79 protein-coding genes and 1 pseudogene (2 of these 80 running past the window's edge) are annotated in these 53,178 nt (G+C 40.8%); 42 read left to right on the plus strand and 38 right to left on the minus strand.

The annotated features are described in order from the left end of the window. The 5 genes from M1F05_RS05825 to M1F05_RS05845 form a co-directional block, all read left to right on the plus strand. Positions 1–1,282: the end of a DNA translocase FtsK 4TM domain-containing protein gene (locus tag M1F05_RS05825; protein WP_318825978.1), read on the plus strand. The gene continues 2,360 nt to the left of window position 1, outside the view; the window shows 1,282 of its 3,642 coding nt (coding positions 2,361–3,642); its start codon lies off the left edge, out of view; its stop codon occupies positions 1,280–1,282. A gap of 106 nt (positions 1,283–1,388) precedes the next feature. Beyond that, positions 1,389–2,009, plus strand: a complete 621-nt coding sequence (gene lolA / locus M1F05_RS05830; protein ID WP_206085447.1) for an outer membrane lipoprotein chaperone LolA — start codon at positions 1,389–1,391, stop codon at positions 2,007–2,009. 94 nt (positions 2,010–2,103) lie between these two features. Then, the gene (locus M1F05_RS05835; protein ID WP_206085448.1) at positions 2,104–3,447 is read left to right on the plus strand and encodes a replication-associated recombination protein A; all 1,344 of its coding nucleotides are present in this window, start codon (positions 2,104–2,106) and stop codon (positions 3,445–3,447) included. 108 nt (positions 3,448–3,555) lie between these two features. After that, positions 3,556–4,848, plus strand: a complete 1,293-nt coding sequence (gene serS, locus M1F05_RS05840) for a serine--tRNA ligase (protein WP_206085449.1) — start codon at positions 3,556–3,558, stop codon at positions 4,846–4,848. Between the two features lie 190 nt (positions 4,849–5,038). Continuing rightward, entirely contained in the window at positions 5,039–5,776 is a 738-nt protein-coding gene (locus tag M1F05_RS05845; RefSeq protein ID WP_206085450.1) for a sulfite exporter TauE/SafE family protein, read from the plus strand. On the opposite strand, the gene M1F05_RS05850 is transcribed toward M1F05_RS05845, so the two are convergent. The 3 genes from M1F05_RS05850 to M1F05_RS05860 all read right to left on the minus strand — a co-directional run bounded on the left by M1F05_RS05850 (position 5,760) and on the right by M1F05_RS05860 (position 8,421). After that, complete coding sequence (locus M1F05_RS05850) at positions 5,760–6,647, minus strand: LysR substrate-binding domain-containing protein (protein WP_206085451.1); 888 nt, start codon at positions 6,645–6,647, stop codon at positions 5,760–5,762. The two genes, M1F05_RS05845 and M1F05_RS05850, sit on opposite strands and share 17 nt — an antisense overlap. Before the next feature lie 138 nt (positions 6,648–6,785). Further along, positions 6,786–7,592 carry a BPSS1780 family membrane protein gene (locus M1F05_RS05855; RefSeq protein WP_206085452.1) on the minus strand — a complete coding sequence of 269 codons (807 nt, stop codon included), beginning with the start codon at positions 7,590–7,592 and terminating at the stop codon, positions 6,786–6,788. A gap of 358 nt (positions 7,593–7,950) precedes the next feature. Then, positions 7,951–8,421 (minus strand): Lrp/AsnC family transcriptional regulator, encoded by a 471-nt coding sequence (locus M1F05_RS05860; protein ID WP_206085453.1) that lies wholly within the window; start codon positions 8,419–8,421, stop codon positions 7,951–7,953. Between the two features lie 150 nt (positions 8,422–8,571). Between M1F05_RS05860 and M1F05_RS05865 the strand changes: the two genes are divergently transcribed. Continuing rightward, entirely contained in the window at positions 8,572–8,994 is a 423-nt protein-coding gene (locus tag M1F05_RS05865; RefSeq protein ID WP_206085454.1) for a DUF2000 domain-containing protein, read from the plus strand. A gap of 51 nt (positions 8,995–9,045) precedes the next feature. Here M1F05_RS05865 and pflA read toward each other — a convergent pair whose 3' ends face one another. The 4 genes from pflA to M1F05_RS05885 form a co-directional block, all read right to left on the minus strand. Then, on the minus strand, positions 9,046–9,834 hold the full coding sequence (gene pflA / locus M1F05_RS05870; protein ID WP_206085455.1) for a pyruvate formate lyase 1-activating protein: 789 nt from the start codon (positions 9,832–9,834) through the stop codon (positions 9,046–9,048). Positions 9,835–9,973: 139 nt separating this feature from the next. Beyond that, positions 9,974–12,256: a formate C-acetyltransferase gene (gene pflB, locus M1F05_RS05875; protein WP_206085456.1), complete on the minus strand. Its 2,283-nt coding sequence runs from the start codon at positions 12,254–12,256 to the stop codon at positions 9,974–9,976. A 70-nt stretch (positions 12,257–12,326) separates the two neighbouring features. Then, positions 12,327–13,184 carry a formate transporter FocA gene (gene focA, locus M1F05_RS05880; RefSeq protein ID WP_206085457.1) on the minus strand — a complete coding sequence of 286 codons (858 nt, stop codon included), beginning with the start codon at positions 13,182–13,184 and terminating at the stop codon, positions 12,327–12,329. A 451-nt stretch (positions 13,185–13,635) separates the two neighbouring features. Then, positions 13,636–14,409, minus strand: coding sequence for an IclR family transcriptional regulator (locus M1F05_RS05885; protein WP_206085458.1), 774 nt, complete (start codon positions 14,407–14,409; stop codon positions 13,636–13,638). Between the two features lie 343 nt (positions 14,410–14,752). On the opposite strand from M1F05_RS05885, the gene M1F05_RS05890 reads away from it, so the two are divergent. Genes M1F05_RS05890 through M1F05_RS05900 form a run of 3 tightly spaced genes read left to right on the plus strand, consistent with a single transcriptional unit; the run spans position 14,753 to position 18,629 of the window. Next, positions 14,753–15,646 carry a dihydrodipicolinate synthase family protein gene (locus tag M1F05_RS05890; protein WP_206085481.1) on the plus strand — a complete coding sequence of 298 codons (894 nt, stop codon included), beginning with the start codon at positions 14,753–14,755 and terminating at the stop codon, positions 15,644–15,646. Positions 15,647–15,696: 50 nt separating this feature from the next. Beyond that, positions 15,697–17,010, plus strand: coding sequence for an MFS transporter (locus tag M1F05_RS05895; protein WP_206085459.1), 1,314 nt, complete (start codon positions 15,697–15,699; stop codon positions 17,008–17,010). Positions 17,011–17,033: 23 nt separating this feature from the next. Then, the gene (locus M1F05_RS05900) at positions 17,034–18,629 is read left to right on the plus strand and encodes a UxaA family hydrolase (RefSeq protein WP_206085460.1); all 1,596 of its coding nucleotides are present in this window, start codon (positions 17,034–17,036) and stop codon (positions 18,627–18,629) included. A gap of 65 nt (positions 18,630–18,694) precedes the next feature. Here M1F05_RS05900 and ycaO read toward each other — a convergent pair whose 3' ends face one another. Further along, positions 18,695–20,449 carry a 30S ribosomal protein S12 methylthiotransferase accessory factor YcaO gene (ycaO, locus tag M1F05_RS05905; protein ID WP_206085461.1) on the minus strand — a complete coding sequence of 585 codons (1,755 nt, stop codon included), beginning with the start codon at positions 20,447–20,449 and terminating at the stop codon, positions 18,695–18,697. A 318-nt stretch (positions 20,450–20,767) separates the two neighbouring features. Here ycaO and ansB point away from each other — a divergent pair, with 318 nt between their 5' ends. Continuing rightward, positions 20,768–21,811 (plus strand): L-asparaginase 2, encoded by a 1,044-nt coding sequence (gene ansB, locus M1F05_RS05910; protein WP_206088380.1) that lies wholly within the window; start codon positions 20,768–20,770, stop codon positions 21,809–21,811. Positions 21,812–21,907: 96 nt separating this feature from the next. Here the strand turns inward: ansB and M1F05_RS05915 are convergent, their stop codons facing one another. Next, on the minus strand, positions 21,908–22,702 hold the full coding sequence (locus tag M1F05_RS05915) for an SDR family NAD(P)-dependent oxidoreductase (RefSeq protein WP_206085463.1): 795 nt from the start codon (positions 22,700–22,702) through the stop codon (positions 21,908–21,910). 587 nt (positions 22,703–23,289) lie between these two features. Between M1F05_RS05915 and chiP the strand changes: the two genes are divergently transcribed. Beyond that, the gene (gene chiP, locus M1F05_RS05920; protein WP_206085464.1) at positions 23,290–24,687 is read left to right on the plus strand and encodes a chitoporin ChiP; all 1,398 of its coding nucleotides are present in this window, start codon (positions 23,290–23,292) and stop codon (positions 24,685–24,687) included. Positions 24,688–24,893: 206 nt separating this feature from the next. On the opposite strand, the gene M1F05_RS05925 is transcribed toward chiP, so the two are convergent. The 20 genes and pseudogenes from M1F05_RS05925 to M1F05_RS06020 all read right to left on the minus strand — a co-directional run bounded on the left by M1F05_RS05925 (position 24,894) and on the right by M1F05_RS06020 (position 35,496). Then, entirely contained in the window at positions 24,894–25,427 is a 534-nt protein-coding gene (locus M1F05_RS05925; RefSeq protein WP_241016871.1) for a bactofilin family protein, read from the minus strand. A gap of 675 nt (positions 25,428–26,102) precedes the next feature. Beyond that, the gene (fur, locus tag M1F05_RS05930; RefSeq protein WP_004256285.1) at positions 26,103–26,552 is read right to left on the minus strand and encodes a ferric iron uptake transcriptional regulator; all 450 of its coding nucleotides are present in this window, start codon (positions 26,550–26,552) and stop codon (positions 26,103–26,105) included. A gap of 266 nt (positions 26,553–26,818) precedes the next feature. Continuing rightward, complete coding sequence (gene fldA / locus M1F05_RS05935; RefSeq protein ID WP_206085466.1) at positions 26,819–27,346, minus strand: flavodoxin FldA; 528 nt, start codon at positions 27,344–27,346, stop codon at positions 26,819–26,821. Positions 27,347–27,500: 154 nt separating this feature from the next. Next, the gene (ybfE, locus tag M1F05_RS05940; protein ID WP_206085467.1) at positions 27,501–27,794 is read right to left on the minus strand and encodes a LexA regulated protein; all 294 of its coding nucleotides are present in this window, start codon (positions 27,792–27,794) and stop codon (positions 27,501–27,503) included. Positions 27,795–27,963: 169 nt separating this feature from the next. Beyond that, positions 27,964–28,194, minus strand: a pseudogene (locus M1F05_RS05945) (type I secretion system permease/ATPase); the annotation flags it as partial. Between the two features lie 33 nt (positions 28,195–28,227). Next, on the minus strand, positions 28,228–29,274 hold the full coding sequence (locus M1F05_RS05950) for a tyrosine-type recombinase/integrase (RefSeq protein ID WP_206085468.1): 1,047 nt from the start codon (positions 29,272–29,274) through the stop codon (positions 28,228–28,230). Positions 29,275–29,475: 201 nt separating this feature from the next. After that, positions 29,476–29,721: a hypothetical protein gene (locus tag M1F05_RS05955; protein ID WP_206085469.1), complete on the minus strand. Its 246-nt coding sequence runs from the start codon at positions 29,719–29,721 to the stop codon at positions 29,476–29,478. Further along, positions 29,693–29,887 carry a hypothetical protein gene (locus M1F05_RS05960; protein ID WP_241016929.1) on the minus strand — a complete coding sequence of 65 codons (195 nt, stop codon included), beginning with the start codon at positions 29,885–29,887 and terminating at the stop codon, positions 29,693–29,695. Before M1F05_RS05960 ends, M1F05_RS05955 begins: the two co-directional genes overlap by 29 nt. A gap of 12 nt (positions 29,888–29,899) precedes the next feature. After that, the gene (locus M1F05_RS05965; protein ID WP_206086992.1) at positions 29,900–30,190 is read right to left on the minus strand and encodes a phage protein NinX family protein; all 291 of its coding nucleotides are present in this window, start codon (positions 30,188–30,190) and stop codon (positions 29,900–29,902) included. A 532-nt stretch (positions 30,191–30,722) separates the two neighbouring features. Next, positions 30,723–30,983: a hypothetical protein gene (locus M1F05_RS05970; protein WP_206086994.1), complete on the minus strand. Its 261-nt coding sequence runs from the start codon at positions 30,981–30,983 to the stop codon at positions 30,723–30,725. After that, positions 30,973–31,263, minus strand: coding sequence for a hypothetical protein (locus tag M1F05_RS05975; protein ID WP_206086995.1), 291 nt, complete (start codon positions 31,261–31,263; stop codon positions 30,973–30,975). Before M1F05_RS05975 ends, M1F05_RS05970 begins: the two co-directional genes overlap by 11 nt. Then, entirely contained in the window at positions 31,260–31,598 is a 339-nt protein-coding gene (locus tag M1F05_RS05980) for a hypothetical protein (RefSeq protein WP_206086993.1), read from the minus strand. The genes M1F05_RS05975 and M1F05_RS05980 overlap by 4 nt, the downstream gene beginning before the upstream one ends. Then, a complete protein-coding gene (locus M1F05_RS05985; RefSeq protein WP_318825979.1) occupies positions 31,598–32,056 on the minus strand; it encodes an ASCH domain-containing protein in 459 nt (152 codons plus the stop codon). The genes M1F05_RS05980 and M1F05_RS05985 overlap by 1 nt, the downstream gene beginning before the upstream one ends. Positions 32,057–32,341: 285 nt before the next feature. Continuing rightward, on the minus strand, positions 32,342–32,539 hold the full coding sequence (locus M1F05_RS05990; RefSeq protein WP_206086958.1) for a hypothetical protein: 198 nt from the start codon (positions 32,537–32,539) through the stop codon (positions 32,342–32,344). Between the two features lie 39 nt (positions 32,540–32,578). Continuing rightward, complete coding sequence (locus M1F05_RS05995; RefSeq protein ID WP_206086957.1) at positions 32,579–32,818, minus strand: hypothetical protein; 240 nt, start codon at positions 32,816–32,818, stop codon at positions 32,579–32,581. Between the two features lie 59 nt (positions 32,819–32,877). Next, the gene (locus tag M1F05_RS06000; protein WP_206086956.1) at positions 32,878–33,432 is read right to left on the minus strand and encodes a hypothetical protein; all 555 of its coding nucleotides are present in this window, start codon (positions 33,430–33,432) and stop codon (positions 32,878–32,880) included. A gap of 12 nt (positions 33,433–33,444) precedes the next feature. Continuing rightward, the gene (gene ssb / locus M1F05_RS06005; RefSeq protein ID WP_206086955.1) at positions 33,445–33,915 is read right to left on the minus strand and encodes a single-stranded DNA-binding protein; all 471 of its coding nucleotides are present in this window, start codon (positions 33,913–33,915) and stop codon (positions 33,445–33,447) included. Further along, entirely contained in the window at positions 33,916–34,788 is an 873-nt protein-coding gene (locus tag M1F05_RS06010) for an ATP-binding protein (protein ID WP_318825980.1), read from the minus strand. It abuts the gene before it with no gap. 15 nt (positions 34,789–34,803) lie between these two features. Beyond that, positions 34,804–35,157: a hypothetical protein gene (locus tag M1F05_RS06015; protein ID WP_206086953.1), complete on the minus strand. Its 354-nt coding sequence runs from the start codon at positions 35,155–35,157 to the stop codon at positions 34,804–34,806. A gap of 141 nt (positions 35,158–35,298) precedes the next feature. Further along, positions 35,299–35,496, minus strand: coding sequence for a hypothetical protein (locus M1F05_RS06020; protein WP_206093509.1), 198 nt, complete (start codon positions 35,494–35,496; stop codon positions 35,299–35,301). On the opposite strand from M1F05_RS06020, the gene M1F05_RS06025 reads away from it, so the two are divergent. Then, on the plus strand, positions 35,495–35,770 hold the full coding sequence (locus M1F05_RS06025) for a hypothetical protein (protein WP_318825981.1): 276 nt from the start codon (positions 35,495–35,497) through the stop codon (positions 35,768–35,770). The genes M1F05_RS06020 and M1F05_RS06025 overlap by 2 nt on opposite strands. On the opposite strand, the gene M1F05_RS06030 is transcribed toward M1F05_RS06025, so the two are convergent. From M1F05_RS06030 to M1F05_RS06055, 6 genes are all read right to left on the minus strand, one after another. Next, complete coding sequence (locus M1F05_RS06030) at positions 35,721–36,665, minus strand: cell envelope biogenesis protein TolA (protein WP_318825982.1); 945 nt, start codon at positions 36,663–36,665, stop codon at positions 35,721–35,723. The genes M1F05_RS06025 and M1F05_RS06030 overlap by 50 nt on opposite strands. A 64-nt stretch (positions 36,666–36,729) precedes the next feature. Further along, complete coding sequence (locus M1F05_RS06035) at positions 36,730–36,984, minus strand: hypothetical protein (RefSeq protein WP_272516324.1); 255 nt, start codon at positions 36,982–36,984, stop codon at positions 36,730–36,732. A 58-nt stretch (positions 36,985–37,042) separates the two neighbouring features. Further along, the gene (locus M1F05_RS06040) at positions 37,043–37,255 is read right to left on the minus strand and encodes a hypothetical protein (protein ID WP_163762135.1); all 213 of its coding nucleotides are present in this window, start codon (positions 37,253–37,255) and stop codon (positions 37,043–37,045) included. Continuing rightward, positions 37,252–37,497 (minus strand): hypothetical protein, encoded by a 246-nt coding sequence (locus M1F05_RS06045; protein WP_272516323.1) that lies wholly within the window; start codon positions 37,495–37,497, stop codon positions 37,252–37,254. Before M1F05_RS06045 ends, M1F05_RS06040 begins: the two co-directional genes overlap by 4 nt. A gap of 12 nt (positions 37,498–37,509) precedes the next feature. Continuing rightward, complete coding sequence (locus M1F05_RS06050; RefSeq protein ID WP_272516322.1) at positions 37,510–37,794, minus strand: hypothetical protein; 285 nt, start codon at positions 37,792–37,794, stop codon at positions 37,510–37,512. Positions 37,795–37,823: 29 nt separating this feature from the next. Next, positions 37,824–38,267 carry a hypothetical protein gene (locus tag M1F05_RS06055; protein ID WP_272516321.1) on the minus strand — a complete coding sequence of 148 codons (444 nt, stop codon included), beginning with the start codon at positions 38,265–38,267 and terminating at the stop codon, positions 37,824–37,826. A 294-nt stretch (positions 38,268–38,561) separates the two neighbouring features. On the opposite strand from M1F05_RS06055, the gene M1F05_RS06060 reads away from it, so the two are divergent. Continuing rightward, the gene (locus M1F05_RS06060) at positions 38,562–39,008 is read left to right on the plus strand and encodes a hypothetical protein (protein WP_206086966.1); all 447 of its coding nucleotides are present in this window, start codon (positions 38,562–38,564) and stop codon (positions 39,006–39,008) included. 14 nt (positions 39,009–39,022) lie between these two features. Here M1F05_RS06060 and M1F05_RS06065 read toward each other — a convergent pair whose 3' ends face one another. The 3 genes from M1F05_RS06065 to M1F05_RS06075 form a co-directional block, all read right to left on the minus strand. Further along, positions 39,023–39,154 carry a hypothetical protein gene (locus M1F05_RS06065; RefSeq protein ID WP_277395981.1) on the minus strand — a complete coding sequence of 44 codons (132 nt, stop codon included), beginning with the start codon at positions 39,152–39,154 and terminating at the stop codon, positions 39,023–39,025. A gap of 14 nt (positions 39,155–39,168) precedes the next feature. Next, positions 39,169–39,483, minus strand: coding sequence for a hypothetical protein (locus tag M1F05_RS06070; protein ID WP_239354392.1), 315 nt, complete (start codon positions 39,481–39,483; stop codon positions 39,169–39,171). A 367-nt stretch (positions 39,484–39,850) separates the two neighbouring features. Then, the gene (locus M1F05_RS06075) at positions 39,851–40,483 is read right to left on the minus strand and encodes a LexA family protein (protein WP_272572410.1); all 633 of its coding nucleotides are present in this window, start codon (positions 40,481–40,483) and stop codon (positions 39,851–39,853) included. A gap of 107 nt (positions 40,484–40,590) precedes the next feature. Here M1F05_RS06075 and M1F05_RS06080 point away from each other — a divergent pair, with 107 nt between their 5' ends. From M1F05_RS06080 to M1F05_RS06215, 29 genes are all read left to right on the plus strand, one after another. Further along, positions 40,591–40,794, plus strand: coding sequence for a helix-turn-helix transcriptional regulator (locus M1F05_RS06080; RefSeq protein ID WP_206277335.1), 204 nt, complete (start codon positions 40,591–40,593; stop codon positions 40,792–40,794). Positions 40,795–40,902: 108 nt separating this feature from the next. Next, positions 40,903–41,220, plus strand: coding sequence for a CII family transcriptional regulator (locus tag M1F05_RS06085; protein ID WP_206086964.1), 318 nt, complete (start codon positions 40,903–40,905; stop codon positions 41,218–41,220). Positions 41,221–41,245: 25 nt separating this feature from the next. Further along, entirely contained in the window at positions 41,246–41,959 is a 714-nt protein-coding gene (locus M1F05_RS06090; RefSeq protein WP_164561126.1) for a GIY-YIG nuclease family protein, read from the plus strand. Further along, positions 41,937–42,746, plus strand: a complete 810-nt coding sequence (locus M1F05_RS06095; RefSeq protein WP_206086963.1) for a hypothetical protein — start codon at positions 41,937–41,939, stop codon at positions 42,744–42,746. Before M1F05_RS06090 ends, M1F05_RS06095 begins: the two co-directional genes overlap by 23 nt. Before the next feature lie 3 nt (positions 42,747–42,749). After that, positions 42,750–43,604, plus strand: coding sequence for an ATP-binding protein (locus tag M1F05_RS06100; protein WP_206086962.1), 855 nt, complete (start codon positions 42,750–42,752; stop codon positions 43,602–43,604). Between the two features lie 30 nt (positions 43,605–43,634). Beyond that, positions 43,635–43,967, plus strand: a complete 333-nt coding sequence (locus M1F05_RS06105; protein WP_206086961.1) for a hypothetical protein — start codon at positions 43,635–43,637, stop codon at positions 43,965–43,967. A gap of 3 nt (positions 43,968–43,970) precedes the next feature. Beyond that, positions 43,971–44,198, plus strand: coding sequence for a MarR family transcriptional regulator (locus M1F05_RS06110; RefSeq protein ID WP_272683080.1), 228 nt, complete (start codon positions 43,971–43,973; stop codon positions 44,196–44,198). Further along, complete coding sequence (locus M1F05_RS06115; protein ID WP_272683079.1) at positions 44,185–44,430, plus strand: hypothetical protein; 246 nt, start codon at positions 44,185–44,187, stop codon at positions 44,428–44,430. The genes M1F05_RS06110 and M1F05_RS06115 overlap by 14 nt, the downstream gene beginning before the upstream one ends. Before the next feature lie 141 nt (positions 44,431–44,571). Continuing rightward, on the plus strand, positions 44,572–44,727 hold the full coding sequence (locus M1F05_RS22740; protein WP_412990678.1) for a hypothetical protein: 156 nt from the start codon (positions 44,572–44,574) through the stop codon (positions 44,725–44,727). Beyond that, a complete protein-coding gene (locus tag M1F05_RS06120) occupies positions 44,720–44,938 on the plus strand; it encodes a hypothetical protein (protein WP_206086989.1) in 219 nt (72 codons plus the stop codon). Before M1F05_RS22740 ends, M1F05_RS06120 begins: the two co-directional genes overlap by 8 nt. Continuing rightward, positions 44,931–45,200, plus strand: coding sequence for a DUF4752 family protein (locus tag M1F05_RS06125; protein WP_206086990.1), 270 nt, complete (start codon positions 44,931–44,933; stop codon positions 45,198–45,200). Before M1F05_RS06120 ends, M1F05_RS06125 begins: the two co-directional genes overlap by 8 nt. Positions 45,201–45,209: 9 nt before the next feature. Then, positions 45,210–45,653 (plus strand): recombination protein NinB, encoded by a 444-nt coding sequence (locus tag M1F05_RS06130; protein WP_318825983.1) that lies wholly within the window; start codon positions 45,210–45,212, stop codon positions 45,651–45,653. After that, the gene (locus tag M1F05_RS06135; protein WP_272516396.1) at positions 45,650–45,844 is read left to right on the plus strand and encodes a hypothetical protein; all 195 of its coding nucleotides are present in this window, start codon (positions 45,650–45,652) and stop codon (positions 45,842–45,844) included. Before M1F05_RS06130 ends, M1F05_RS06135 begins: the two co-directional genes overlap by 4 nt. Further along, entirely contained in the window at positions 45,841–46,089 is a 249-nt protein-coding gene (locus M1F05_RS06140) for a DUF3310 domain-containing protein (RefSeq protein WP_272516397.1), read from the plus strand. The genes M1F05_RS06135 and M1F05_RS06140 overlap by 4 nt, the downstream gene beginning before the upstream one ends. 123 nt (positions 46,090–46,212) lie before the next feature. Next, positions 46,213–46,341 carry a hypothetical protein gene (locus M1F05_RS06145; RefSeq protein ID WP_272516398.1) on the plus strand — a complete coding sequence of 43 codons (129 nt, stop codon included), beginning with the start codon at positions 46,213–46,215 and terminating at the stop codon, positions 46,339–46,341. Next, a complete protein-coding gene (locus M1F05_RS06150; protein WP_272516399.1) occupies positions 46,338–46,712 on the plus strand; it encodes a hypothetical protein in 375 nt (124 codons plus the stop codon). The genes M1F05_RS06145 and M1F05_RS06150 overlap by 4 nt, the downstream gene beginning before the upstream one ends. After that, complete coding sequence (locus M1F05_RS06155; RefSeq protein WP_272516400.1) at positions 46,709–47,371, plus strand: metallophosphoesterase; 663 nt, start codon at positions 46,709–46,711, stop codon at positions 47,369–47,371. Before M1F05_RS06150 ends, M1F05_RS06155 begins: the two co-directional genes overlap by 4 nt. 366 nt (positions 47,372–47,737) lie before the next feature. After that, positions 47,738–47,938, plus strand: coding sequence for a hypothetical protein (locus tag M1F05_RS06160; RefSeq protein WP_272516401.1), 201 nt, complete (start codon positions 47,738–47,740; stop codon positions 47,936–47,938). A 196-nt stretch (positions 47,939–48,134) separates the two neighbouring features. Then, positions 48,135–48,956, plus strand: a complete 822-nt coding sequence (locus M1F05_RS06165; RefSeq protein ID WP_272516402.1) for an antitermination protein — start codon at positions 48,135–48,137, stop codon at positions 48,954–48,956. A gap of 469 nt (positions 48,957–49,425) precedes the next feature. Then, the gene (locus tag M1F05_RS06170; RefSeq protein ID WP_048606449.1) at positions 49,426–49,743 is read left to right on the plus strand and encodes a phage holin, lambda family; all 318 of its coding nucleotides are present in this window, start codon (positions 49,426–49,428) and stop codon (positions 49,741–49,743) included. After that, complete coding sequence (locus tag M1F05_RS06175) at positions 49,736–50,218, plus strand: TIGR02594 family protein (RefSeq protein ID WP_206083813.1); 483 nt, start codon at positions 49,736–49,738, stop codon at positions 50,216–50,218. The genes M1F05_RS06170 and M1F05_RS06175 overlap by 8 nt, the downstream gene beginning before the upstream one ends. A 1-nt stretch (position 50,219) precedes the next feature. Further along, a complete protein-coding gene (locus M1F05_RS06180) occupies positions 50,220–50,549 on the plus strand; it encodes a DUF2570 family protein (RefSeq protein ID WP_206083814.1) in 330 nt (109 codons plus the stop codon). Between the two features lie 170 nt (positions 50,550–50,719). Beyond that, complete coding sequence (locus tag M1F05_RS06185) at positions 50,720–51,013, plus strand: hypothetical protein (RefSeq protein ID WP_318825984.1); 294 nt, start codon at positions 50,720–50,722, stop codon at positions 51,011–51,013. 498 nt (positions 51,014–51,511) lie between these two features. After that, entirely contained in the window at positions 51,512–52,096 is a 585-nt protein-coding gene (locus M1F05_RS06190; RefSeq protein ID WP_206086886.1) for a Bro-N domain-containing protein, read from the plus strand. Then, positions 52,093–52,302 carry a hypothetical protein gene (locus tag M1F05_RS06195; protein ID WP_206086887.1) on the plus strand — a complete coding sequence of 70 codons (210 nt, stop codon included), beginning with the start codon at positions 52,093–52,095 and terminating at the stop codon, positions 52,300–52,302. The genes M1F05_RS06190 and M1F05_RS06195 overlap by 4 nt, the downstream gene beginning before the upstream one ends. Continuing rightward, on the plus strand, positions 52,299–52,454 hold the full coding sequence (locus M1F05_RS06200) for a hypothetical protein (RefSeq protein WP_206086888.1): 156 nt from the start codon (positions 52,299–52,301) through the stop codon (positions 52,452–52,454). The genes M1F05_RS06195 and M1F05_RS06200 overlap by 4 nt, the downstream gene beginning before the upstream one ends. Positions 52,455–52,490: 36 nt before the next feature. Continuing rightward, the gene (locus M1F05_RS06205) at positions 52,491–52,679 is read left to right on the plus strand and encodes a hypothetical protein (RefSeq protein ID WP_042847873.1); all 189 of its coding nucleotides are present in this window, start codon (positions 52,491–52,493) and stop codon (positions 52,677–52,679) included. Between the two features lie 54 nt (positions 52,680–52,733). Then, a complete protein-coding gene (locus M1F05_RS06210) occupies positions 52,734–53,156 on the plus strand; it encodes a DNA-packaging protein (RefSeq protein WP_206086889.1) in 423 nt (140 codons plus the stop codon). Continuing rightward, positions 53,137–53,178, plus strand: partial view of a PBSX family phage terminase large subunit gene (locus M1F05_RS06215; protein WP_206086890.1) — the start only. Its footprint extends 1,182 nt past the window's final position; only the first 42 of its 1,224 coding nucleotides appear in the window; it begins with the start codon at positions 53,137–53,139; its stop codon lies off the right edge, out of view. The genes M1F05_RS06210 and M1F05_RS06215 overlap by 20 nt, the downstream gene beginning before the upstream one ends.

Here is a 53,178-nt window from a genome sequence, read left to right on the forward strand (position 1 = left end):
GCGTATTTCGACACTATCCCGTGACCTTGCGCGTTCATTGTCAACGGTTGCTGTACGAGTTGTTGAAGTGATACCAGGGAAACCGTATGTTGGGCTTGAACTACCAAATGAAAAGCGCCAAACCGTTTATTTAAGTGAAGTATTAGATTGCGATGATTTTAGAAAAAATCCATCGCCACTGACGATTGTTCTTGGTAAAGATATTGAGGGTGATCCTGTTGTCGCGGATTTAGCTAAAATGCCACACTTATTAGTGGCGGGTACGACAGGTTCAGGTAAATCGGTTGGGGTCAATGCGATGATCCTCAGTATCTTGTATAAAGCGAAACCTGAAGATGTGCGCTTTATTATGATCGACCCAAAAATGTTGGAACTTTCTATTTATGAAGGTATTCCTCATTTATTGACAGAGGTTGTCACAGACATGAAAGACGCTGCGAATGCACTGCGTTGGTGTGTCAATGAGATGGAACGCCGTTATAAACTGATGTCTGCGCTGGGGGTTCGTAATTTAGCAGGTTACAACGAAAAAATTAAAGCTGCGGCGGATATGCAGCGTCCGATCCCTGATCCATTCTGGAAACCAGGGGACAGCATGGAAACGGAACATCCAATGCTGAAAAAAGAACCTTACATCGTCGTTATGGTGGATGAGTTCGCAGACTTGATGATGACTGCAGGGAAAAAAGTGGAAGAGCTGATCGCAAGGCTGGCTCAAAAAGCCCGTGCCGCAGGTATCCACTTGGTTCTCGCGACTCAGCGTCCTTCAGTTGATATCATTACTGGGTTAATTAAAGCCAACATTCCAACACGTATTGCCTTTACAGTATCGAGCAAAATTGACTCACGTACCATCCTCGATCAAGGTGGTGCAGAGTCGTTATTGGGGATGGGTGATATGCTTTATTTACCACCTAACTCATCAATCCCAATGCGTGTACACGGTGCTTTTGTTCGTGACCAAGAAGTCCATGCAGTGGTAAATGATTGGAAAGCGCGTGGTAAGCCGCAATATATTGATAGCATCACAACGTGCAGTGATGATAGTGAAGGTGGTGGTTATGATGGTGGTGGTGAAGAACTTGACCCACTATTTGACCAAGCTGTTGAATTTGTTGTTGACAAACAACGTGTCTCCATTTCAGGCGTTCAACGTCAATTCCGTATTGGTTATAACCGTGCCGCGCGAATTGTTGAACAAATGGAGCTCCAAGGCATTGTCAGTGAACAGGGGCATAACGGAAACCGAGAAGTGCTTGCGCCGCCATCAATGGGGCATTAAAAGTGGGTAGCAAATTAATAATTTAAGGTGCTAATTGCGGGTTTAATTTGAGGGGTGTATAACGTCATCACGCCTCTTAAGGTAATCATATTAAGGTCTTTGTTCGATGAAAAAAATGATGTTGTTAGGTGCATTAGCCTTCAGTTTACATATCGGCCAAGTGCTGGCCGATGCGAGTCAAGACCTTCAGGCACGACTGAATAAGGTCAATAGTTTCCAAGCCAGTTTTTCACAAAAGGTCACTAGCCCTGAGGGCGATCTTGTTCAAGAAGGCGTCGGCGATTTATGGTTGGAGCGCCCTAACTTATTTAACTGGAACATGACTTCTCCCGACGAAAGCGTGTTAGTTTCTGATGGCAAGAATTTATGGTTTTATAATCCATTTGTTGAGCAAGTGACTGTGACGAACTTAGCGGATGCAACGCAGGATACCCCATTTTTATTGATCACACGTAATGACCCGAAAGATTGGAAACAATACTCAATCATTCAGCAAGGTAATACTTTTGATCTTAAACCTAAGCAAACCAACGGCACGTTGAAAAAATTCTCAATTACGGTTTCCCCAGAAGGGACTATTGAGAAATTTTCTGCGGTTGAGCAAGATGGGCAAACCAGTGCTTATCAGCTAAAACAGCAAAAAAATGGCCGTGTTGATGCCAGTAAGTTTAAGTTTACAGTGCCGAAAGGCGTAACGTTAGACGATCAACGTTCAAGTGCTAAATAAGCCTTAAACTTGTTATTATCGTTAACCATTAGTATTTTCTGCTGGTGGTTAGCGAGTCAGTTATTTGCTTTTAAGCGGCAATAAAGAGGATATTGTGGGTAACCTGTCTCTCGATTTTTCGCAGAATGAATTTCAACCTTTAGCGGCGCGTATGCGGCCCGAAACCCTTGAGCAATACATTGGTCAACGGCATCTGCTGGCGGAAGGAAAACCATTGCCGCGAGCAATCAAGGCTGGGCATCTGCATTCTATGATTTTATGGGGGCCACCAGGAACAGGCAAAACGACACTGGCAGAAATTATCGGTCACTATGCTCAAGCGGATATTGAACGTATATCTGCGGTGACTTCAGGTATTAAAGAAATCCGTGAGTCCATCGAAAAAGCGCGCCAAAACCGCAGTGCTGGGCGTAGAACGATTCTGTTTGTGGATGAAGTTCATCGTTTTAATAAAAGTCAACAGGATGCCTTTTTACCGCATATTGAAGATGGCACGATCACCTTTATTGGTGCGACGACTGAAAACCCTTCATTTGAATTAAATTCAGCATTGTTATCCCGTGCAAGAGTCTATTTGCTCAAGTCCTTAGAAGAGGACGATATTGAGCAAGTGTTATTACAAGCGCTAGCAGATACATCCCGTGGGCTTGGTGGGCAAAATATTGTGTTACCCGATAGTACACGCAAGATGATAGCTCAACTCGTTAATGGGGATGCAAGGCGCTCGCTAAATTTACTTGAAATGATGGCGGATATGGCTGAAGCCGATAGCCAAGGCCAGCGAATTTTAACGGCAGAGTTACTCAAAGAAGTGAGTGGTGAACGTACCGCGCGGTTTGATAACAAAGGTGACCGTTTTTATGATCTGATCTCTGCATTGCATAAGTCAGTTCGTGGATCAGCACCAGATGCGGCATTGTATTGGTATGCAAGGATCATTACGGCAGGGGGCGACCCGCTGTATGTAGCTCGTCGTTTGTTAGCGATTGCTTCCGAAGATGTCGGGAATGCAGATCCCCGCGCGATGCAAGTGGCAGTTTCTGCTTGGGACTGCTTTACACGAGTCGGGCCAGCAGAAGGTGAACGCGCTATTGCTCAAGCAATTGTATATTTAGCCTGTGCTCCTAAAAGTAATGCGGTTTATACGGCATATAAGGCTGCAATTAAAGACGCACAAATGCAGCCTGATTATGATGTGCCTAATCACTTACGCAATGCACCAACAAAGCTCTTAAAAGAGATGGGAGCAGGCCAAGAATACCGTTATGCCCATGATGAGCCAAATGCCTACGCTGCGGGTGAGAATTATTTCCCTGAACCAATGCAAGCAAGCCGTTATTACTACCCAACAAAACGTGGCTTGGAAAGCAAGTTTGCTGAAAAATTAGACTGGTTAGCCCAACAGGATCAAATTAGTACCACAAAACGCTACCGCTAAACTGGGCAATGCGGTAAGGTTATATAGCGAAATACTTTACTTTATTGATGGTGCTAGAATGCATCATCAAAAGTATTATCTATTACTCACAATACTCACAGGATAAGCATGCTCGATCCCAATTTACTGCGTACGGAGCTAGACGCGGTTGCTGAAAAACTGGCTCGCAGGGGTTTTACCCTTGATGTGGAAAAGCTGCGTGAATTAGAAGAACGCCGCAAAGTTTTACAAGTTGAAACTGAAACCCTGCAAGCAGACCGTAACTCGCGATCGAAAACTATCGGTGCGGCTAAAGCTCGTGGTGAAGATATTGAGCCATTACGTCTGGAAGTTAACCAATTAGGCGAAAAATTGGATGCTGCGAAAGCAGAGTTAGACAAGCTGCAACAAGAAATCCGTGATATTGCTTTAAGTATCCCGAATATTCCAGATGACCAAGTACCAGATGGCAGAGATGACTCTGATAATGTCGAAGTTGCACGTTGGGGCGAGCCTCGCCAGTATGATTTTGACGTTCGCGATCACGTTAGCCTTGGTGAATTAACAGGGGGGTTAGATTTCCCTGCAGCGGTTAAGCTAACAGGTGCGCGTTTTGTTGTGATGAAAGGGCAAATTGCCCGCATGCACCGTGCGTTAGCACAGTTTATGTTGGATTTACATACTGAGCAACATGGCTATCAAGAACTGTATGTTCCGTATTTGGTTAACCATGATACGCTGTATGGTACAGGTCAATTGCCAAAATTTGGTGAGGACTTATTCCACACTAAACCACTGGAAGAAGAAGCAGATAGCAGCACTTATGCGTTGATCCCAACTGCTGAAGTACCTGTGACTAACTTGGTTCGTGATGAAATTTTAGATGAGGATAAACTTCCTCTGAAAATGACTGCTCACACACCATGCTTCCGTTCAGAAGCGGGCTCTTATGGCCGTGATACCCGTGGTCTTATCCGTATGCACCAGTTTGACAAAGTTGAGTTAGTGCAAATTGTTCATCCTGAAAAATCGATGGATGCACTGGAAGAGTTAACAGGTCACGCTGAAAAAGTGCTGCAATTACTGAACCTACCTTACCGTAAAGTGATTTTATGTACTGGTGATATCGGTTTTGGTTCACGTAAAACTTACGATTTAGAAGTATGGTTGCCAGCGCAAAATACTTACCGTGAAATCTCTTCTTGTTCAAACATGTGGGATTTCCAAGCGCGTCGTATGCAAGCACGCTTCCGTGGTAAGAGCGATAAGAAAACTCAACTCGTTCATACGTTGAATGGCTCAGGTTTAGCAGTGGGTCGTACATTGGTCGCAATTTTAGAAAACTATCAATTAGCAGATGGCCGTATTGAAGTGCCTGAAGTATTACGTCCATATATGAAAGGGCTAGAGTATATCGGTTAATTTCGGTTACGCCTTTTATAAATAAACCGCGGCTGGTAACAGTGGCGGTTTTTTTTATGACTCAGTTTCGCGATTTCTAATGAAAACCCCTCTCAGATTTTACCTGATCCCGCCTCAGTATTTTCCAAATAGCGCTCTTCGGCGAAGGTCGTTAGTCTAACGGTAAATTGAGTTTATTGGAGTCGAATAGGTGGAAATAGTCATTGGTGTTTTTCTATTGGCAGGGGTTATAAAAGGCGTGATCGGCTTAGGGCTACCAACGATTGCAATGGGATTATTAAGTACCGTAATGGAGCCCGCAGTGGCAGCTAGTTTGCTGATTATTCCTTCTTTGGTCACCAATATATGGCAATTATTGATTGGGCCACAGTTTATGGCGTTAGCGAAACGACTCAGTGGTTTTGTGATTGGGGTGTTGCTTGGAACATGGTTGAGTTTTTTACCTTCATTAACATCATCATCCACTTGGACATTACCTGCATTGGGTGTTGTACTGATTATCTATGGGGGATGGGGAATAATGGCTAAAAAAATGCCATCGTTCGAGAAACATGAAATATGGCTTTCCCCAACGATTGGTTACTTTACTGGGGTGATCACGGCAGCAACGGGGGTATTTGTTATCCCTGCGGTACCTTATTTGCAAACACTGAAATTAAATAAAGATGAACTTATTCAGGCGCTAGGGCTAGCGTTTACAGCATCAACAGTGGCACTGGCAATCAAATTATCCATAGACCACCAGCAAAATGATATTGATTGGGGGCTATCTTTCTTTGCCTTAATACCCGCTATTGTGGGGATGTATCTTGGACAATATTTTCGGCGGGTTATTAGTGAAAAGCTATTTCGGCGTTGTTTTTTTATCGGTTTAATTGGGCTGGGGATTTATATGGCAAAACAATGGGTGATCATGGTTGCCAGTTAATTAGAAAATCAATAAATTCATTGGTGTAATTAGGTAATAGGCTGAAGTCGCGTGCACAAATCACTAATTTTCGCTGCGCCCAATTCTCAGCCAGTTGCAATATTTGGGTGTCGGAGGGGCCATAGCGCAGTGCGGCTTGTCGCGGAATGATAGCAATACCAATACCTTGGTTAACCCCTTGCATTACAGCGTCTAAAGTAGGCATATGTACACGGTAATGAAGCCGTTGGCCTTGCTGTTTAGCATTATCATCAATATGGGTTTGTAACGGGTTATCTTCTGTTAAGCCAATAAACTCAGCACCAATAATGTCCGCAAATGAAACACGCTTTTGGTTAGCCCATAAGCTATCTTTATGAACAAATACCACTAATTCATCTGAGCTACATGAACGAGTATCAAGCCCTGCCAAGTCGACAGAATCAGCAATAATACCGACATCTGCAACTTTATTTTTAATTGAAGTTACAATATTCGCACTTGGCATGTCTTTTACTGAAACAGACATATTTGGTTGTTGGCGTAAATAAGCATGAAGACGAGACGGCAAAAATTCCATCTGTGCTGAAGTATTGCATAGGATATTGATATGCCCGCGTAAGCCACGGCTGTATTGCTGCATTTTATCTTGCATCAATTCAATTTGCTGTAAGATGATTTTTGCATGTTCAATAAATGCATAACCGGCATCGGATAATGCAACACCTTTCGCTGAGCGGGTAAATAGATTAACGCCTAATTCATTTTCTAAGCCGCGTATCCGTTCACTGGCGGATTGCAACGTAATATAGGTCAACTTTGCCCCATGAGTAATACTTCCTGCATTGGCGACATTTACGCACAGTTTTAAATCGGTAATATCAAAATGCACGGGGTAGCACTCCAATTTATAAAGGGAAGTTATTCGTTTAATTCAAGGAATATAAGTGAATTAGAGGCTGATAGTAAAGAGGGAAAGCAAGTGCTTCCCCTCTAAAAATGATGACTTTAAATCATCATGTTTATTGGCTTATTTAACTTGTGAGAAAAACAGGCTACGGTAGCTGCTGTAATAGCAAACATACATAATTGGCATAGAAACTAATAAACCTAAGCCTAATGGGATCACAGAAATAATCATTAAGATAGACAGAACGATAAAGAATAGGATGCCTGGCAGGATATTTTTCTTAACTGCTTGTAGGCTAGCTGAAATTGCAGCACCAACAGTGAAATCGTGGTTCATAACCAAAGCAGGGGCAAACCAAGTTAATGCGGTACCCACTAAACCAGCGACAGCCATCACGATAATAGCAAAGAAGAATGAACCTGAGGACGCTAAAATAGCCGCATCAGATGGTGATCCGTATTGGTTGCTTTCCATTAATAAACCAAACATCGCAGAACCGCCAATGATGAAAGCGATGATCATACCGACTAAGTTTGCTGCAAAGTTAATGGCGCCAACCGCAAACAGTGCACCGAATTTGTTTTGGAAACCCGCAAACAGTAAACCGATTTCTGCTTGTCCAGTTTTACGCTGATTTTCACTGATAGCAATAATACCGCCAACAAAGATTGGAGTAATAAAGGTGATCAGTAAGTTTAAGAATGGGATCATGGAGATAATCAGAATCAATGCAAACAATACGATATTGATTAAGATCCACATACCCAATTTTTCTTTAACCAGAGACCATGATTGGCTGATCCAGTTAACACCTTCACCCGCATCAACAGCGCGAGGTTCAGCGTGAAAAACAAAAGTATCAACTTGAGTTTGAGCGTTAGTGTTAGGTGCAGGGTTGTTATCTGCACTGAAGTTTTCATTGTTCATGATAAAAAAGGAACCTATTTGTCGTAGTGAATTAGCAATAATTATTATAAAAAGTTTGTGAGTTTATATGCACTCTTTTACTTTATCGGCAGTAGTATGCAGATAAGTGAATACATTATAAAGCAGACTATTCTGGTAAGGTATTTTTGATTAACTTTTTCTTAATACAACATTTTTTAGGGTAATAAGGTCATTACTCATTTGATATTGAATTTATAGACTGTTTAGTTTGGTGTTTTTTGGTTAAATATAGGGTTATTTTAACTTTAACTAGGATGGTTTTTTATGAAAAATGGTTATTGTGTGGAATAAAATATAACTAATAACCATTATGAAGAATAAGGTAAGCGTCGGTAAGTTATTCAAAAATAGATATAGGGTATGCATCGAGTGGCTTGATTTCTTTTAATACAAACATACTTTGCATTTCTTTAATGCCTGGCAATCTGCGAATAACTGACATGGCAAAATCAGCGTAAGAATCTAAATCATGAGAAACCACTTGCAGTAAAAAGTCAGTATCACCACCAATGCTATAACAGGCGACAACGTTCTCAAGCTCGCTGACTTCCTGTTCAAATTTTTGTGCTTCTGCCTCGCTGTCACTATCAATAATCACACGTACAAACACCATAACACCAAGGCCAATTTTTTTGCGGTTTAGAATAGCGCGATAACCTTGAATAATATTATCTTCTTCAAGTTTTTTAACTCTCCGCCAGCAGGGTGAGGCGGACATGCCTACTTTTTCAGCCAGTTCATGGTTGGTGATCCGTGCATCCTCTTGCAGTAGTGAAAGAATTTTTGTTTCTGTCTTATCAATTGCCATAAATGAATATTCCTACCTATTATTGACTAAATAGAGAAAAAAATTACCGAATAATAAGCTTGCCATAGCTGAGTTAGAAAGCCTATTTCTTTCTTTAAATGCCATAATTATCGGGAAATTGAACACAATTAAAAACAGTAGGGGACATAAATGATATTTAATCCAGCTGAGCATCGCTGCGCTATCGTGGTTAATCAGGATTTATCTAACGGGCTTGCAATGAATGCCGCCAGTGTGATTGGTGTGAGCTTAGGAAATAAAGTAAACAATATGGTGGGGCAAGATTTAAACAGTGCAGATAATATTCATTATCCAGGGGTGATTTATGCCCCTTTACCGATTTTAAAATCACCAGAGCAGTATATTAAAGACATAGAAGAAGCTGCATTAAAAGAAAGTGAAATTTATATCATTCCTTTTAGTCTATTGGCGCAATCGTGTCGCACTTATGGTGAGTACCAGCAAAAGTTGTCAGAGCATGAATATAAAAATATTCAGTTAGCGGGTATTGGGCTGGTGGGAAATAAAAAGGCGGTGACTCAGCTTATTGGCCATTTGCCTTTATTTAAATAGGAATAATGGCAAATAAATAAAGAAGAGGCTCAATGTTGAGCCTCAACTTATTTAGTACATGACTTTGTGCCCATAGCTTTCAAGAATGCTTTTGACACGTTCCATCACTTCTTTTGATGGTGGTTTAACTCCATCAAGCTTGTATTCTTCACCCATGGTTTCCCATTTGTGTTTACCAAGTTCATGGTAAGGTAATAATTCGATTTTTTCGATATTACCCATGTTTTTAGTAAATTCGCCGAGCAGATGTACTGAATGATCATCATCACTCCAGCCTGGTACAACAACATAACGCACCCACGTTTTTTGATTACGTTTAGCTAAATATTGTGCGAATTCTAACGTTCGGTGATTGGAGACACCGACTAACTTTTGGTGAATATCATCGTTGATTTGTTTTAAATCTAACATCACCAAGTCAGTGACATCCATCAGTTCATCAATAACAGGATCATAGCGACGAACAAAACCGTTAGTGTCCAAACAAGTATGAATATTCTCTTTCTTACAGGCGCGGAACCAATCACGGACAAACTCTGCTTGTAAAATAGCCTCACCACCTGAAGCGGTGACACCGCCGCCCGTTGCATTCATAAAGTGACGATAGGTGACCGCCTCTTTCATTAATTCATCGACGGTGACAATGTTGCCGCCGTGGGTATCCCAAGTATCGCGGTTGTGGCAATACAAGCAGCGCATTAAGCAGCCTTGGAAAAAGACAATAAAACGAATGCCAGGGCCATCAACAGTGCCGCAAGATTCAAATGAATGAATACGGCCTAACGTTGCTGGCGATTCTGTTTTAGTGATATCGGTTGTTGTAATAATTTCGGCAGACATAGCAGGTACTCCAAAATATCCGTCATACTTCTAAGACTTTATGCATGAAATAGTGATTTGTAGTCTTTAACTGACAGTATAGATAAAAAGACCCCATAAAGCGGGGTCTTTAATTTACTTTATTTTAATGAGCTAATTATTACATTGAACTTGTAAAAGTACGAGTAATAACGTCTTGCTGTTGTTCTTTAGTCAGTGAGTTAAAACGCACTGCATAACCTGATACACGGATAGTCAGCTGCGGATATTTCTCTGGGTTTTCCATTGCGTCTAACAGCATTTCACGGTTCATGACGTTAACGTTCAAGTGCTGACCGCCTTCAATAGACGCTTCGTGGTGGAAGTAACCATCCATCAGACCCGCTAAGTTCGTTTTACGCACATCGTCATCTTTACCTAACGCATTTGGTACGATAGAGAAGGTATAAGAAATACCATCTTTCGCGTAAGCAAATGGTAGTTTAGCAACAGAAGTCAGTGAAGCTACTGCACCTTTTTGGTCACGACCGTGCATTGGGTTTGCACCTGGTCCAAATGGCGCACCAGCACGACGGCCATCTGGTGTATTACCTGTTTTCTTACCATACACAACGTTAGAGGTGATGGTCAGGATTGACTGAGTTGGTACCGCATTACGGTAGGTTGGCAGTTTCTGAATTTTCTTCATGAAACGTTCAACTAAGTCACACGCGATGTCATCAACACGTGAATCGTTGTTACCAAATTGTGGGTATTCACCTTCGATTTCGAAGTCGATAGCAATACCGTCTTCGTCACGAATTGGTTTAACTTTCGCATATTTGATTGCAGACAGTGAGTCAGCAGCAACAGATAGCCCCGCGATACCACATGCCATGGTGCGATAAACATCACGGTCATGTAACGCCATCAGCGAAGCTTCATAGCTGTATTTGTCGTGCATGAAGTGGATGCAGTTCAGTGCAGTGACGTACTGAGTTGCCAACCAGTCCATGAAGTGGTCCATTTGGTTCATCACAGTATCGAAATCAAGGACTTCGTCCATGATTGGTGCATGTTTAGGACCCACTTGCATTTTCAGTTTTTCATCAACACCACCGTTGATGGTATACAGCATGGTTTTCGCTAAGTTTGCACGCGCACCAAAGAACTGCATTTGTTTACCAACAATCATTGGGCTGACGCAACATGCGATTGCATAGTCGTCGTTGTCGAAGTCTGGACGCATCAGGTCATCATTTTCATACTGAACTGATGAGGTATCGATAGACACTTTTGCTGCGAATTTTTTGAAATTCATTGGCAGTTTTTCTGACCACAGGATAGTCATGTTTGGCTCAGGAGATGGGCCCATGGTATACAGTGTGTTCAAGAAACGGAAAGTACTTTTCGTTACCAGTGTACGGCCGTCAAGACCCATACCTGCTAATGATTCAGTTGCCCAGATTGGGTCGCCAGAGAACAGCTCATCGTATTCAGGAGTACGTAAGAAACGTACCATACGCAGTTTCATGACTAAATGGTCAATTAATTCTTGCGCTTGTTGTTCGGTGATTTTACCAGCTTCTAAGTCACGTTGGATATACACGTCTAAGAAGGTAGAAACACGACCAAATGACATTGCAGCACCGTTTTGTGATTTAACTGCGGCTAAGTAACCGAAGTAAGTCCACTGTACTGCTTCTTGCGCGTTTGTTGCTGGTGCAGAAATATCGTAACCGTATTTTGCAGCCATTTCTTTCATTTGACCCAATGCACGGTGCTGTTCAGCAATTTCTTCGCGCAGTTGGATAGTCATCTGTAGGTCTTCACCTTTTTCTAATCTTTCTTGCAAAGAGGTGAATTGGTTAAATTTGTCTTTCATCAGGAAATCAATACCGTACAGCGCAACACGACGGTAGTCACCGATGATACGACCACGACCATATGCATCAGGTAGACCAGTTAAGATACCTGATTTACGGCATTTTAAGATGTCTGGCGTGTAAACGTCGAAAACACCTTGGTTGTGAGTTTTACGGTATTCAGTGAAGATTTTTTTGATTTCTGGATCTAAAGTACGGTCGTAAGCTTTGCATGAGCCTTCAACCATTTTGATACCACCGAACGGGATAAGACCACGTTTCAGAGGAGCATCAGTTTGTAAACCAACGACTTTTTCTAATTCTTTAGTAATGTAACCTGCATCATGGGAAGTGATGGTTGAAGCAACATCTGTATCAAAATCAACAGGCGCATGCGTGCGGTTTTCGATTTTGATCCCTTCCATAACTTTATCCCACAGCGAGTCAGTTGCTGGGGTAGAGCCTGCTAAGAAAGATTCATCACCTTCATATGGAGTGTAGTTTTTCTGGATGAAGTCACGTACGTTGACGTTTTTCTGCCAGTCACCTTGGTTAAAACCTTGCCATGCTAAAGCGAATTTTTCATTTAATTCGGACATGATACTTTTACCTTTTAACAGTGGATCTTTTAGGGATCTTAATAAATCTTTTCGTGTGTGTCAGTGGCGATTAATGTTTCTGGCCACCACGTAAATGCATAAACCAATAAATGAGGCCGACTAAAAGTGCGCCGCCAATAATATTTCCGATAGTGACTGGAATTAAGTTATCTGTAATAAAATTTCCAATCGTTAAGTGTGAAAACTGCTCTGGTGCCATATTGATTTGTGTCCAATATTCAGCAGGAGCGAATTCTTTAATCATGATGCCCAATGGGATCATAAACATGTTGGCGATGCTATGCTCAAACCCACTGGCGACGAACATCGCAACAGGGAGAACTAATACCACCAGTTTATCGGTTAAACTGCGACCTGCATAACTCATCCAAACCGCCAGACAAACCATTAAGTTTGCTAAAATTCCGAGTGCAACAGCCTCAATAAAGGTGTGGTGCAATTTATGGCTACTGGTTTGTAAGACATTTAATCCCCATTGGCCATTAGCCGCAGTGTATTGCCCCGCAAACCAAATGATAGCCACAAAGAACAGCGCGCCAATTAAGTTGCCAATGTATACATTGAACCAATTGCGGAACATTTGTCCCCAGGTAATTTTACCTGTGGCTTTAGAAACGATAGTTAAGACAGTGGAAGTGAAAAGGTCGGCACCACAAACAACGACTAACATTAAACCGAGTGAGAAACAAATCCCACCAATCAGTTTGGTAAAGCCGTATGGTGCATCGGCAGCCCCAGTTGTTGCAGTAATATAGAAAACAAAAGCAATAGAAATAAAAATACCGGCAGTGAATGCTGACAAGTAAGTAATTGCAGGATGTTTGTTCGCTTTATAAAAGCCAGCATCATCCGCGACTTGCGCCATTACAGCAGGTGGCAATAAATTAAAAGGGTTGTCAGCTTTCATACCAACACTCTCTTACAAAGTTGATTAATTATAGCACGCAATAATAGTAACAAAGGGGATAAGTGATAAATTTGATATGGATCATGAACACTCGCAAGAATACCGTCTAAATGGTTAATTTTATGTTAAAAATAAGATTAACTAATTGAAATTTAAGTAATAAATATTTTTTAAATTTTATTAAAAATTTTTATAAAGAGCATTTTTAGCGACACGGAAAGTGAAAATATACATATAAATGTTAATTATTTAAGTGCAATATGATCCCTTTGCTAAGGTATTTAACTTATGTCTAAATTTAGCGCTAAATTTATTGATATAAACCTCAAAAACCATCTGTTAAATTTCCGCCAAATTGTCATATTTTGCTAACAATCAACAAAATGATACGGCATACAAAAATTGTTGTTCCAGATCATTTTAGACTATATATGCCAATATTGAATTTTTATTATTTATAAAATTCAATATTATCTAGCGTGTTAAGTTCTTGTTCGATGCGTTCGCGGCTGGTTAACAGCGTTTCGATGACTTGGGCTGTTTTTTCATCGTTACTGCGGAAGGTGGGGATAGACACACTGATAGCAGCAATAATTTTGTTTCGTTGGCGCAATGCGACAGCATAACAAATGGTTTCTTCATTAATTTCTTTATTATCAATGGCATATCCATTTTCTTTTACTGCGTTTAGTTGCGTACGTAATTGTGGCAAAGTATGAACACTGTATTGTGTCAGCGGGGTGAAACCTGCAGGGTAAAGTTGGGAAATTTGTTCGTCACTGTAGTTAACAATCATTGCCTTACCTAGCGCAGAATAGATAGCTGGTAAGCGAGTGCCAATACTGGAGACTAACTGAACTTTTTGTGCAGATTGTACTTTATCAATATACAGGACATCAGCACCATCTAAGATACCCATTTGGCAAACTTCATTACATTGTTCGACAATAAGCCCCATCTCGCGATGGATCATTTTCAGCCAATACGATTTTTCGAAGAAAACGCGAGAAAGAATGGAACAAGCGATACCAAGATAATAAAGCTGGCTGTTATCATCGTAATTAATATAACGGTGCTCAACCAATGTTTTTAGAATGGGGTAAATAGTCCCTTTCAGAATTCCAGTCTTATCAGAAAGTTGCGTTAAAGATAGCCCCGTATTTTCTGCAGCCAATACTTGAAGCACCTCTAAAACACGAATTGTCGGCATGTGTCCTGTAGACATTAAATCACCTCCCTGATTAATTGTGCCGCTATTCTAGGTTCAAAACTGAGCTATGTAAATCACTAGCAAAAACCCATTTCTTTTCTAAATCTATCGAATGACATTGCGCTGTTGACAGCAAAAGTCGTGATCCTGTTCAAAATTTACCAATAAAAAATGACCTTCTTGTTTTTAATATAATCAGTAACTTCTTATTTATTTCTTTTTAATCAACTGATTAAGGTGTTTTTATTTTAACTTTGTTCAAATTTGACTCAATCCATTTTTCGTGGTTATTTAATGTTGTTTTTATTTATGAATAAGGTTTGTATATATGAACAATAACCAAATGGAGCTATCACGTATGGAAAGTCGCTATATCACCCCTGTTGTCACTATTTTTGATGACAAAGGCCGCGTTGATATTGAACAAAATCGACAAGTTTATGATTCGCTTAGCACAAAAGTCTCGGGTTTTGTCACGATGGGCAGTACGGGGGAGTTTTTTGCACTCGATATGAACAGTTCGAAAACCTTGATTGACCTTTGTGGCAATTACCCCAAAAGGGATATGAAGGTCTATGCAGGAGCAAGTCGGTTAGATGTCAATGAATCGATTGAACTTGCCAATTATGCGAATGAGCAAGGGGTCGATGGGGTAATGATAATCAGCCCCTATTATTTTCCGTTAGATGACGAGGGTGTATTTCGCTTTTACAGCACAATAGCAGAAAAAACCTCAGCAAAAATATTTATTTATAACTTTCCTGAGCGTACGGGATACTCTGTATCACCTGAAGTGTGTTTACGCTTAGCAGATAAATACCCTCATATTATTGGCCTGAAAGATACCATTCCCGACACTAATCATACAGCACAAGTCATTGACGTTGTGAAATCCCGTATTCCACACTTTGAAGTCTATGCAGGTTACGACAACAACTTTGCTCATGTCGTGTTATCAGGTGGAAACGGTTGTATTGGTGGCCTTTCAAATATTATTCCGCAGTTTTTTGCTTCATGGATGAACGCCTTTGCAAAAAGCGATTTAGCGCTCGTCGCTAAACATCAACAACGTGTTGACCAACTGATGGCGATTTACGGGGTGAATGCTCCCTTTATTCCAACTTTTAAAAAAGCGTTGCAACTGAAAGGAGTGATTAACTCAGACCGTTGTAGCTCACCATTTATTGGATTGAACAGTGTACAGACAGAGCAACTTCAGCAATTATTAGCACTGGCTGATTCACCGCTCTGATCTTTCCTATAACAACACAATAGAACATCTTACCGACAGGGAAAAATATCATGGCGACAACACAAGCTTATAACAATCCTGTTTTAAACTCTGCGATTAAAAAATCGTGGAAACGTTTAGTACCCCTGATGTTTATTTTGTATTTCGTTGCATTTATTGATCGGGTGAATGTTGGTTTTGCTAAAGATGCTATGCAGTTAGATATCGGGTTATCGGACTCTGCATTTGCGTTTGGGGCAGGGATTTTCTTTGCGGCCTATGCATTATTTGGTATCCCCGCAAACTTAATTTTAAATAAAATAGGCGCCCAAAAATGGTTGAGTATCACCACAATCATTTGGGGCGTACTCTCCGCGATGACAGGCTTTGTCACCAATGAAACCCAATTTATTATTTTGCGCTTCTTATTAGGGCTAGGGGAAGCAGGTTTCTATCCAGGAATTCTATTATTAGCATCAATCTATTTTCCTAATAATGTCCGCGGATCAGTGATTGGTATATTTGTTTTAGGGGTGCCATTAGCCTTGACGCTAGGTTCTCCACTTTCTGGTGCATTATTAGAGTTGCATGGCTGGTTAGGCCGTCCAGGTTGGTTCTGGATGTTTGTTATCGAAGGCTTGCCTGCGGTTGTTATTGGTATTTTTGCCTTCTTTTATCTGGATGATAGCCCTGAAAAAGCGCGTTTTTTAACCGACGAAGAGAAAAAGGCATTAACGGAGCAACTTGCCAAAGAAAATGCAAAAACAGAAACTACCTCTGTGCTTTCGGCGCTCAAAAATGCCAAGGTGTGGCACCTTGCATTGATTTACGGCACCATCCAAATATCCGTGTATGGCCTGATGTTCTTTTTGCCTTCCCAAGTGGCTTCATTAATGGGGGAAAGCTTAGGATTCAAACAATCGTTAGTGGCAGCTATTCCATGGGCTTGCTCAGCCTTTGGTGTCTATTATATTCCGCGCTTTGCCGACCGCCATCCAACAAAGCGTGTGGAAATATCTGTTTTGTGCATGTTAGCTGCGGCGGTGGGCTTAGCGTTATCTGCATTTGCCAGCCCAGTTTTTGCTATTGCAGCACTATGTTTAAGCGCGGTGGGCTTCTTATCGGTTCAACCTGTCTTCTGGACGTTTCCGCCTCAGTTACTCAGTGGTCCTGCATTAGCAGCGGGGATTGGTTTTTGTACCACTATGGGGGCATTTTGTTCATTCCTTGCACCTATCATCCGCGTTGAAGTGGATAAAGTAATGAACAGCAATACAGCGGGGATCATGACATTGTCAGTGATAACTGTGGGTTGTGCTGTGTTAATTGCGCTCCTTAAAAAGAACTCTCATAAAAATGGCCATAAAGTTTTGTCATCGAATTAATGGCAACAATTGGAAGGTGTGACATGCAAAAGATTTTACGAATTGATGAAAGCGACAACCTGATTGTTGCCTTAAAAGACTTGCACGCTGGGGAAGTTTACCATTGGGGCAATGAAGAAATTACCTTAGTCACTGACGTGAAGGCTAAACACAAATTTGCCTTAGAAGCGTTACCCATTGATGGTGTGGTATCGATGTATGGCACTGCAGTAGGTAAAGCGACGCAACCCATTGCAAAAGGCGAAGCCATTACGGTGAACAATATTCGCCATTATGCAGCTCCTGTTTCCTTAGAAAATGATTCACTATACGAATGGAAAGCACCTGATGTTTCCGCTTATAAAAAACGAACTTTTCAAGGATATGTACGAGGAGATGGGCGTGTAGGAACAGCAAATTACTGGCTAATTTTCCCGTTAGTTTTTTGCGAAAACCGCAATGTGACGAAATTAACCGATGCTTTAAATGATGCATTAGGCTACACCAATAATAGCTTAAAAAGCTTTGCACTAGACTTAACTGCAGGAACGCAAACGCCGACAGCAAAACCAAAGCTGTTCCCGCATATTGAAGGCGTTCGGTGCATTACTGTCACCAGTGGCTGCGGCGGTGCAACCTCGGACAGTAAAACCATGTGTGATGTGTTAGCAGCTTATGCAGACCACCCTAATGTGATTGGTATTACGGTATTTAGCTTAGGATGTGAAAAAGCGCAGCGCAAAATGTTTAAAGAATCACTGGCTGCACGTAACCCAAACTTTGATAAGCCTGCACTGTATTTTCGTCAACAAGAGTGGGATAGCGAAGAAGAAATGATGCAAACTGCGCTCAAACAAACTTATGAGTGCATGAAAGCGGTTAAGCCACAATCGAGGGTTGATGTGCCATTATCCCACCTAAAATTGGGCGTAAAATGTGGTGCTTCTGATGGTTTTTCAGGGATTTCAGGTAATCCTGCAATGGGGCTTGTTTCAGATTGGTTAGTCACGTTAGGTGGCGCATCTGGTTTGGCGGAGTTTCCCGAATTATGTGGTGCAGAAGGGGATATGGTGAAACGCTGCGTATCTTTTGATGACAAAAAGAAATTTCTCGAATTGATGGAACGCTATGAAAAAACGGCGAATTTCTTTAACACCACCATCGCGGATAACCCAAGCCCTGGAAATATTGCGGATGGCTTAATTACCGATGCGATTAAATCTACAGGTGCGGCAAAAAAAGGCGGCACTTCACCCATAAGTGCAGTGTGTGATTATGCAGAGCCAATGCCTGATAGCGGGTTATCGCTAGTCTGTACGCCGGGTAATGATGTAGACGCGGTAACTGGGCTTGTTGCCGCAGGCTGTAATGTGGTGATTTTCTCAACAGGGTTAGGTACACCGACAGGGAACCCGATCGTGCCCGTACTAAAAATTTCGACTAATAGCGCAATAGCAGAACGTTTGTCCGACATGATCGACTATGACTGCGGTCCAATCATTGATGGGGTTCCATTGCCGACGATCAGTAAAGGGCTATTTGAACGGGTCATCGAAACGGCGAGTGGAGAATATCAGGTGAAAGCGGATCGCTTAGAACAATTTGATTTCTTATTGTGGAAGCGTTCGTTGGATTTATGATTTATCTACATCAATAACATGACAACAGGTTGATGGGGAAGGCTCCCCGCCAACCTGTGACTTAATTACGCGTTAGCGCGTTTGGCTTTTTGCAGTTTTTCATAAGCCGCAAGTAGTGCTTGATGAGCTGGCAGTGCTTTTAGCTCATCATCGATTGACCACAAGCCATAGAAGCAAGACTCTCCTGCAATTGCAGCAGAGGCTGCATCGACCGCTTCTTGCCCATACATACGGACAAATGCATTGTAGTATTGCGCAGGGTTTCTTTCTTCTTCTTGCGATAATAACAATAGCGTTTGCAAGCAACGATAATAGTTCGCACGTTCTGGCGTGAACACTGAACTGTTAAAGTCTTGTGTCCACTCAACCCATGCTAAAGCTTGTTCAAGGTCACCACCCGCAAGGGCTAACATTGATTTTAATTCACCGATACGCAGGTTGCTCCAACCATTATCTTTACCGACCGCTAAACCAAGCAATTCACGTACACGGGTGAAATCGTCTAAACCGTCATCATCCAACTGCTCAATCAGGGCAAGGTAGTCTTGCTTTTCCCATTGGCTATCAGGCAGGTTGATAATTGTATTGCGTAAATAAGCGCCCATTGCATTATTCGCAATATGTAAATCTTCAACAGGGTAAATATCTGACATACCTGGCACTAAAATACGGCATGCATAAACGCCTAAATGGTTATAATCTGCGATGTAAACCTCGGCATCTAACGTATTGAAAATACGAATAAGCGTCGCAAATTCTTCCTGCGTCGTACCTTTGAAGCTCCAATCTGCAAATTCATAATCCGCATCGTCTTTAAACAGATCCCAGCTAATTAAGCCACTTGAATCAATAAAGTGTGTTTCAAGGTTGGTGTGCTCAGCCACTTCTTCATCATCAAAGGTTGGTGCGTTAAACACATCTAAGTCTTTTAAGCCACGGCCTTGTAATAATTCAGTAACGGTACGCTCAAGGGCAACACCAAAGTCAGGGTGTGCGCCAAATGAGGCGAAGCAAGTGCCGTTTTGTGGGTTAAACAACACCACGCAAATGACGGGGTATTTTCCACCTAATGAAGCGTCGTAGCAGAAAATGGGGAAGCCTTCTTTTTCAAGGGTATCAATTGCTTCCACCACGCTTGGGTAACGAGCCATCACTTCTGTTGGAATAGTTGGCAAGCTGATGCTTTCTGCAATAATTTTATTTTTTACGAAGCGTTCAAACACTTCTGAAAGCCCTTGAACACGCGCTTCGTTAGCTGTATTACCCGCAGACATACCGTTAGAAACGTATAAGTTCCCAACGATATTCATTGGAATATAGACAGTTTTGTCATCAGATTGGCGTGTAAAAGGTAGCGCACAAATACCGCGTTCTTCGTTGCCAGATTGTAGGTCAATGAGTTGGCTTGCGGCTAATGCCTCATCAGGGTCATAGAATTTAATCAAACGATTGTCTAAAAGCCCTTCTGGTAGGCTGTCATCTTCTGTTAGTGGGAACCATTTTTCATTTGGGTAGTGAACAAAATCACCTTCTGAAATGGATTTACCTAAGTAGAAGTCAGCGAAGAAGTAGTTAGTCGATAAACGCTCGAAATACTCGCCAAGGGCAGAAGCTAAAGCGGCTTTTTTGCTCGCACCTTTACCATTGGTAAAGCAAAGAGGGCACTCTTTATCGCGAATATGTACTGACCAAACGTTTGGTACAGGGTTTAACCATGACGCTTCTTCAATATCAAACCCCAATTTTTTTAATTTGGTCTGGAATGCATCAATGGAGTCTTCAAGAGCGGCGTCTTTGCCGGGAATAAATGTTTGGCTCATTGTCAGTCACTTGTGAATAGAGTGTGTCAAACGGGCTATGATACGGATTTTTGTCGCAACCTCACGCTTTTTATTCATTAATAGACAAATCATCTTAATATTTATTATTTCTCCTAAAATAATTATATATATCCGAAATCCTTCAACTTGCAGCGGTGTTGACTACGCTTAGCTAGCCGAGTCACATAGTTTATCTATGCTCCCCGTCTATCTTCGCTTGTCGCCTACCTGCAACTCGAATTATTTGGGGTATAGATCACAATAAATTTAGCATAAACCCACATAATAACTGAAGTTTATTAATGAAAGGAAAATAGGATGAAAAACAGAAATAAAGCGCTGCTCGCAACACTGGTTTCACTGTTTACCGTATCTGCCGTTGCTTTACCGAATATTACGGTATTAGCAACGGGGGGAACCATTGCTGGGGGTGGGGATTCAGCAACTTCTTCTAGTTATCAAGCGGGTAAAGTGGGGATTGATGCGTTAATTAATGCAGTTCCAGAAACCAAGAAAATTGCTAATTTAAGCGGCGAACAATTGGTGAATATCGGTTCGCAAGATATGAATGACCAAGTTTGGTTGACGTTGGCGAAAAAAATCAACCAAGACTGCGATAAAACCGATGGCTTTGTGATCACTCACGGAACGGACACACTAGAAGAAACGGCCTTTTTTCTTGATTTAACAACCTATTGTAAGAAACCAATTGTGTTGGTCGGTGCAATGCGCCCATCAACAGCACTGGGAGCTGATGGGCCGCTAAATTTGTATAATGCGGTGGTGCTTGCAACGGATAAGTCAGCTGGTGACCGTGGCGTGCTAATGGCAATGAATGACAAGGTGGTTCAAGGCCGAAATGTGATGAAGATGAGCACCACAGAAGTTCAGGCATTTGATGCGGTTAACGCAGGTGCTGAAGGGTTTATCCACGATGGCAAAGTGACGTATTTCCAAGCGCCTCAGCCACGGGAAAATAACGCTGCGTTTGATGTGAGTAAACTCGATAAATTACCTGCAGTTGGTATTGTTTATAACTATGCGAATGCTTCCGCAGCACCTGTTAAAGCTCTAAGAGAAGAAGGGGCCGAAGGTATTGTTAGTGCAGGGGTTGGTAACGGCAACATGTACAAAACGGTATTTGATGCACTAGCAAAAGCGGCAAAAGAGGATGTGGTTGTAGTACGTGCTAGTCGTGTTCCAACAGGCTATACCACACGTAATGCAGAGGTCGATGATAATCTATATGGCTTCGTGGCATCTGAAAGGTTAAATCCACAAAAAGCACGCGTATTATTGCAGCTAGCGTTGACTGAAACTAAAGACCCACAAAAAATTCAAATGTTATTTGAAAAATATTAAGTGTGAAAGTTAAGGTAGCGGGGTGCAGGTTTTTGCCCCCCGTTAATTGTCTTGCTACTCGATAATCAATACATTAGGTAATAAGCTTACCGATGATTAAATAATATCGTCAATGACTCCGCCATCAACGCGTAATGCCGCTCCAGAGGTTGCAGAGGCTTGTTTCGAACATGTATAAACCACCATATTTGCCACTTCTTCCACAGACGCTACACGTCGAATAACTGAACTTGGTCTGTGCGCAACGACAAATTCGTTAGCGAGTGCTTCGATTGACTTACCTGTTCTCGCTGCTTCGTCTTCCATCAAATTGGCAAAACCATCAGAAAGGGTCGGGCCAGGGAGAACACTATTGACTGTCACACCAGTACCAGCAACATATTTAGCAAGTCCACGAGAAAGGGAGAGCATTGCTGTTTTTGTGACACCATAGTGGATCATATCCGCAGGAATATTGCGTGCAGATTCAGATGAAATAAAGACAACTCGCCCCCAGCCTTTTTCAACCATTGCAGGCAATAGGGCTCGAGATAAACGTACTGCAGACATCACATTGGTTTGCCAGTAATTATCCCAAGTGGCATCGTCGGTTGTGTAAAAGTCCTCAGCACCATAAATGCCAGCATTGTTGACTAAAATATCGATCTCTTTGATTTCACTGAGTAGCAGGTTGAGCCCCTCAGGGTGGCTCACATCAGCGACGGCTGGGGATACTTTAGCGCTAGGAAGCTCTTTTTGTAGACGGGATACCGCATCATCAACACTTTTCTTATTACGACCGTTAATCAATACTTCTGCACCGCTACTTGCAAGCCCTTTTGCTATCGCAAAGCCGATACCCGCGGTTGATGCACTAATTAAGGCGCGTTTTCCTGTTAAATCAATATTCATTTTTGTACGCTTCTTGTTGAAATGGAAATTTCATAGTAGCAGATGAAAACAGGGGAATTATTCTCAATAATGCTATCGTATTATTGAGAATATTAATGCAGAAAAATCGAAAAATGATAAAGAATAATTACTATCAATTTATTCAAATGATTAAGCTAAAACAATAAAACGAATTTAAAAGACCTTATTTCATTTACCTTTCTCACAAAATTAAGTCAATGTGGTGATAGAACGCAAGCAATAGTACTTAATTTGGCGTGTTTGCATCATATCAAGGCAATTTATCCACGTGTTCTTAAGTTTAACCCTCTCTCTAATATCTATTTATTTATTATATTTATCAAGCTGTTATATATTTTTAAATCATGAGTCATCATCTGTGATGGTGACTATTAATAAAAATTAATGTGCCGTTGATCATATTTTGGCAACAAAGCCAGTATCAGTGTTGATAATTCGCGTCGCAAAAAATAGGCTAATTACATCACAAGCAACATAAGTTGTTGTGAATATTTGGATTTAAATGGAAAGTTAAATCGTATTTCGGCCGAATAATAAAACATAAAAAATATTAGAGGAATACAAGAATGGTTAATAAACATGTCAATACTGGCAGGAAGTTGCTCGTCTTAAAAATCGCAATCGCGATGTTACCTATCGCGTATCAACCTATCACTCACGCTGAACAGTTTTTCGAAGATTCAAAACTCACTGGTGGGCTTTATTACTGGCAAAGGGATCGTTCCCGTAAGGATTTAGACCCAAATAGCGATAAATATAAAAAATATGCAGATAATCTGAAGCACTCTACATTTAATGCTAGCCTAGACTTTTCATCGGGCTATTTTCAAGATGTTATTGGTTTGGATTTAGCGGGTTTTACTGCCATCGAGTTATCTAACAGTGGGCCTGCTGCCCCCAATGAAATCGGTTTTAGTGACGCTAAATCACGCTGGGATGAAAAATGGACAGGCGATCGCAGTGGGGTGACATTTTATAAAGCTGCTGCAAAATTAAAATATGGCCCTTTCTGGGGGAGAGGGGGATATATTCAGCCAACGGGTCAGACCTTATTAGCTTCGCACTGGAGTTATATGCCTGGGACTTATCGTGGTTTAGAAGTTGGTGGTGTGTTTGATTTTGAACAAAACGGTGAGTTGAGCATGTCTTATATGTGGGCAGACCGTTATAAAGCACCATGGTACCGTTCAATGTATGATTTCCGTGAAGCGGATGGTAAAACAGGGATCAGTTATTTGCACTCAATTGGGTTTAAATATGATTTTAAAAACAATTTAGTGTTAGAAGGGGCTTATGGCCAGGCAAAAGATTATATGGATCAGTATTTTGCTAAAGTTTCATATGCCGTGCCTGTGGCTGAACGCGATTTACGTCTCTCATATCAATTCTATGGTTCAAAAGACAAGGTTTCTGATGGCGGTGTTAATGATGTTTATGATGGATTAGCATGGTTGCAAGCGATGACATTAGGGTATACCTATGAGGAGTTTGATTTTAAAGTTGAAGGAACCTATGTTAAAGCAGAAGGTAATCAAGGCTACTTTTTGCAACGTATGACTCCTGGTTGGGCGACATCGAATGGACGTATGGATATTTGGTGGGATGGTCGTTCAGACTGGAACGCCAACAATGAAAAAGCGTTATATGCTGGTGTGATGTATGATCTTAAAAACTGGGATCTTGCGGGTTGGAAAGTGGGGACATCCTATATTTATGGTTGGGACGCAAAACCAAGTACTAACTCCCAATATGCCCAAGATGTGCGTTTAAAAGAAAGTGCGTGGAATTTTGATATATTATATACCGTTCAAACAGGCCGAGCAAAAGACACTCTCTTTAAGTTACACTTCACCAAATATGATAATCATACCGATATCCCTAGTTATGGTGGTGGTTATGGAAATATCTTCCAAGATGAAAAAGATATTAAATTTATGGTAATGATGCCATTTACGGTTTTTTAATGAGTTAAGTAAATAGCGGTTACCATTGTAATATCTATAATGGTAACCAACTAAAAATACACATAGCATATATATGCAATATCAAACTATTAAATAGAATAAGAAAATATACTTATATTTAAAGTTTGAAATTTAAAAATAAGGTGGGGATAGATCCACCTTATTTTTAATATGTAGTCATTATCCTAGTACAGAAAAACAAATGATTATAACGAAGCAATTCCTTTATCATCTTCATTATTAGTGATAGGCGTATCATGTTTTATTTTATCTTTTAATTTTGTGACTTTATCCATATGAGAAACACTATTTTTGACTTTAGCTTGTCCTGAAAGGATGCCGCCTTTTTTAATCGATAAACTGCTGTAGTGAATTGTTCCATGGACTTCGCCATTATTTTCGATACTAATGGACTCAGAGACGCACTCACCCTCAACTTGGCCATTAATAATCAATTCTTTACAAGTAATATTACCCGTCACTTGGCCGTTGAGCATAACTTTTACAGTATTATCTTTCCCTGTAATATTGCCAACCACCTTGCCGTAAATATGCACTTGCTCGTTAGATGTTATGTTGCCTTCAAACATAACATCCCTTGAGATAATTGTATTCGATTTTTCTTCACTAAGCGTTGGGGTTGATATCGTAACTTGTTCTTCTATCTTAGAAATAATATCAGGTTCACGAATTGTAGTTGTTTCTTCTAGAGCTTGTTTGTTTTGTCTTTTGGTGAACATTTTACTTACCTTTTTTTGATTGAAGTATAAGATCAAGAACAGAATTGATAATACAAATGAAAATAAGGTGATGGCAGTATGACGAAAAAACCATCCTATTAAAGTAAGAAACCAGAAGAAAAAACTAGTGTTAATAAAAAGATATGTTTTTTTCATCAGTTAATCTCTTACGAAGTACGAGAGTAATCCAAATAAGTCTAGCTAAAAATATATGAATTACATCATATAATTGTAATTTAACTTTTTTATTACACTAATCTTGCTTATTAAATTAAAAGCAAGCCAAAATTTTGGTCGTAATATGTTGAACTTATTTTAGACATTAATTAGATAAATCATATGACAGTGATATAAAAAACAGATGCAATGTATGTTTTAAATGACGTTATGCATCACTATGATACCATTGTAAATATTTTAAAATAGAGAGATGAATTTATCCGACAAACAATATAAAGGATTTGAAGTGAATTGCAACTTATTATAGAACACTTCAATATTTCACCTTAATGACATATTTTAGTGATAAATATAAAGTGAATAAGATAAATTATGGGTATTCTAACTGGAAAAGGTTAATTCATCGGTGAATTGATGCAATAAAAAAGCCTGATAACGATAGCATCAGGCTTTTGAAGAATGGGTCACCATCAAGTTACGATGGCGATTAATTTATTACTCTTTTGCTTCGTGTGCGTCAGCGTTATCGCGGCAATCACCATCAGCACAGTGGCCATATAAGTATAAGCTGTGGTTAGACAGTTTAATACCATGGCGAGCAGCGATATTTTTTTGGCGGGTTTCAATCGACTCGTCAGTAAACTCAATCACTTTACCACAATCTAAACAAATTAGGTGGTCATGGTGATGTTGCTGAGTTAATTCGAATACAGATTTTCCACCCTCGAAATTATGGCGTGTAACGATACCTGCATCATCAAATTGGTTCAATACACGGTATACAGTCGCTAGCCCGATCTCTTCGCCCATGTCGATCAGCTTTTTATAGAGATCTTCCGCACTGACGTGGTGGCACTCAGGCTCCTGAAGTACTTCCAAAATCTTAAGTCTTGGAAGAGTGACTTTGAGTCCAGCATTTTTCAATGCTTTATTGTTGTCTGTCATGCGGGTTTGTCCTGTATCTTAAATCATAAATTTAACAATAATGAGACATTTTTAACATAAAACCAGTTGTCTTCTAAACTGATTTACAATTATAGGCATGGAAAATAAAAATAGAAACCATGCATTGTCTCATTATTTTGATAATCTCTTATAAGTCTATCCAATAAGGATATTTAATCGATTATTTTAGACTGAATGATGCTCTGAGGTGGTACATTTTGAGCGGAAAATGATTCAATCTATCAGCAACACATATTTTTAATCGACTAGCCGAGAATTTCAGCTAATGACATTTCTTCAGAGATTTGTTTGACCCATGCATCCACTCGTTCATCTGTTAATTCAGGTTGGCGATCTTCGTCAATCGCTAAGCCGATAAAGTGGTTGTCATCCGCCATACCTTTAGAAACTTCGAAGTGGTAACCTTCAGTAGGCCAGTGTCCAACAATCACCGCACCTCGTGGCTCGATGATATCGCGAATGGTGCCCATCGCATCACAAAAATATTCTGCGTAGTCTTCTTGATCTCCACAACCAAAGAGCGCGACAAGCTTACCGTCAAAATCAATTTCTTCTAATGTTGGGAAAAAGTCATCCCAATCACATTGTGCTTCGCCGTAATACCAAGTTGGAATACCAAGAAGTAGAATGTCAAAAGCCTCAATATCTTCTTTGCTGCACTTAGCAATATCATGAACTTCTGCTACATCTTTGCCTAATCTTTCTTGGATCATTTTGGCAATATTTTCTGTGTTACCTGTATCACTTCCGAAGAAAATACCGATGACTGCCATAAACTGATTAACCTCTTGTTTTTCTAAGAGAGAAAGAAGGAATTTCTCAACTTCTAGAACTCATTTAGAACGAAAATAAATAGAATTTTATGCCTTATTCTGGCGAAAAAACTTTTATAAGTCTGTCAAATTTGTGTGATTTACTAAGAGAGCGTTACTTGAGTATTGTCTCATCAACGTGCTGAAGTTGTGACATCAAGATTTCTTCTATTAATTCACTGCGGCTTATATTTTTTTCTTCAGCTAACTGATTGAGCACAGTAACAGCTTCTTCATTTAGTTTAAGTTCAACTCGACGCAACCCCTTCACTTTATCGCGTTTTAGTTGGTTGCGTTTGTTTATCCTTAGTTGTTCATCCCGTGATAGCGGGCTTGTCTTAGGTCGCCCAGGCCTTCGTTCCTCAGCGAACAAATCCAGAGTTGTACGATCAGTTTGTTCTTTTGCCATGTCTATAATTGCTAAAAGGGTGTGCCAATAATTCAGCGCGCCATGATACCCTAGCTCATCACGCAGTGCTATAGCTTGGAAGTAAGCGAGTGAGCCTGATAGGTTAAAAAAAGTACGCTTTTAGGAAAAAAGCACCACTTGCTATCTAAGTGATGCTTTTTTAGGCATTTTATTGTGTTTGCTGTTGCCATAAACGCGCATAAAGCCCATTCGATGCAAGGAGGTTTTTATGCGTATCCATTTCAATAACTTTCCCTTGTTGAATAACACAAATTTTATCAGCATGCATAATTGTGTTTAGCCGATGTGCGATGCTAATAACTGTTCTGCCTTGGGCAATTAAATGCATATTTGCCATAATTGCAGCTTCTGACTCATAATCTAAAGTTGAAGTGATTTGGAATTTTGGATGTGTAAAATTAATCTTTGTACATCAGCCAGTTAAAAGTGTTAGATGTGGCTTTTGACTGGCTTCATTCTTCGACTGTGTCGAAATTGTGACATGCTCACTATATTTGGTTAAATGTTGACCGCTAAAGTGTGCGTATTTCTGAACCATTTCCAATGTCTCCCATCCGCCCATTTCTTTAAGCACCATGAGTGGAGTTCCACTTTGCGCGTGCCAACTTGCCCATGTATGTCTGAGGTCGTGAAAAGTGAAATCAGTTATGCCAGAATCAACTAGCGCTTGATAGTAGCACTCGCGATAGTGACAGCTTCTTCGTTTTCCGTCGTTTGAAAAAACATAATCACCATCTTTTTCAATTCCATTTAGAATTTCAATGGCCACATCATTTAGCGGCACTGGTCTAGCGCGTCCTGACTTTGCATTATCAGCCGTTACATGCGCAACTCTTCTGGCCAGATCAACACTCTTCCACTTAAGCGATAATATTTCACTCTTTCTCATACCAGTTAAAATCGCTATGGAAACAAAATCCCTCATCCACTTAACTTTAATATTAGATAAGAGAAGTTCGGCCTCCCATTTCTCCAGCCATCGAACCCTTACGGCGGGCTCTTTCATTCGTGGGATATATGTTGACCGAACCAGCCACCCCATCTTGTGAGCTAGTGAAAATGCACGCATAATGAATGAGCGATATCTATTTTTTGTTGCATTAGATAGCTTTTTCCTTGTCATTGGGCTAAAAATTGGCAGGGAATCAGCTATCTCATCATTTGTTATTGTTGATATTTTTCGTCCTTTAAATATCGATTGAAAATACTCTGCATATGCTAACTTGGTGTCATAACATGATTGCCCCTCGGCATCCTTCATTGTTAGCAGCATCATTTCCTCAAATGACTTATCTGGCATTTTATCTAGCTTTTCCATCTGCCAGAGTTCGTGCTTTAGTTTGTCATGATATTCTTGGGCTTTGACTTTGTCCTCCGTGCCAGCAGATTTGCGAATTCTTTCTCCGCTTGGTGCTGCAACGTCAACCCAGTATTTTTTACCTCTTTTGTAGATCGGCATGTTTTTCTCCCACTACCGACTACAGCCAGCCGATAGACATTATTGTCGTTAAACTGCGCCTGTTCAAACTTTTTTAGGCTTTCCTTGTTTGCTCTCCATGAGCTACCGACCCTGAACATGTAATATTTAGCAGGGTTGCGGTATACCGTTGAAGATGACAGTCGGATCATTGATGCGTATTCTTTTATTGTATAAAGAGAGTCATCCACTATTAATCTCCTTATCGATAGAGTTGACGTACCAAGTCAACCACATAATAGGTGGGAATTTCTTGTGTTTTTCGCTGAGTGTTAATTGAAATTTCGGAAGGTAATCTTTAAGTATTTCTGTGCTTTGTTTATCGCTGAGTTTTTTTAGTTGCTTTAATTTGTCGCGGCATTCACGGGCTATCTTTCGACGTCCGTTCTCAAGCGTCACATCATCCATTTTTCCGCTTATATTGCTCATCATCATCTCCGCAATCTTTACTGCAATATGCGCTATTTGGTGCTGCTGGCATTTCTTCGCACCAGATGCACATTCCGTTTATTGATTTAATTACTGGCTGTCGATTTGATAATGCGGCTTGAATGTGTAATTGTTCTAGTTCGCTTGCTGAGTCAATAATATCCATAATTCACCTATGCTATTTTCCATTCATTAATAAATAAACTTCCATGGCAATTCGATAATAATTATCACCGTTAATTTCTATGCAATGATTGTTAAATTGACGAGCTGACCAAGTATTATTAACTCTTACCATGCTAATACCATTCTCAATAATAATCGGCATTGCATCGGCTGGGTTGTTGCATGGGTCGAAGCTTTCACCTTCAAAAAGAACCACTGAAAAACAGTCAGTAAATTTAAGAAATAACCGTTCAGCAACCTTTTTATTAATCTCGAAGTCAGATAGTTCGGTGTATTTATTCATTGATTAACTCCAAATTATAAATGCTGCACACGATAACTAATCCCCCATCAAATATTATGCAAAGCCTTTTATATTCATGGTTAGAGTCAGAAACGCGACCATTGCCAAAATATACATGGGAGACCTTATCGCCGACTTTAAACTTAATCCCCACGAGTCACCTCCGTTATGTTGCTAGCATCGCAATTAGATGTATCTCTATTTTCATAAAATTTGGTTACTGACGCGCACGATAAAACAACTAAAATAAATACAATCCCCATAGCAATAGAGTTTGTGAATATATTATCTACTTCATTTAGAGTGAAAATTACCAAGTAAACTATAACTGTAAATATAACTACCGCAATTGAACCTAATAACAATCCCATTATCTAATCACCTCCCCACATTCAATCTCAACATCCCGCACCTGCATTATCTGCATAGCACGGCTCTCGCATTCTTGCTGTGTGTATATTTGCTCTGTAACAGGCACAGCAGAACCCTGTATTAGCATGAGCAATACATATCCGATTATTTGCATGGTTGTTTAATATTGAATGTATACTGGAATGTTTCGTTTATCGTCTGATTCTTCATGCACAGTAGAGCTACCGCAATCATGTATATTTTCAACGCCAGTTACTGACATGTAGCCAATGGGTTTATTTCTACTTAAACCTTTAAAATGATAAATAAGCAATTCTGCTTCGTGTTTCATCATTTCAATATTAACTTTAGATGAATCGCTATTATTTACTGCCAGTTCAATTTCAGCGGCTATCACTAATAAATCATCGCTAACTTTCATTTTTTATTTTCACTCCGTTTCTGATTAATATATCTTCACATTTATCTATTCCATCAAAATAACCAGTATCGTATTCGTTATGGCAAATACCTTTGCGTTGTGGAAATTCAATCTCCAAACTCTCGCGTGATGCTTGCCACGATAACCATGCTAGATTTGTTTGATGGCAACTGTATTGTTGGTCTTCGCGTTTGGTCATTGGGAACTTTGTTCTATGTAAATCGAAACCTGTTTCTTTTTTAATAAACGCTTCAAATTGCTGCCTTGATTTATCCATCATTCCCAGTCCTCTTTAATTAATTGCTTGCCTTTATCAGTTAATTCAAGGGTTCGACCAGTATCAATTCCGTAACCTAAATCATCTAAAAACTCGCAAGCATCCTCGCCAGCGGACATAAATAAATGGTCGTTATTTGCGTATTGCTGGAAAACTAAAATTAGATGTTTAATTGCCTCGTCACGTTCTTTTTGTATAGAACACAAAGCAGATTTGTATCCAGCTTCAAATGCCATTCGGCGAACGCCAACTAAATGACTATCAACCGGTGCTACTGATGGACTATAACCATGAGACTTCTTAAACCAGACTTCAAATTCTTCATCTAACTTATTCATCACTCCACCTTTTTGAACTCAATCACCCATACCCACGGATTATTATTCCAGCTTTCTTCTCCGTAGATGGAGCGCCAAATATCTTCCCAAACTTGGAAGCCATAAGTGGTGGGTATGAAATCATAAAGGCCACATCCAACCTCTTTGCAAATATCGCCTAGGGTAACGGCATACAACTGTTGAATACAAACATCAGTAATTTCAATTTTCCCTTTGATATTACCGTCTTTGTCTGCAATGTTAATGATGTCGCCAATTTCACCATATGGAAAAAATTCAAGATGATATCTTTCAAATGGCTCATCAGGGTTATAGCCAAGAGGGAAGCATTCCCCAGTTTCTGAGGCGATATCGAACACGCGGAGAGTTTCCTTATCAATCGGCCTACGTGCCTGCGTTTTTCTGCCATCCATGACAGCGACTAACATTGCATCGTTAAACTTGATTCTGTCTTTCATTATTCATTCCTCTTCATTGCATCTATTTAATCGATATGATTAAAATAATTCATCATTGTTTTTAATTTATAACCTATAGTTAATTTGAACTTTCTAATTATTTTTGTAGTCCTCGCCGATACTCCCTGTGTCGGCATTTTTTTATCTAGCTTCCTTGCTAAATTCCATGCCTTAACTATTCTTAAACTGCATACACAGATAAATTATAAGTTTCATTCCTGCACGTCCCCTTGCCGTCCTCTCCGTGGCGGCATTTTTTTATTCATTACATCCCTGCGAGTTAAATTAGTCCTTATCCCAGTCTGGATATAGCTTTACCAGTTCACGAATTAATTGTTTCGCATATTGTTTTGGGATATTTATGTAATCAAAGTTAGGATTTTCTGTGTTTTCTCCAATTTCTAGAACATCACTAAATCTTCCCATTCTTATTTCTTTTGCTTCGCCTTCAAATTCTATATCAATATAGCTATTTAATTTCATATCTATCTCCTGTTTGCATCCTTGCACTGAGTCCATGAGTTAATTGATATTTTTCTTTATTAGGTAAGAAAGAAAGCGTAATGCGCGCTGATAGAATTCAGGTCTATCATCCCAAATGTTGTAGCCAGTATATCCAGTGTCGGATTCATACGGCTCAGACGGGTACTTCTTGAATATTCGCGCTTTGGCTTCGGCTTTAATTGCAGCTTCCTTGCTGAAATATCGCCTACCCCTAGTTGGCGAGTAATAGACTTTCACCACCTCAGTAGTTACAGGCATGGTTATATCCTTTGGTTAAATCAAATAAATGGCGGGAATGGTCAGAAGGGTAGTGTGGATTACAAAGATTGGAAGAATGGCAATAATTCACTTTCTTCTATTTTGTAATCAGCCCATTTACTAGCTAGTGTTTCTGGAATCGATATTGTTGATACAGTGGTAACAATTTCATTCGGCATAAGAAAAACATGCTCAGTTTCATTGTTATCATCAAGGGCGTATAGAACGAAGAAGTCAGCGGTATCCTTTTGTTTGTTTATGCAATAACCCCATCTTGGGGCTGCATTTTTAATGCCTTTCCCTTGCTGTTTTCGCCTTATTCTTGACGTTTTAACATCTATCGTTATATTTCCAATGGTGAAATCAATATCTGCTTGATACTTCAAGTCATTATTATCTATGGCTATTGGAACTGCCTTCTTAAACTTCTGCTCACCAATAACCGCTATTCTATCTGTAACTGACCCATATCTAGCTTTATCACCAGTTACTGGATAATCCGCCTTCCTTAGCGTGCTATATACCGATTGCCACGGTATGCCTAGCTCTATGCCAACTAACTTAAGGTTTTTATGTCGAGAGTAACTTTCTATACATAATTGCGTATTATCCATGCTTGATTCCTTCTAGAACGGGATCATATCATCATCAAAATCTAATGGTGGCTCAGATTGTTGAGTTTGCGGTTGTTGATGTGGGCGCTGAACCCCCTGAGTTGATAGCTTCGGATTCTGACTTTCAGTCTGATTACCGCTGCCTAACATTTGCATTTTTCCATCAATGCCAACGATGACCTCAGTAATGTACTTATCCTGCCCGTCATTACCTTGATACTTACGAGTGCGCATTTTCCCCTCTATGTATACCTGACTTCCTTTTTTCAGGTATTTACCTGCCACCTCGGCTAACTTTCCTTGTATGACAATGTTGTGCCAGTCAGTGCGTTCTCGCTTCTCACCTGTGTTTTTATCTTTCCATGTTTCGCTTGTGGCGACCGAAAAATTAGCAAATGCGGTTCCGTTCGGTGAATACCTCACGTTCGGGTCATCGCCTAAATTTCCTAGAATGATGGATTTATTGACGCCTCTCTCAGCCATTTATGCTGCCTCTTGTTTAGTTAGCTCTTCTTTTCTTAGCTCATATATCTTCTGAGCTTCCGCTTGTTCTGGTGTATCCCTGAGCGCTTTATATGCCTCGCCAAACGCATTTTTAAGCACATCCATATCTTGCGTTTCCATTGCAATATCAGTGAAGTGCGATAAATCTACCTCGGCTTTCGTGCGTCCATCATTAAGCCAATCCATTAGCTTTTTGCCCGTTGATTCATTTAGCTGGGTGACTTCGGCGTTGCTGAATAGCCCAGTTCTATCCTTACTTGCCATTGCCGTGTGAGTTTCGTGATTGAGATCGAGAACGGTAGTAAATTCATACTCAACACCATCCCGCTGCTCTGATTTCATACCTAGCTTGTCTACGCCTTTCTTGCCGTTACCTTTATCGACTTGAGCAGCTTCCGTTTTACTTCTCATTGTTGCGATAATGTGTAGGTCAGACCGTAGAATTGCGTCTAAAAATGCGTTGTGACGTGGTGTTATTTCGCTCCATGCTGACCACGTGTTACCGCGATACTTCGCTTTTGCTAGTCCGTCCAGCAATTCAAGACAGCCGCCTGAACCACTCCATTCATGAGTAATACTGTCGATTATTAAATTGTCGTAGCCAGCTTCCTGCGCAGCTCCGATAGCTTCAATAAATCGCTCTGGTGTGAATGGTGGGTCTAACTCCAATACATCAAAATTAAATCGGTCAGAGTAGAGTGAGGCGCTTCCTTTCTCTGTATCTATCACCGCTGTTTTACCGCCAAGTCCTTTGGCTATTTCCAGTGCTCCGTATGTTTTTCCTGAGCCGCTAGGGCCCGTCAATGCAAGTCGTAGCTTTGCCTTTTTTCGCAATGCTTTTGCAAATTTCATAATTACCTCCGAAAATTAGTCACCTACAATTCTGCCACCTAATGGAACCTCTGTGGCGCCACGATAAGGGTCAAAGTTACCTTTGGATATATGCCTTGCGTATCGCTCCAGGTCAGCCTGTCTTCGTTGCGATTGAATGTGTTCAGGTAGAGGGGGGTAGAATTGAGACATTTCTAAGTTTTGACTTTTAACTACTGCGGCAAGAGCTGTTTCTAGCGTTGAAATCCTTTCAACTGGTTTAATTTCATCGCCCGTTAGGTCGCGCACTCTTCGCCTTTCGATATCTTCATCAATCATTGAGAAAGCATATTTTCGGGCAGCATCCTTGCTTTTATGACTAGGGAATGCAGGTATTAAATACTTACCCATATTCACCTCTCATCCACCTGTTAGGCGTTGACTGAGGCTGAATACCAAGGCTTTCCATGCGATAGTATTCAACTTCTTCCTCACGCTCCCTGCGTCGCTTCTCGGCATCCTGCCTTTGCTTGAGTTCATACTCTGAAATTCTCATGCTGCGTCCTCAATCCTCATGAGTATACTTTCCAGCAGTTCCTTTGTTGGATTTAAGCTCCAGATTAAGCCCTCAACATCATCCGTTGATGTTTGGTAGCTATCGTCGGTATGGATAATTGTCCGATATCCACCGCACGCAGCAGGTTCCGTTGCTGTGTATAGTTTTTTAGATTCAAATGTGAATTTCTTCATGCGTCACCTCACAAAAGCAGGGAGAAGAAAAAATATAAATATCAAGATTGTTGCTACACAAAATCCAGCGCTTGGTTTGTTTTTGATGGCCTGTGGTTTGGTGGGTCTAACCATGCAAACGTCTCGCATTGCACGGCTGTATTTATTTTTTGCTTGCATGATTAATCCTCACTTATCGATTGATAGCGATTGTTATTTAGGTTCTGGTGTTGGTGCGGTGGGTATTAGTAATTCATTGTCATGTGGGGGATTTGGTTACTTGCAACTAGCTTAATAAATTCAGTCGCTAATTTTTCATCGAATCCGTTACTGACTAAGGCTTTCAATGCCTCTTGATTGAATACTCGGCGATGCTCTTTATCTTCTTGGCGCTTGGCATCTTCCTTGCGCTTGCGTTCTTCTTCCGCTAATCGCGCCTGTTCAGCTTCAAGAGCTTTCTTGCGCTCAGCTTCGATAGCTGCTTGTTTCTCGCGTTCGGCTCTCTCCTGAGCTTCTTTAGCATCACGTTCTGCCTTTTCCTTGGCTTCTATAGCTGCTTGCTCTGCACGTTGAATAGCTTCCTGCTTTTCACGCTCTGCGCGTTCTGCGGCTTCCTTTGCTTCGCGTTCGCGCTGTGCTGCTGCTTCGATTTCTTGCTGCGATTTTCGTTCGGCTTCGAGTCGTGCCTGTTCCGCGGCTTGTCGCTTTAGTTCTTCTTCGCGCTCAAACTGTTCGCGTTTTGCTTTTTCGATTTTAAGGTCATGAAGTTCGTTCATTTGCAAAGCTTCTTCATGCATTTCAGGCATTTTTCTAGCCAACTCTTCAGCTGCTTTTCTTGCTTCGTCAGCAATTTCCCAATCAGTTGCTGGTTTTCTAACCTCTTCACTGAGCTTATCTAGCTGATCTTTAATTAATTTACGGCTTTCATCGACTAACTTTGGTAGCTTCTTTAAGTCCGCTGCAATTTCTTTTCCTATTCCCTCAACGTATGTTTTTGTTTTGGTAACTTTTGCAGCTAAAGAGATGTATTTATTTCTGTTTACACCAACGTTTAAATCCAACCCTTCGAGCTCAACTAATTCTTTTGCAACTTCTCCAGCTACAAAATTTACTAATTCTTGTGCTTTAGCGGGCACTTTGAATAAATCCAGTGCCGTTGCTTGTTCAATTACGACTAATTCATTTGCCATTTCCTATGTTCCTTATGTGCGTATTCCTCACTATTAATAGCGATATGAATGATTAATTGGTGGGTTACTTCTGACCGAGGGCTTTTGCGATTGCCGCTTTGGCTTTATTGAGTGATGAATCTTTGGTAATCATGATTTCTGGTGAATCGCAGTCACCACCAAGTTCGATAATTCTTTCGTAGCCAATTCTAAGCGAGTATTCATGAGACTGAATTAACTCACGTAAAGCCTCTAATAACTCTGATGCGATTAGATTGTTGTTTAATTTACACCTTTCTAACTGTCCTGCATCCCATGCCTCTTCCGCTATATCTTGCATGTTGCAATCTCTAGTTAGCCTGTCATAGTTATCCTCAAACCATTCGTTAAATTACATATCACCCCCTAGCCTTTAATATTGCATATGCTTCATTAAAAACATCTTTATCTACCCACAAAACCAAAGCTTCTTCATCTAAATCAGCATCAGTAACAAAAGAGACTGTCGTGTTATCAGTGCTTTCTTTTATAGAAACTATAGACTTTGATAAAAGCTGTAACGATATATTTTCACTTCCGATTTCATTAATTAAGTCAGATATAGAAATCATTTATTACTCCTAGCCTTTAACATTGCATCTGCCATGCGGTAGTAAAAATTAGCTCTATTTACTAGTGACTCATCTGGTGCGTCATTATCAAAGCTACCGAGACTTACACTCTGTGAAGCTAAATCACCTTGCATGGCCTTAGCAGCTAGATAATCACGCATATTCATGCCTTCCTGCGCTACAAACTGCATGTCTGGATGCCCGCTTGCAGGAAAAGCCGCTCCACCTGTTTTATCTGTCATACTCCCTCCTAACTATTTCATCAGTCCGTATTCATAATTGATATTGTTAAGACTTTCCCTGTCTGACTCTAGGTAGTAGTCCCATATCTCTTGGTCTTTGTGTTCTTTTACCAGTTGCCAATGCCAGCCTATTTTTGATTTAACTCTGCGAACTTTTCTTATTACAGTTTCGTCGCAATCAAATATGACGCCATAGCCACTACCAAGGCAGCTACGTAACACGCCAAGCTCAACGCTAACAACTCTAAATAACTTCGGCATGGGTAGCTTTCCATTGTGGAAATCATCTATTGTCATACTCCCTCCGTTATTAACTAAACACGATGCTAGTAATCAGCAATATGTTCTGAGAATGTTTTTCTCCAGAGATGACCTCCAGTTAGCCCTAAACTTTTTGCCAAATCAGACATAGCATCAAGCTTTGTTATTCCGAAACCAACCGGATGCTCTTGTATATTGGTGAAATCTTGCTTGTGCGCACACCACATGTCGCCATCAGCTTTTATTACAACACCAACAACATCAGCGAAAGCACCCGCATCATCGTCGTTACACTTCCATTTGTCAGCTAACTCATCTATTCGCTCTTTGTTTGCTCCTAGCGCCTGAGCTTCGATTAGTATTTCCCATGCGCATTTTCTATTGCTTGGGTCAATCAGCCATGAGCATTTAGCAAAGCTTGACTCTCTAACATCAGCAACTGAATCAAGACCCGGCTTGTAAATCAAATCACCGTTTTCGTGTAAGTAATAAATTCCTGAAAAACTCATATCTCTATCTCCTATCTATTAATCAACTCACCACAGCCCACCTTGATGGACTGTAATTAGTTAACTGTGCCTGCTTTTAACCACGTCAGGCGAGGTGGTTCCTTACATTCCCCAACGCAAGAAATTTGTGTATAATTCAATCACCCCAATGCAAAGAAAGGACTTGAAATGCTTAAAATTAATTACGCATCGCAGGGTGATATGGTTCCAAATCACTTAAACCCGAAACCAATTAGACCAACACCTCCACCGCCATCTACACCAAGTAACGGAGGTAAAAAATAAGGAATTAATATGAGCCGAGAAGAAGTTATAGATAGAATTATTTATTCTCATTACCTTGAGCAATTGTATTCAACCGCTTTAAGCAGGCTGGATAAATTAATCTCAATATTCATTTTCATTTTCGGCTCGGCTATTGTTTTACAGGCCAATCCTTATATTTTTGGTGTGTTGGTTGTAATTTTGACAGGCATACAATCAACATATCAATTTGGTAAAAAGTCTGGAGAATCAAAAAGAAAGTCATTTGATTACCAGAAATTATTTACTATAAAATCCAAGTATGATGACGCTGATTTAATGGATCGAATGCTTGAATTAGAGGCTACCGATTCAACCCCGTGGTCGTCGCTAATTCCGATAGCAACACTTAAAGCTCAAATAGCTATGGGTGTTGAGGATAAACATCTAGAAAAGCTTAATTGGAAAACTAAGTTTCTTAGAGTTCTTTGTGGCTAGCCCATCCGTGGGCTTTAAGCTCTCAATTCAGCTCTTAACGTTAGAGCCATGGAAATATACATCATGCGAACACTCATGCTTTTCGCTGATTTAGCTCTTTTCTTGTATTCAGCATAGTCGCGCAGTAATTCTGCTTTATTTTCCATCAAATACCCCTTATTTAGGCTCTTGCCGTCACTTCGCCAGACTCTAATAATGTTCCTGACTTACGATATTTAGCTGAGTAAATACTAGAATTTGGTAAGCAGGTATTATCTGCTGAGTCATAAACTTTAGTGCTGCGAATTGAAATTGCTTTCTCAACTCGGCTAATTGGTTTGCGTGTTAGTGATAAGGTAGGGCGCTTTGTTTCTTCTACTTGTTCGCCATGTATTGCTGCTTTTAAGCTTTCAGTTAACGCGTGTGCTTCCTGCAATGCTTTTCTGCGTTCCATTCTGCGTGATCTGGCGTTGTTGTAGCCGTGAAAGTTACACATAGTTTTCCCCTTTCAGTTTGCTTTGGTGATTGGTGGTAGGTGCTGATTTCCTACTTTCGGTGTTACGTCATGCGACATGCGACTTACTGAGTTATTGCCGATTCCTATATTGCTAATCAGCCTTAGCGTTCACCAATCCCAAAACATACTGTCTTTGGTTTGCGCTTTTACAGCGCTATCTGCTTAAAGAGCTAACATCCTGTTTATCTATGGCTCCTTGCCTTCGATGAGTTAAAAGATACAGGTAAAACTGTATTTGGTCAACAGGTAAAACTGTATTTTTACAAATAAATCTGTAATGAGATGAAAAATTAGAGAATTTAGATACAAAAAAACCCGCATAAGCGGGCTGTATTATTTGGAATGGTTATCTTTTTCTGCGGTATATGCGGTGCTCTACCATAGTTCCTATGATTCTAAGTTTTATTTTTTCGCTATCTAATACTGGGTAGTCATTATTTAATGGCACTAACTCATAATGTTGCGTTCCGTCCATCATTATATGAGTTGGCCTATATTTTTTGAATGTAGCTTCTTGATCTCCATTGGCCGCAACAACAAACTCACCTGGTATAGGCTCAACTTCGGGGTCGATTATAACTACATCGCCAGTTTTAAAATCAGGCTCCATTGAATCGCCTTCTATTCTAAGTGCAAAGGCTTGGTTAGACAGGTCTTGATCCGTTAACACATATTCAAAAGAGCCATCACAATCACTAATAGGAACGCTCTCAGCCAAGTTTCCCGCCTGTACATAGCTAATTAAAGGTATTTTCCTTGTATTTACCTCATGAACTGGCTGTATATTATCACCAGTCATAAGCCATCCAGCATCACACTCAAGAGCGTTAGCAATGCTAATTATATTTCTAGGTTTCTGTGTTTGTCCATCTTCAATGGCTGCCCATGACTGCTGTCTAATTCCTGCTTTTTCAGCCGCTTCGGTTTGAGTTAACCCTAGCGCATCTCTTCTCGCTCTAACTCTACTTGCAAGACTCATATTCCCACCCCCTGTAATGCAGGGATTTTTACAATAAAAACTGTATTTGACAAACAGGTATATCTGTTATTTAATACAGATAAAACTGTATAAGGAGAAAGAGACGTATGGAAACCATCTCTCAACGTGTAAAAGCTCGACGAGGCGAGCTCAATCTAACCCAGTCTCAATTGGCTGAATTGGTAGGGATAAAACAGCAATCAATTCAAGCTATTGAGGCAGGGGTAACAAAAAGACCTCGGTTTATTTTTGAATTATCCAAAGCATTAAAATGTAGCGTTGTTTGGCTTCAAAGCGGAAGCAAAAAATAACAACTCACTCGCTCTTTAAATCCTCAGCCCTGAAAAAGGGTATCAATACAAAACTTAACTCACAGGATCGTGAGCAACGGACTAACTACGTCAAAAGGAATTTAACAAATGGACTACGCAATTTCACGCAACGTGCGAGCTATTGAGGCTCGTATTCGCAAAGGGATCATCTTAACCACACCTAAGCAAGTTGCTAAGGCTGTCGGTGTACACGAATCCCAAATCACTAGATGGCAAGCTGAGAACGGCTTTGTTGAGAAGGCAGCAAGACTACTAGATGCAATAGGGTTCGATGCGCCAATTCAAGATGTGATTATTCAGGGTGATGAGGCTAGGGCATTAATTCAGATGCTAGAGCATATCAGATACCCAAAAAGAAAAACCTCAAAGGCGGCAACCGATGAGGCTCAGATGGAATTAATTTAAGAATCATTCACGGGAGTAATTATATATGGAAGAAGAATTTTTAACAACGGATGAGGTTCATTGGCCATTTGAAATGCCAATTGCTAATGATGAAATACTTACTGAAGGACGATTACCTAGCGAATTTAGCATAGGCGGTTGGATTTATGTCATGAGCAATCCAAGCATGCCAGAGATTTATAAAGTTGGAATGACAACTTGTTCACCAGAAAAAAGAGCCCAGGAGCTTTACTCATCTTCTGGTGTACCAACAAAGTTTAATGTTGAGCTGGCGTTTTATTCAAGTGACCCAAGAAAAGATGAAGCAACAGTTCACAGGATCCTGGCTCCATATCGCGTTAATGAATCACGGGAATTCTTCAAAGCTCCACTAGAGAAAATAAAGTGGGGGTGCAGAGAGGCAGGTATGAATTATAGAGAAAACGACATCTCAGAAATCGCAGTTCTCACTGATGTAATTTGTACTGACACACTCAAAAGGCTAAACGTCGATGAGATATTCGACTCAGAAGGCTTCTGTTATTTCGGAGATAAAAACGCAGTAGCTGAAATGCTAATAAGAATATCAGCCAGGCTCATGATGAAAGCACCTGGTTACTCATTTTATATAAATGATGGAGAGGTGAGCCTTATTGAGCCAGCGGATGAGCAATACTTCAGAAGCGTTGAAAACAGGCCACAGGCAGAGATACCAAATTTTATTAAGGAGTTAATCAATGGCCAGAGCAAGAAATATTAAGCCAGGCTTTTTTACTAATGATGATTTAGCAGAGTGCGAGCCATTGGCTCGTATTCTTTTTGTAGGCTTATGGACAGTTGCCGATCGTGAAGGTCGACTAGAAGATAAACCACGAAAAATTAAAGCTATGGTTTTGCCTTATGACGATGCGGATTGTGACAAATTACTCGCTCAATTACATGGTAAAAACTTTATCACTAGATATGCAGTAGATGGGAATGAGTTTATCCAGATTAATAACTGGAAGAAACACCAGAACCCTCACATGAAAGAGGCGGCCAGTGAAATACCAGAACAAGTTACGCAACCTACTGATATTAAAGAAGCACCAGAAAAGCACCATACAAGTACAGTACAAGAACCAGAGGAGAATCAAACTATCCCTGCTGATTCCCTTAACCTGATTCCTGATTCCCTTAACCTGATTCCCTATAACACCCAAGCCGAAAAAACGGCTTGTCCTGGTGATGAAAAAAAATCGTCAGGCAATGTTCAACCGATAGCAAAAAAATATGCATTCGAGGGACAGGTTATTCGGCTCAATCAAAAAGACTTCGATACCTGGAAGGGATTATTTCCAAATATCGACCTGGTTGCAGAGTTAACACGTTTAGACCTGGAGTTCGAGAAGGACAAACCTAAGAACTGGTTTAGCACAGCAAGCGCGAAGCTGAACTACCAGAACAAAAACGCCAAACCTACTTGGGCGCCTAACAAGCGAGTAGCCAGTGAGAACTTTGGATCCAAGGATTATGGACAAACGGATATACCAACATGGGTGAATTAAATTATGAACCTGACAGAAAGAATTCAAGAAATCGAAAAGCAACTGGCAGAGATTGATAAACAACCTGCTGAAATACCAAACACAGAAATTCATTACCTGGATATCGAATGTGAAACTCATGGAACATACCAGGCTAGGAAGCGAGTAAGTACAAGTGGATTAAAACTAGCATCCAGGCCATCACCATGCCCCAAGTGTCTGCTTGAAGAGCTAGAAAGGTTGAGGGATGAAAAACAGCAAAGTGATGAGCGTGGCAAAAAGCGTCTTGTTGAAAAACTCCTGGCTGATCTGAATATCCCTGAACGTTTTATTCCATGCACCCTGGAGAATTACGAGCCAGTTAACCAGGATGCAGCTAGAAATCTAAGTGTTTGCAAAGCGTATGCAAACAAGTGGACGGATAGACTACGGCAGGGGGGCGGGTTGGTTATGTGTGGCAAGCCTGGAACTGGTAAAAATCATCTAGCCCTGGCTATTGCCCGACACGTTATTGAGCAACACCAGGATTCTGCACTATTCACAACCGCATTACGGATTGCCAGAAAGTTCAAATCAACCTGGAGTAAAAACGCTACCGAAACTGAATCAGATGTTATTCGAATTTATACCAATCCTGATTTACTGATAATCGACGAAGTAGGTGTTCAATTCGGGTCTGAAGCTGAAAAGCTGATCTTGTTTGAGATCATCAACACCAGGTATGAGCGAATGAAACCAACCATTCTAATCAGCAACCAAACCAGGGAAGAGCTAGGCGAGTTTATCGGTGAGCGAGTCATTGACCGTATGAGTGATGGCGGCGGTTGTACATTGGCTTTCACCTGGGATAGTTACCGATCACGCAAGCAAGCAGCCTAACACACCAAATCATAAGGACTTCTAGATGAGATGGAAAAAGAAAATTTATTCACCAAGTGCAAGCAGCTAACTGAGGAAAACAGGGAGCTAAAAACCGAAAGGGTTATCTCAAGAATTAAATTATCAAACCAACGATTAGAAATCGAATCACTACAGCGAGAGCTTGAAATTAAAAACTTCGATGTTTCTTGCATCCCACCGATACAAATCACACCACAAGTTACTGAATGGCTCTCTGAGTACGGAATGCCGTGGGAAGTGTTTTATTGCGACAAATGCAAAAGTTGGTTTACTGAGCTAGATACTTTATTTCCTTGGGGTATTGATAACAGCGGTTGCAAGTGTGACCAACAAGAGGGTTGAGTGATGAAAGGAACAACGTTAACAGAGCTGATGTGGATATACGCAGCAGAAAGAATGAGCCGAAAATTAAAATATGTGAAAAGCGGCAGAGGCAAAGTTGATTACAACCGAAAACTGTATAAGCCATATCGCAGTGAACGAGTTTTAAATCGACTCATGAAGCTAGATGCCGCTGTATTTTTTAAAGCCATTAAATCTAGCCAGAGGGAGGCATCTAATGCAGGGAACTAATTGGGTTAAGGTGAGTGAGAAATTACCAACCGAAGGCGAGGCTGTAATTGTTATCTATGGCGAACATATCCAGAACATAACATATGAGCTAATTTCATGCGGTGTTGACTGCGAAGAACTTAGATGGATGCCACACAATAACAGCGACTACGATTCGGCTCCACTGGAAACATTCGACTACTGGATGTACATCAAAGACCTGCCACTCCCACTAATGCCAGAGGGGGAATGATGGAATTCGATTATTTATTTTGGAAATTATTCCTAGGTACGCTAGCAATTTGGACTGTATCAAGTCTTGCATGCGTTGGATTTTGCACTTTAGTGTATTTATTTTTAAGGAAATAACATGAGCGAACTCAAGAAATGCCCTATGTGTGGAAGTGGTGACATCAAAGCACAATTCTGCGACTTCCATCATGCAAGAAATTATTCAGTGAGATGCGCTGGATGTGGACTGAAAATTGAACGCGAAAATGACATTCAGATAGCCATAGCAGCATGGAACAGGAGAGCTAACAGTGAGTGAGCCAGTAGAAGTAATGGTCTATTACGTTAACTTCAATACGAATCGCAGATTTTGGATGTTAAAAATAAATGTAGGCTGGATTGAGGAGCACTATAAATTCCCATGCAAACCAACTAAAAGACAAATCCGCAAAAAGAAAAAAGAATGGATCCAAGAAGCTAAATATTGGATTGAGGTATACGCAGAAATGCAAGGAGCTAACAGTGAGTGATGAAACATACAAATGGGTCGTCGGGTTGCTATCTGCCATAGGGTATTTATGGATATTAATTAGAGCCTTTGAATACTTTACTGGACTGGCTTTCGGAAAGCTAATCAAACGAAAAGAGAAAGACCGTAAGCTGGCAGCAATATCTGAATTTTATGAGGCGTATGAGCTTGATAAAATAAAAGAAAACCAGATGGTTAGAGTTGCAACAAAATACGGGCTTGTTATTGCAATCTACCGCGAACCAAAAGGCAATGACGAGTAGGAGGTTAACTTGGAAGCAGATTTCCTCTTCCACGAATCAACCAAAAATACCGCATGGCAACACCTCAAAGAAGTTCTAGCAACAAACCAACCACACCGAATCATTATCAAGCCTTGGAAAAACAAGCGCTCACTATCTCAAAATTCACTTTCACATATGTGGTATGCCGAAATCAGCAAGCATTTATGCAAGAACGGCATCAAGCACACTGATGAGAGCGTCAAGGAGATGATGAAACATACCTTCTTAGGCTATGAAGAGGTGAAAATGATTAATGCCGTCACGGGCGATATAGAGCTAATTAGGCGGTTACGAAAAACTTCTGATTTAGACACTGGTGATATGTATTTCTACATGGAGCAGGTTGAACGCTGGGCGGTAGATATTGGTTGTTTCGTGACAACCCCACACACAAGCGAATACATGAAACTCAAGGAGCAGCAAGATAGATGAATAGATTACAAATAGCGATAGCAGGGATAGGAGCTAAGTTAGGGTTATCACTAGCCTCAAATCCCGAACCATTTATCCCGTGGGTTATGGAAGATGAGCGCCATTCATACAGCTACCCTACATCAACTAAGCGCATCACAGGTCACGCAAAGATAAACCGAGCAGCCAAGAAGCGGAGGGCGAGAAAATGACGGATAACGCAAATAACCCATCACATTACGCATCAGGCGGCATTGAATGCATAGAAGCTATCAAAGCTAGCATGACCCGCGAAGCATTCTTGGGGTATCTCAAAGGGAATATACAAAAATACGTTTGGCGATATGAAAAGAAAATTAACCCAGTCGAGGACTTGAAAAAAGCCCGTTGGTACATGAATCGACTTGTTGATGAAGTGGAGGTAAGTCACCGTGAAATGCTTGCTAAATTCGATTGAATCTAAATCAATATTCGTAGTTACACATCAAAGCAAACCCAAGCCACCGCCAAGCAATATCACCTTTAACCCAATGAAATCAATCAATGAAAGCCGCCACATCCGAACAGCAAGGACGAGAAAATGACACCAGAAGAAAAACTAAAGCAACTAGATGAACGCTTAGATGAAGTGCATAAGCTAATTGTTTATCTAAATGAGTGCCGCAGGGAGTTAATCAATCGTCACAATCTAAACAAGGAGAAGTTATGACTCAGCAAGGTAAGAACGCGATTGAAATAATCAAAGCGGTTAGAGGGTTTGAATATTTCACCACAAAACAAGCGCAAAACATAACAGGAATACCATACTCAACAGCAAGTTACGTCATCAGCCTAATGCGTAAATTTGCGGCTGTGTCAGTTGTAGGGAAAAGCAAGGGTACATTGAAATACAAAATATCACCTGATGCTGTGCAGATTGTTAAACGTGAATTTACCGAAGTTTTCAAGCCAGCACCTAAGAAAATAGACGATGAAATAGTAGGTCGTGGAATGGTTTATGTCGAAAAGGCCAATGTGCAAGGTATGGGTAGCGCATTCTTAAAACGCATGGATTCGTTATTGAGCGAGGTGAGGGTATGAATGAAGAAATGCATGGAATTTACCTCAGAATCGACGGTGATCAATATCGGCACATTTGGGTAGTTGGAGATATTCATGGATGCTTTGATTTGCTGAATGATAAGTTACAACAAATTGAATTTGATAAAGAAAAAGATTTATTAATTTCAGTTGGTGACTTAATCGATAGGGGTGATCAAAACGTCGAATGTCTCGACCTAATTAATGAAAAATGGTTTCGTGCAGTGCGTGGTAATCATGAGCAAATGGCTATTGATGCTTTGTTTAACGGCAGAGACGTCAATAACTATATTTACAACGGTGGCAATTGGTTTTTCATGCAGGACTACGATAACGAATGTTTATCCCGATTCTGTTTAGCTAAAGCGAAGAAACTACCACTCATTATCGAAGTAAACACTGATGGAATAAAGACAGTCATTGCACATGCTGATTATCCATCCGATGAATACGAGTTCGGCAAGCCAGTAGATGAGCAATATGTAATTTGGAGTCGTGAGCGTATTGGTGACGATAACGTGCGTGAGATTAAAGGCGCTGACCTATTTCTATTTGGTCATACTCCAATGAGAAAAGGTGCTGTTAAACGAGCGAACCAAGAGTATATCGACACTGGCGCAGTGTTCGGCTATGGACTGACTATGAGGCAGATAAAGTGAAGCGTAAATACCCAAATTTAACCATTGGAGCCAAGTTATTTATGGTGGCCGTTTATGTTGGCCTGATAGCCACCTCAATCATAATCTATCGGGAGGCCTTGCTTTGATATGGCACTAAAACGCGATAAATACGATATTGTATTTTCGCAGTTAGTCAGGGAACGAACAGATTACGAATGCGACTACTGCGGAAGGCACTTTAGACACGAACCTTCAAAACTTCACTGCTCCCACTTCAAATCACGACGACACAAAGCAACTCGATATCATCCTCTCAATGCCTTCTCACACTGCGCTGGCTGCCACCGAAAACTAGGTGAAGACCCACACGAATTCAATGCTCATGCTGTTATCACTTACAGCGAGATGACTATTGATAGCGTGGCTCGTTTAGCAGGAACGGCAGTGAAGTTAAAGCCGTGGCAGATGGATGATTTATACCAGCACATGAAAGTTGAGCTTAAACGGCTTCAGGAGCTTCGTAGCGAGGGTGTAACGGGTCGGATTGAATTCACGTTACCAGATTGGTATCAGCACGGCATAACTTATCAGATGGGGGATGTGTGATGTTTACGGATATAGACGCAGCAATTGAAGAGGCTAGATGGTCGAGAGTTAGAAATGGCTACGATTATGCAGTAATTCAAATTGAGCGCGGAATGATGAAAGTCCATCAACTTAGATGGTTAGGCGCTAACTCTAAATTGCGAATTATGTTTTCCACTAAAGACGATGGAAGCGGAACAGTATTGCCGGAGGTAAGATGAGACTCGAAGATTTACCTAAGTATTTTTCACCTAAGAGCCCAATGTTTAGTGACTCTCCAGCCGCTACAGCTACTGATAACTTAACAATCACCGATGTAATGGCCTCGCTTGGTTTGGCGACCTCGAAAGCGAGAATGGGGATTGAGTTGTTTTTGGCGAAACACGGTATCAATAAGCCAGATGAAGCGGTGGAAAGTCTCTATCAATATGCACTAACTCAGGCGCATAAATACAGCTCTATCCAAAAGCTTGATGAAGATGATAGGTCATCAGTTCTGCAAATACTCGCAAATTATGCATTTCAGGATTACGCGAGAAGTGCAGCCAGTAAAAAGATTTGCCCTGACTGTGATAGCGGGTTTATTGAGGTTGAGGTGTTCGACACTAAATACTCCACTAGAGCTAAGGTGTTTGTATCTTCAGGAGGATTAACTCCACTTCGGATCACTAACACTGCTAGAGAGGTTAGAGGCACTACTAGAGTAATCTGCAAGACATGCAATGGCAAAGGTGAAGTTAGTCATTCATGTCGATGCAATGGGCGTGGTGAGGTATTGGACAAGAAGGAAACCGAGAAACAAGGAATCCCAGTTTATAAAACATGCTGCAAGTGCTCAGGTCGTGGATATTCACGATTACCGGCTGAAGATGTAAGGCGTGATATCTGCAACAAGGTGTTTGATTTACCAGAAACGACATGGCGCAGAAACATTAAGCCACTCTATGAAATGTTAATTCAGGAGTGCTTCAAAGAGCAGGAAAACGCAGAAAAGCAACTGTCAATTGTTACAAAAAGAGAAAATGTTTCTATAAATTAATATTTAAATAGAAAATTAGTTGACAAAATGGCGAAAGTAGCCCATCATGTTTCTAACGATGGGTTATTGCCATTTCGTTGAGGATAACAAGGTAAAAGAGGCGGCACTTGTTATCGATCCCGCCTAGTTGGTCACTTCGTCTATTTGGACTGGAACTCCAACCGCATCGGCTGAGAGGTCGAAGAAAGATAGAGCCTCTACTTCGGTAGGGGCTTTTTCATTTAATGGTTAGTCGTATAAAGGTTATTACGGAAGGCTGTTAACCTTCTTATCGTGGTTCGATTCCACGCTATCCCGCCAATTTCAAGAGGTCGCCTAGTGCGGCCTTTTTTTGTTTCTACCATTTTGTTGACACTAACAATATGGTCACTCATGCGCCGCCACAGAATCAATCACCCTCGTTATCAATTAACACAAGAGCTGTGCGCGGCTATCTATTAACTAAATTCCTCCAATGTAGGGGGTGAGTATGAAATGTATGAATAACACTCCTGATTGGCTGGACCATCTACTTAGTTGGCTATCTTCAGCAAAAGAGCAAGCGGCTGCGGCTGGTCTGGCTGGGACAGTGGCCATACTGCGTGGCATGTATAACGGCGGTGGCTGGAAAAAGACCCTGCTAGACGGTGCGCTGTGTGCATTCTTCGGATGGTTCGCTAAAGACTTACTAGCAGCTATGGGGATGAACCCTGAATTTGCTTATTTCACTAGCGTGCTGATTGGTTACTGGGGCGTAGAAACGCTGAGTAAAATGATTAAAGGTAAGGCAGGGGTGAATAATGACTGAACCTAAATGGCTAACTGAAGCTAGAAAAGAAATTGGCATGTCTGAGCATACAGCTGAGGGCTCGAAAGCAGTCGACCAGATGTGGATTGATAGTAAGCTGCGTGGATTGGTTGGTACTGCACGTAAAGTGCCGTGGTGTGCTGGTTTCGTCAATGCCATGTTAGAGCGTGCTGGTATCAAGTCCCCTCGTAAAGATGCTTCAAGTTCATATGATACTTTCGGGCAAAAGCTAACGGATCCTAAGTATGGCTGCATTGTTCGCTTTTCTCGCTCTGGCGGTGGACATGTTGGTTTCTGTGTTGGTAAGACTGCAAATGGTTCACTTCTTATCTTGGGTGGTAATCAATCAGACGCAGTAAACATCAAAGCGTTTGGAACTGACCGAGTTGTTGCTTATCGCTGGCCTGATGGGGTTGAAGTAGATAACCGACCACTACCAGTTGGTGATGCCACGCTGTCAGTGAAAGAGTCGTGATATGAGTTATTCTGAAAAATGGCTTATTGCGATAATTGCCGCCCTTGGTTTTATGTACTGGCTTGCAATGGATAAAGTTAGCAGTCTCAGTAAAGAAAACCAGTCGCTGAATGACAAGTTGTCACAACAATCACTCATATCTGATAACGCCTACACCTCAATATCTATCTTTGACCGTATCTCTGGAGCAACCATTGATGCTAAACAACAAAACACACTGGACGCACAGGGAACCAAGAAAGACGTCAAGACTATTCTTATTGGCAATGACTGCGCTCCCGTTACTGCTCCTGATAGCCTTATTAACAGGATGCGGCAATACAAAGGCTGAATATGTATTAGCACCTCACATTCCCATACCTGCAAGTTTACTAACTGATTGCCCGATACCAGATATCCCCGAAAAAATGACGTGGGGTGATATCGCTGAATACAACATTGAGTTGATGTCGGTAATTAAGGCGTGCAACTTGGACAAGAAAGCCATTCGAGAGATTGAATATGAAAGAAATAACACAACCAAAAAACAGCGGTAATCTGTGGGATTGGTTCGGGCTGTCGTATGCATCATTCTTAGTTATTCCGCGGGTGCTCATGCATGAAATGCCCGCCGAGTGGCAAGATAAAATGGCTGCCTTGTTACATGAGTATGATGAAACTTTCGATACATCACCTGTAATAAATTCTGTTTCAGTGTCTGGTCGTGATAGTGATGGCAAGTTAGCTAAATTACCAGATTACATCCTAAATTACCGCCGCCCTGACCGTGAAGCGATTGAGAAACTCAAGCGCTAACCGTCAATAAAGCAATACGGGAAATTGAACAACAAAGAAATGCCCCAGATATCGGGGCCAAGCGAGAATAATAGTTCATGAATGTAACGTAACTATACGTTAATCGTGAATGACCACAACCTTAAAAAGGTAGTAATCTCAAACGGATATTACAAATCAGAGCCTCGCAATAGCGGGGCTTTTTAATGGCAAAAAAATAGCCCCTGGTGTTGAGGCTTTAAAGTGTAGGAATATATATGAAGTTAATAACTTAGCGATGTAATAACCATACCCCTCTCAATGTTACGTTACGAAAGTAAAGTTAAAAGAAAGTTACATTTATTCAAGTTTTGTAATCAGTAGTACGCATTTCACCCTGTGCACCACATGCACACACATCTAAAAACATCGAACCGTTATTTAGGAATGAGCCTTTGAGGAAGTCAGTTATAGCTGATACTGCTTCGATGGGCTGGTTTCCTATGTGGCAAGGGTTCATTACTAAGTAAGGACAGTATCATGACTAAATCATTAGTTTTTAAAGGTAACGAAATCACCCCATTTGATAATGGTGACGGGCAAATCTGGTTTACTAGTCCTCAGATGGCTAAGCTTCTAGAATACAAAAATGAGAAGTCGGTAACCAATTTATACAACGCTAATAAAGATGAGTTTTCTGATGATATGACAATGGTCACTGAAACGATGACCAATGGAATAAACAACAACTTACGAAAGAAAAAGGTCAGAATCTTCTCTGTGCGAGGTGCGCATTTGATTGGAATGTTGGCCAATACAGATGTGGCGAAAGCTTTGCGCCGTTGGTTATTGGATTTAGCTGAAAAAGAGTCTAAGCCAAAATTAGGGCTAGCAAATCTTGATATGGATGAACTTAAAAACCTAACTATCAATGAAATGCAAAATAGACTAGTAGCGGCTGATAATTGGTCGTTTGAGAATTTTGGTAAGAAGGGTAGTGACCTGATGAATTTACGCAAGCGTCACTTAAAGAAAATACGTAAAGCTAAGAAAGCCATTATGGATTTATCTCAGCTAACGTTGCCTGATATGGGGGATTTTCCATATGGAGAAGAACCTGCATGAACGCTGAACAGTTTATAGAGAAAAACGTACAGGCCGAGTTAAAGAAGCTCGGCTTTTCTTTATCTATCGCTCAGATGGCTAGCAACATGGCATTAGATCACTACCGCAAAAGTTCACAGGCAAGTCGCAAAGGTGGATTGTTTGATGATTGCTTAAATGTAGCTAAAGCATGGGCGATTAAGTATTCAGGCGGCAAGAAGAAATGACCAAGCAAGAGAAAGAAACAGTATCCATTCTCCAACGCCAAGTACAGCAATCCCTAGAGTGCATCGAATCAGGCAGAATTGAAGAAGGTCGATTAGTTACTGTAATTGTTGAGCGCGGATTGGATAAATTACTCAGCAAATCGAAGAAATGAATAGGTCGCTCAGCGGCCTTTTTTATTGGGTGGAATATGAAGAAATACACAGTAACAGCAACAAAGAAAGACGGCACAACATACGAAGGTTTAATGACAACTAAAGAGCCTCGCGTGACTAATGGGCTAATTGCAATTGCACAAGCTGACGGAGCATGGATATACATTTCACCTGATGAGATTAGCAGCGTCGAGTATGTGCCTGTGGTTGAAGTAGCAGAATAACCAATCACAAAGCTCATCATGGTGGGCTTTTTAATTTGTTATGAGGAAAACATTATGGGACAACAATCTAAACAGGTTGGTTGCCCTAGCAAGCTGAATGATGAGCTAATCGCTAAGGCAAAGGAATACCTGTACGGCGGTTACAAAGAAAACGAAGGTCAGGTAATACCAAGCATTGCTGGTCTAGCGTGCTACTTAGGCATTGCTCGCTCCACTGTTTATGAATATGCAAAGCAGGATAGTGATTTAGGTCATGAGTTTTCGGACACGTTAGACGGAATTATGGCTTTTCAGGAAATGAAGCTAATTAATAGTGGATTATCTGGTGATTTCAACTCAACAATAACTAAGTTAATGCTTGCTAATCATGGCTATAGTGAGAAGCAGGAAGTGGATCACAAATCCTCCGATAGCTCAATGTCACCAACAAAAATAGTTCTGGTTGCTGGAGGTAACAATGACGGTAGCGAGGATTGAAATACCGCCTAAATTAATTCCA

The sequence above is a fragment of the Providencia sp. PROV252 genome, assembly GCF_033676005.1.
Lineage (GTDB): Bacteria > Pseudomonadota > Gammaproteobacteria > Enterobacterales > Enterobacteriaceae > Providencia > Providencia vermicola.

Bases quoted from the DNA above. Each gene is read 5' to 3' on its own strand.
- M1F05_RS06065 (WP_277395981.1), bottom strand. From the start codon at position 39,154: ATGGAAAATAAAGCAGAATTACTGCGCGACTATGCTGAATACAAGAAA.
- M1F05_RS06090 (WP_164561126.1), top strand. From the start codon at position 41,246: ATGGAAGAAGAATTTTTAACAACGGATGAGGTTCATTGGCCATTTGAA.
- M1F05_RS06050 (WP_272516322.1), bottom strand. From the start codon at position 37,794: ATGACAATAGATGATTTCCACAATGGAAAGCTACCCATGCCGAAGTTA.
- focA (WP_206085457.1), bottom strand. From the start codon at position 13,184: ATGAAAGCTGACAACCCTTTTAATTTATTGCCACCTGCTGTAATGGCG.
- pflA (WP_206085455.1), bottom strand. From the start codon at position 9,834: ATGTCTGCCGAAATTATTACAACAACCGATATCACTAAAACAGAATCG.
- M1F05_RS05925 (WP_241016871.1), bottom strand. From the start codon at position 25,427: ATGTTCACCAAAAGACAAAACAAACAAGCTCTAGAAGAAACAACTACA.
- M1F05_RS06210 (WP_206086889.1), top strand. From the start codon at position 52,734: ATGGGACAACAATCTAAACAGGTTGGTTGCCCTAGCAAGCTGAATGAT.
- M1F05_RS05915 (WP_206085463.1), bottom strand. From the start codon at position 22,702: ATGAATATTGATTTAACAGGAAAACGCGCCTTAATTAGTGCATCAACC.
- M1F05_RS22740 (WP_412990678.1), top strand. From the start codon at position 44,572: ATGTGTGGAAGTGGTGACATCAAAGCACAATTCTGCGACTTCCATCAT.
- M1F05_RS05955 (WP_206085469.1), bottom strand. From the start codon at position 29,721: ATGAGCAATATAAGCGGAAAAATGGATGATGTGACGCTTGAGAACGGA.
- M1F05_RS06150 (WP_272516399.1), top strand. From the start codon at position 46,338: ATGACTCAGCAAGGTAAGAACGCGATTGAAATAATCAAAGCGGTTAGA.
- M1F05_RS06070 (WP_239354392.1), bottom strand. From the start codon at position 39,483: ATGTGTAACTTTCACGGCTACAACAACGCCAGATCACGCAGAATGGAA.
- M1F05_RS06095 (WP_206086963.1), top strand. From the start codon at position 41,937: ATGGCCAGAGCAAGAAATATTAAGCCAGGCTTTTTTACTAATGATGAT.
- M1F05_RS06100 (WP_206086962.1), top strand. From the start codon at position 42,750: ATGAACCTGACAGAAAGAATTCAAGAAATCGAAAAGCAACTGGCAGAG.
- M1F05_RS05995 (WP_206086957.1), bottom strand. From the start codon at position 32,818: ATGCCTGTAACTACTGAGGTGGTGAAAGTCTATTACTCGCCAACTAGG.
- M1F05_RS05950 (WP_206085468.1), bottom strand. From the start codon at position 29,274: ATGCCGATCTACAAAAGAGGTAAAAAATACTGGGTTGACGTTGCAGCA.
- M1F05_RS05900 (WP_206085460.1), top strand. From the start codon at position 17,034: ATGCAAAAGATTTTACGAATTGATGAAAGCGACAACCTGATTGTTGCC.
- M1F05_RS06055 (WP_272516321.1), bottom strand. From the start codon at position 38,267: ATGAGTTTTTCAGGAATTTATTACTTACACGAAAACGGTGATTTGATT.
- M1F05_RS06085 (WP_206086964.1), top strand. From the start codon at position 40,903: ATGGACTACGCAATTTCACGCAACGTGCGAGCTATTGAGGCTCGTATT.
- M1F05_RS05965 (WP_206086992.1), bottom strand. From the start codon at position 30,190: ATGAATAAATACACCGAACTATCTGACTTCGAGATTAATAAAAAGGTT.
- M1F05_RS05985 (WP_318825979.1), bottom strand. From the start codon at position 32,056: ATGAAAGACAGAATCAAGTTTAACGATGCAATGTTAGTCGCTGTCATG.
- M1F05_RS06195 (WP_206086887.1), top strand. From the start codon at position 52,093: ATGAACGCTGAACAGTTTATAGAGAAAAACGTACAGGCCGAGTTAAAG.
- chiP (WP_206085464.1), top strand. From the start codon at position 23,290: ATGGTTAATAAACATGTCAATACTGGCAGGAAGTTGCTCGTCTTAAAA.
- lolA (WP_206085447.1), top strand. From the start codon at position 1,389: ATGAAAAAAATGATGTTGTTAGGTGCATTAGCCTTCAGTTTACATATC.
- M1F05_RS05990 (WP_206086958.1), bottom strand. From the start codon at position 32,539: ATGAAATTAAATAGCTATATTGATATAGAATTTGAAGGCGAAGCAAAA.
- fur (WP_004256285.1), bottom strand. From the start codon at position 26,552: ATGACAGACAACAATAAAGCATTGAAAAATGCTGGACTCAAAGTCACT.
- M1F05_RS06080 (WP_206277335.1), top strand. From the start codon at position 40,591: ATGGAAACCATCTCTCAACGTGTAAAAGCTCGACGAGGCGAGCTCAAT.
- M1F05_RS06175 (WP_206083813.1), top strand. From the start codon at position 49,736: ATGACTGAACCTAAATGGCTAACTGAAGCTAGAAAAGAAATTGGCATG.
- M1F05_RS06110 (WP_272683080.1), top strand. From the start codon at position 43,971: ATGAAAGGAACAACGTTAACAGAGCTGATGTGGATATACGCAGCAGAA.
- M1F05_RS06000 (WP_206086956.1), bottom strand. From the start codon at position 33,432: ATGGATAATACGCAATTATGTATAGAAAGTTACTCTCGACATAAAAAC.
- M1F05_RS05960 (WP_241016929.1), bottom strand. From the start codon at position 29,887: ATGGATATTATTGACTCAGCAAGCGAACTAGAACAATTACACATTCAA.
- M1F05_RS06010 (WP_318825980.1), bottom strand. From the start codon at position 34,788: ATGAAATTTGCAAAAGCATTGCGAAAAAAGGCAAAGCTACGACTTGCA.
- fldA (WP_206085466.1), bottom strand. From the start codon at position 27,346: ATGGCAGTCATCGGTATTTTCTTCGGAAGTGATACAGGTAACACAGAA.
- M1F05_RS06205 (WP_042847873.1), top strand. From the start codon at position 52,491: ATGAAGAAATACACAGTAACAGCAACAAAGAAAGACGGCACAACATAC.
- M1F05_RS06160 (WP_272516401.1), top strand. From the start codon at position 47,738: ATGACTATTGATAGCGTGGCTCGTTTAGCAGGAACGGCAGTGAAGTTA.
- M1F05_RS06015 (WP_206086953.1), bottom strand. From the start codon at position 35,157: ATGGGTAAGTATTTAATACCTGCATTCCCTAGTCATAAAAGCAAGGAT.
- pflB (WP_206085456.1), bottom strand. From the start codon at position 12,256: ATGTCCGAATTAAATGAAAAATTCGCTTTAGCATGGCAAGGTTTTAAC.
- M1F05_RS06045 (WP_272516323.1), bottom strand. From the start codon at position 37,497: ATGACAGATAAAACAGGTGGAGCGGCTTTTCCTGCAAGCGGGCATCCA.
- serS (WP_206085449.1), top strand. From the start codon at position 3,556: ATGCTCGATCCCAATTTACTGCGTACGGAGCTAGACGCGGTTGCTGAA.
- M1F05_RS06135 (WP_272516396.1), top strand. From the start codon at position 45,650: ATGAATAGATTACAAATAGCGATAGCAGGGATAGGAGCTAAGTTAGGG.
- M1F05_RS05865 (WP_206085454.1), top strand. From the start codon at position 8,572: ATGATATTTAATCCAGCTGAGCATCGCTGCGCTATCGTGGTTAATCAG.
- ycaO (WP_206085461.1), bottom strand. From the start codon at position 20,449: ATGAGCCAAACATTTATTCCCGGCAAAGACGCCGCTCTTGAAGACTCC.
- M1F05_RS06035 (WP_272516324.1), bottom strand. From the start codon at position 36,984: ATGCAAGATATAGCGGAAGAGGCATGGGATGCAGGACAGTTAGAAAGG.
- M1F05_RS06155 (WP_272516400.1), top strand. From the start codon at position 46,709: ATGAATGAAGAAATGCATGGAATTTACCTCAGAATCGACGGTGATCAA.
- M1F05_RS05895 (WP_206085459.1), top strand. From the start codon at position 15,697: ATGGCGACAACACAAGCTTATAACAATCCTGTTTTAAACTCTGCGATT.
- M1F05_RS06025 (WP_318825981.1), top strand. From the start codon at position 35,495: ATGCGTCACCTCACAAAAGCAGGGAGAAGAAAAAATATAAATATCAAG.
- M1F05_RS06140 (WP_272516397.1), top strand. From the start codon at position 45,841: ATGACGGATAACGCAAATAACCCATCACATTACGCATCAGGCGGCATT.
- M1F05_RS05975 (WP_206086995.1), bottom strand. From the start codon at position 31,263: ATGATGGATAAATCAAGGCAGCAATTTGAAGCGTTTATTAAAAAAGAA.
- M1F05_RS06200 (WP_206086888.1), top strand. From the start codon at position 52,299: ATGACCAAGCAAGAGAAAGAAACAGTATCCATTCTCCAACGCCAAGTA.
- M1F05_RS06165 (WP_272516402.1), top strand. From the start codon at position 48,135: ATGAGACTCGAAGATTTACCTAAGTATTTTTCACCTAAGAGCCCAATG.
- M1F05_RS06190 (WP_206086886.1), top strand. From the start codon at position 51,512: ATGACTAAATCATTAGTTTTTAAAGGTAACGAAATCACCCCATTTGAT.
- M1F05_RS06030 (WP_318825982.1), bottom strand. From the start codon at position 36,665: ATGGCAAATGAATTAGTCGTAATTGAACAAGCAACGGCACTGGATTTA.
- M1F05_RS06075 (WP_272572410.1), bottom strand. From the start codon at position 40,483: ATGAGTCTTGCAAGTAGAGTTAGAGCGAGAAGAGATGCGCTAGGGTTA.
- M1F05_RS06180 (WP_206083814.1), top strand. From the start codon at position 50,220: ATGAGTTATTCTGAAAAATGGCTTATTGCGATAATTGCCGCCCTTGGT.
- M1F05_RS05860 (WP_206085453.1), bottom strand. From the start codon at position 8,421: ATGGCAATTGATAAGACAGAAACAAAAATTCTTTCACTACTGCAAGAG.
- M1F05_RS05970 (WP_206086994.1), bottom strand. From the start codon at position 30,983: ATGAAAGTTAGCGATGATTTATTAGTGATAGCCGCTGAAATTGAACTG.
- M1F05_RS06040 (WP_163762135.1), bottom strand. From the start codon at position 37,255: ATGATTTCTATATCTGACTTAATTAATGAAATCGGAAGTGAAAATATA.
- M1F05_RS05890 (WP_206085481.1), top strand. From the start codon at position 14,753: ATGGAAAGTCGCTATATCACCCCTGTTGTCACTATTTTTGATGACAAA.
- M1F05_RS06185 (WP_318825984.1), top strand. From the start codon at position 50,720: ATGAAAGAAATAACACAACCAAAAAACAGCGGTAATCTGTGGGATTGG.
- M1F05_RS06105 (WP_206086961.1), top strand. From the start codon at position 43,635: ATGGAAAAAGAAAATTTATTCACCAAGTGCAAGCAGCTAACTGAGGAA.
- M1F05_RS06060 (WP_206086966.1), top strand. From the start codon at position 38,562: ATGAGCCGAGAAGAAGTTATAGATAGAATTATTTATTCTCATTACCTT.
- ssb (WP_206086955.1), bottom strand. From the start codon at position 33,915: ATGGCTGAGAGAGGCGTCAATAAATCCATCATTCTAGGAAATTTAGGC.
- M1F05_RS05980 (WP_206086993.1), bottom strand. From the start codon at position 31,598: ATGAATAAGTTAGATGAAGAATTTGAAGTCTGGTTTAAGAAGTCTCAT.
- M1F05_RS05885 (WP_206085458.1), bottom strand. From the start codon at position 14,409: ATGTCTACAGGACACATGCCGACAATTCGTGTTTTAGAGGTGCTTCAA.
- ansB (WP_206088380.1), top strand. From the start codon at position 20,768: ATGAAAAACAGAAATAAAGCGCTGCTCGCAACACTGGTTTCACTGTTT.
- M1F05_RS06115 (WP_272683079.1), top strand. From the start codon at position 44,185: ATGCAGGGAACTAATTGGGTTAAGGTGAGTGAGAAATTACCAACCGAA.
- M1F05_RS05855 (WP_206085452.1), bottom strand. From the start codon at position 7,592: ATGAACAATGAAAACTTCAGTGCAGATAACAACCCTGCACCTAACACT.
- M1F05_RS06170 (WP_048606449.1), top strand. From the start codon at position 49,426: ATGAAATGTATGAATAACACTCCTGATTGGCTGGACCATCTACTTAGT.
- ybfE (WP_206085467.1), bottom strand. From the start codon at position 27,794: ATGGCAAAAGAACAAACTGATCGTACAACTCTGGATTTGTTCGCTGAG.
- M1F05_RS06020 (WP_206093509.1), bottom strand. From the start codon at position 35,496: ATGAAGAAATTCACATTTGAATCTAAAAAACTATACACAGCAACGGAA.
- M1F05_RS06145 (WP_272516398.1), top strand. From the start codon at position 46,213: ATGACACCAGAAGAAAAACTAAAGCAACTAGATGAACGCTTAGATGAA.